We start from the raw sequence: 57,671 nt of genomic DNA, 5'->3' as shown, positions 1-57,671 counted from the left end.
GGTATGTTCGACGGTATGTTGGCGTTCGTTAACCTAGATACAGACAGTGAAGCCCTGATCTTGAAGTATCTACAGAAACACTCTTCAGATTATGCTGAAGGTCACCACTAATAAGCGTCGGATTGGAGTAATTTAAATGGCTATTACACGAAGAAGTTTTCTTAAAGGTGTAGCAACCACAAGTGCAGCGTCAGTTATTGGTCCTAGCTTATTGGCGTCAGCCTCTGCCAATGCTGTTGAGACGACAGGTACTTGGAAAGTAACAGGTTCTCACTGGGGCGCGTTCCGCGCCCACATCTACGCGGGTAAAGTTCAAGAGATCAAACCGCTAGAGCTAGACAAAAACCCAACTGAAATGCTAAACGGCATCAAGGGCATTATTTACAGCCCTTCACGTGTGCGTTACCCAATGGTTCGTCTAGATTGGTTGAAGAAACACAAATATAGCGCGGATACTCGTGGTAACAACCGTTTCATCCGCGTGACTTGGGATGAAGCGCTAGATTTGTTCTACCGCGAACTAGAACGTATTCAAAAAGACTACGGTCCATGGGCGCTACACGCAGGTCAAACGGGTTGGAACCAAACAGGTTCATTCAACAACTGTACCGCGCACATGCAACGTGCAGTAGGTATGCACGGCAACTTCATCACGAAAGTAGGTGACTACTCGACGGGTGCAGGTCAAACCATCATGCCTTACGTACTTGGTTCAACCGAAGTTTACGCACAAGGTACGTCTTGGTCTGAAATCCTAGAGAACTCTGACAACATCGTTCTTTGGGCTAACGACCCAGTGAAAAACCTTCAAGTAGGTTGGAACTGTGAAACACATGAGTCGTTCAAGTACCTAGCACAACTAAAAGAAAAAGTAGCGAAAGGTGAGATCAACGTTCTATCTGTAGATCCAGTGAAGAACAAGACTCAGCGCTACTTAGAGAATGATCACTTGTACATTAACCCGCTGACAGACGTAGCGTTCATGCTTGCTGTGGCGCACGTGCTGTACAACGAAGACTTGTACGATAAGAAGTTCATTGATACTTACTGTCTAGGCTTTGAAGAATTTATTCAATACGTTCAAGGTAAGACAAAAGATAAAGTAGAGAAAACACCAGAGTGGGCTGCGACTATCTGTGGCGTGAAAGCGGACAAGATTCGCGAATTCGCGCGTATGCTAGTCAGTGGCCGTACACAGATCCTGATGGGTTGGTGTATCCAGCGTCAAGAGCACGGTGAGCAACCATACTGGGCGGCGGCTGTGGTTGCTGCAATGGTTGGTCAAATCGGTTTACCTGGCGGTGGTATCTCTTACGGTCACCACTACTCAAGTATCGGTGTACCTTCAACTGGTTTCGCGGGCCCTGGTGGTTTCCCTCGTAACCTTGACCAAGGTATGAAGCCGAAGTGGGACAACAACGACTTTAACGGTTACAGCCGTACTATCCCAGTTGCACGTTGGATCGACTGTCTGCTTGAGCCAGGCAAAGAGATCAACTACAACGGCGGTAAAGTGAAACTGCCAGACTTCAAGATGATGGTGATCTCGGGTTGTAACCCATGGCACCACCATCAAGATCGTAACCGCATGAAGAAAGCGTTCCGCAAACTTCAAACGGTTGTAACGATCGAGTTTGCTTGGACTGCAACATGTCGTTTCTCGGATATCGTTCTACCTGCGTGTACGCAATGGGAACGTAACGACATCGACGTATACGGTTCATACTCGAACAAAGGTCTGATTGCAATGCATCGTCTCGTCGATCCATTGTTCCAATCTAAGCCTGACTTCCAAATCATGAGTGAACTAACTCAGCGTTTTGGTCGCCGCGAAGAATACACTCGTGGTATGAGCGAGATGGAATGGATCGAAAGCCTTTACAACGATTGTAAAAAAGCGAACGAAGGTAAGTTTGAAATGCCAGAATTCAACGAGTTCTGGGAGAAGAGCGTACTAGACTTCGGTGAAGGTAAACCTTGGGTTCGTCATGCGGACTTCCGTAAAGACCCTGAGCTTAACCCACTAGGTACGCCGTCTGGTTTCATCGAGATCACGTCTCGTAAGATCGGCCGTTACGGCTACGAACATTGTCAAGAACACCCAATGTGGTTCGAAAAATCAGAGCGTTCACACGGTGGCCCTGGTTCAGATAAATACCCATTCTGGTTGCAGTCTTGTCACCCAGACAAGCGTCTGCACTCTCAAATGTGTGAATCTGAAGAGTTCCGTGCAACTTACGCGGTGCAAGGTCGTGAGCCTGTTTACATCAACCCAGCGGATGCGAAAGCGAAAGGCATCAAAGACGGTGACTTAGTGCGCGTATTCAACGGTCGTGGTCAGCTATTAGCTGGTGCTGTTCTTACTGACAGCTACCCACGTGGCGTTATTCGTATCGAAGAAGGTGCATGGTACGGTCCTCTAAACGAGAAAGAGGGCGCAATCTGTACTTACGGTGACCCTAACACGCTAACGCAAGACATTGGCTCTTCTGAACTTGCGCAGGCGACTTCTGCGAACACATGTATCGTAGACTTCGAGAAGTTCACCGGCAAAGTACCGCCAGTGACTTCATTCGGTGGTCCAATCGAAGTTGCTTAATTAATGCAATTCACATCAATCGAAATACCAGCCTTCGGGCTGGTATTTTTTTAACCAAAATTTCAGTGAGCGTTATCTCAATAATAAATTTGTGATGCTAAACGACAGTAGGATTCGTGACGTCGATAACGAATTGGGTGGGACAAGCAGGGGATAATGAACCAAGCTAAACAATAATAATTAAGTGAGTAGACTCTTTATGGCTCAGAGCATTCAATTGGCAAATCACATTGAGATCACTGTGAATAACAACGACCTCCAAGTTGAAGTTGAGGGTAATCAATTACATTTTTCTTTTGCTGGGCTTCACAATAAAACGTTTACCGACCGTGAAGTGTTGTTCGAGATGCCGTTTTTATACGAGCACGAGGCCAATGTGATTGGCGATGGCTTCCAAATGCTGGCGCAAACAGCGGGAACGGTTAGCTATCCCGTTGATATTGGTCGCTGTCCAGACAACAACCCTTCTTATCGAATCTATCCCAAAGATGCCCCTAAGCGTTACTACAACTATTTAGTGGTGGAAGGCTCGGCTGGCTATATCTTGTTTGGCTTTACTTCATGTCACCGTTTTGCGGGCTATTTTGATGTTGTACTGCGTGATGGACATTGGGTTTTATCGGCCGCGATTGATGGTGAGTTTACTCAAGTGGCGGATTGGGAAAGTAATCAACTTGAATCCGTGGCGGTACTCTGCGGCCAATCTCTGTCTGAGCTTTATCAAATCTATGGAGAGATGATTGCAGAGCATCATCCTGTTCGCCAAGGTGTGACACAAGATGCGCCTGTCGGTTGGTGTTCGTGGTATGCCTACTACGCAGACGTGACAGAGCAAAACATCATGCAGAACGTTGATTGCATGCAAGATAAGCTTGAAGACCTAGAGTGGGTACTTCTGGATGATGGCTATCAAGCCTTTATGGGCGATTGGTTAATCCCATCGGATAAGTTTTCTGGTGGTGTGAAAGAGCTCATTCATAGTATCCGTGCAAAAGGCAAAAAGCCGGCGATTTGGATGGCCCCCTTTATTGCTCAACCTGAGTCGGAGATCTTCAAACAACACCCAGAGTGGTTTGTTCGTCACAAAGATGGAAGCTTACTTAAAGCAGAAGATGTCACATACGGTGGTTGGCGCTGCACGCCTTGGTACATACTCGATACCTCAAACCCAGAAGTGCAAGACCATCTGACGAATGTGGTCTCTGTCATGAGACAAGAGTGGGGCGTTGAATTGTTCAAGCTAGACGCGAACTATTGGGGCACCTTGAAAGGTGTGCGTAAACAATCTGGTATTACAGGCGTTGAGGCGTATCGCTTAGGAATGGAAGCGATTGCTAAAGGCGCTGGTGATGCGTGGCTTTTAGGTTGCAACGCGCCAATGTGGCCATCACTAGGGCTTGTGGATGCAATGCGTGTTTCTGATGACGTAGAGCGCCATAGTCGTCGTTTCGAGCAGATAGCCAAAGAAACCTTTTACCGTAGTTGGCAGCATCGAAAACTGTGGCAAATTGATCCGGATTGCGCGACATTCACGTCATTAGCTAATCAAGCCGCATCCAGAGAAGAGTATGAATTTCATCGCACGGTGTTATTGGCGTGTGGTGGTTTGCTGCTGTCTGGCGATCCGCTCCCTGAGATTACGCCATTTGCAAAGAAGACATTGGCTAAGCTCATGCTACGTCAACAACGTAACCAAGAGTCAGCAAAGTTCACGGCTTTGAGTTTAAATCATGCGTTTTTAAAACTGACGACGAAGAATGACCTTCACTGCTTGTTTAACTATGCCAGCTACGGGGCGATGGAATTTACGCTGACGTCTGATCAACCGATGGATTGGTATGATTACTGGACAGGAGAAAAGCTAAACCAAGAACCTTGTCAGTTATTAATGGTGAGCGTGGATAAAGGGCTAAATGCGAAAGCGATCGTCACGGCATAACGTGAAGCAAATCGTTCGATTATAAAAACAAGGAAGGAGCCTACTGTGGCTCCTTTCTTGTTTTGACGTCCTGAGCGTTAGAACTCGAATAAAAAGTAATACCCGTATCCAACGATAAAAGCAGGAATGGATGAATAAATAGTCGCGACCAAAGCGGCTTTCGGTGCCATTGCAATGGCGGGGAATAGGGCGTCACCATCGTTAGAAATCGCATTGGCCAGTTGCGCAGAAAGTGGCGCTGCACCAGAAATGTATAGGCTAGTGACTAAAATTTGCGGTCCGCAACCAGGCAACATACCAATGGCTAAGCCAGCTAATGGCATCCATATCCCCCAATGAGAAAAGGTTTCTACGAGATTGATTCCAGAAAAATAGGTCGTCAGTTCAAACGCCAGAAAAGCGACGATCACCCAAGCACTGACGAAATTCGTATCTTGGGCTGCTTTTTGAATCGGGTGTGAGTCCACAATTTTTTCATCTTCAGAGACCGTTGACTGATAATCGCCGAGCTCTTTTGTCATCGCCCACAACGACATTGTGATCACCGCGAAGATAGCGCCCAGCCATTCAATGGTATTGGCCTGCAAAGACAACAGCTGATTAATATCGATTTGGAAAGACATTAATACAGCGACGACACTAGCAGGCACAATAAGCCATTTCCAAAATGCGCCTTGTAGATTGATTGCACGTTGTTCAAGAGGCGTGTGTCGGTCTGTCTGGTGTTGGCAACAAGCATGTGTCTGAGGTGATTCTTTTGGTTCTGGGCGCAGAAAGTTATCAGCATGAAAAGCATTAACGACCAGCCCTGAAAGAGTACCCACGATAATGCCTAATCCAACCACGCCTAATCCAACACTTGGCTTGGCGGCAAGAAGTAAAAAGGCAGCGTCACCCATTGTTGAAGTAAGTACCGCGACAATCGCACCAAATCCCACTCGGCCACTAATAAATTGCGTTGTCACAACAATAGCGCCACCACAGCCAGGCAAAGCACCCAATAAAGAAGCAAAGAAAACCTGATGATTACGTGAGCGATGATATAGCTCGGTAATTCGATTGGTTTTCGACATAAAGTTTGAAAGATAATGATAAATAGCCAATGTGGCAGCAACATAGCATGACACTGCCCAGAAGGAGTCGGATAGCGTCTGTACGGCTACGTCACGTGTATTTTCATTGCCTAGCAAAATGAGCATGACGATAGGGATCAGCAATCGCTTATAAGCTAAACGAAACTGAGTAGGCTGAAACAACTGTTGTGCAGAGTGTAATAATTGGGTCGCGTTCATCGTTTACTCAAATGCAAATAGGAATAATTATCATTATATGTAAATGAGATTTATTCGCAATAGCATTGTGAACTTTTCTTCGTGTCAAACTCTCTGAAATCAGGTAAAGTATCGGCCTTTGTGAGCAAACACGCCCTAATTAACTGTATTAGGCGGCGTATAAAATTGACTTGAATAGGAAGAAACATGATTCTAGTTGTAGGTCATAAGAACCCAGACAGTGACAGTATTTGTAGTGCACTCGTTGCAACTGAACTTCTAAAAGCGCGTGGCGTTGAAGCTATGCCAATTCGCCAAGGCGAAATCAACCGTGAAACTCAGCACATCCTAGAAGTTGCTGGCGCTGAAGTTCCTGAGCTTCGCACATCAGTTGCGGGTGAGACCGTTTGGCTAGTAGATTACTCAGATCTAGCACAAGCACCAGACGATATCGCAGAAGCTGAAATTGCGGGTATTGTTGACCACCACCGTCTAGGTGACGTGATGACAGTAAACCCAATGGAAGCATGGATCTGGCCTGTTGGTTGTACCAACACTGTTCTATTCAACATGTTCAAGATTGAAGGTCACGCGATTACTCCACAAATCGCTAAGCTAATGATGTCAGCAATTCTATCTGACACAGTAGGCTTCGCTTCTCCAACTTGTACACAAAAAGACAAAGATGCCGTTGCTGAGCTAGCGGTAATCGCAGACGTACAAGATGTTGACGCATTCACTAAAGATCTTCTAATTGCTAAGACAAATATCGAAGGTCTATCTGCGGCTGAGCTTGTTGAGAAAGACCTTAAAGGTTACCCATTCAACGGTCGTGACGTAGTAGTAGGTCAGGTTGAGCTTGCAACACTAGAGCAAGTTGACGGTATGATCGAAGCACTAGAAGCGGATCTAGAAGCGCGTTGCGAAAAAGACAACCTTGCATTTGCTGCTGTAATGCTAACAGACATCACGACTGCTCAAACTCGTCTTCTATACAAAGGTGAGTGGGCTGAGAAGCTTGTTAAGCACGAAAAAGACGGCATGCTAATGATGGAAAACACGCTAAGCCGTAAGAAGCAAGGTTGGCCTTGGCTTCAAACTGAGCTAGCTTAATTTTCTAGCATATACTTTAAATGCCCGCCTAGCTGCGGGCATTTTTCTATGGGAAATAGGAGACGAATATGTCTGAGCAACTGACCCAAGAGCAGATGGATACCATCAATCGTTACAACGAAGAGCAACGTTTAAAGTACTGCGTAAAAGAGATTGTGGCGAATCGTAAAGTTTGGATTCTGAAAGATGAACATGGCTGTGTCATGTTAAATACAGAAGATGATGATTGTGTACCAGTATGGCCAAACGAAGAGTTTGCTTTGCAATGGGCGAATGGTGATTGGGAAGATTGCGAGCCAGAAGCGATCTCTCTAAACAAGTGGCACAGTCGTTGGACCTCTGGTCTAGAGGATGACGAGCTATCGATTGTTGTATTCCCAAATCAAAATGAAGAAGGGGTCGTATTGTTTCCTGACGAGTTTGATTTTGAACTGCGCAAACAAGCGAGCCGCCGCTAATTTTTCGATTCGTGTCCATCTAATAAAGAAGCCTGCTTTAACGCAGGCTTCTTTACATTTGAACGATGACATCTTTGATAGGCTATTTTGTTTGGTGGCTTGGCGCCTTATAGAAGTGGCTTTCGACTAGGCGTTGAGTAATCGGATGTTCTGGGCTAGTGAGTACCTGGTTAGTTTCGCCAAACTCGACCACTTCACCTTCATGCATCACCATCACTTTGTCAGTAATGTGCTTAACAATGCCAATGTGTTGAGATACATACACAAATGACAATCCCATCTCTTCTTGCAACTCGAGGAATAAGTTAATGATCTGTGAGCGCATTGCCATATCCAAACCGTTTAACGCCTCGTCAGCGACAATGATGGAAGGTTGAAGAATAAGCGCACGAGCTAAACACACACGCTGTTTTTGGCCTGCCGCTAGCATTTGTGGGTAAAAATAGGCGTGTTCAGGCAACAATCCGACGCGGAGTAGGGTGTTCTTCACACGCTGCATGCGTGCATCTGGCGGCATGTTGGTGTTTCGCTTTAATGGGCCTTCCAAAATACGGCCAATCTGGATACGCGGGTTGAGCGATGTGTTTGGATCTTGGAAAATCATGCGAATGAGCTTACAGCGTGTCGCGTAATCTTTGTGCTCCAACCGTTCGCCATTCACACGGATCTCTCCGGAGCTTGGCTCTACAACGCCTGCAAGCATACGGGCAAGAGTGGATTTTCCTGAACCGTTTTGGCCAATAAAACCGATAGTTTGCCCCGGCTCTAACGTAAAGCTCACCGGTTTGACAGCCTCATTAACCTGACGTTTGAATAGTCGGGAGCGCGTAACAAACTGCTTCGATAAATTATCGACTTCAAGTAACGCACTCATGACTTTTTCTCCGTGTTCAATGGAAAGTGGCAGTTAAATTTATGATTCTTAATTCGTCTGGTGTGTGGAATTTCAACACATTGTTTCTGCGCATACGGACAACGTGGACCGAGTCGACAACCGATTGGCAGATGCTGCAATGGCGGAATCGAGCCCGGTAGGGATTGGAGTTTTTGCTTGTGTGGTACCCAATCATTAAAGTCTGGCATCGCTTTAAGCAAGGCATCTGTATACGGGTGCTTGGGTGCTGCAATGATTTTACTGGTATCGGCAGACTCTACCGACTGACCACAATACATTACCGTAATGCGCCCCGCCCATTGTGTGATGGTTGCTAAGTCGTGACCGATAAGCAGAATGGTCGTGTTATTGAGCTGGTTCATACGGCTCAATAAACGCAATATTTGCGACTGGGTAATCGGGTCCAAGTCGTTCGTTGGTTCATCTGCGATTAGCAACTTTGGTTTGGTCGCTATCGCCATGGCAATCATGACTTTTTGGCACTCACCATCAGTCAGTTCATAAGGGTAGCTACCCATTAAACGCTTGTGATCTTTAATGCCTACTTTATGCAGAAGCGCGATGGCTTGTTTTTTACGCCATTTAAATCGCTCCCACCATTTCCCTTCAAACGCGCGAGATGGGATGGACTCGATCAATTGACGTCCCACTTCTTCTGAAGGATCAAGACAGGTTGATGGCTCTTGGAAGATCATCGCAATATCACGGGCAATGACACGTCGACGCTCTTTTGGCGTAAGCTGAAGCAAGTCAATATTGCCAAGGCGCATACGGTCCGCGGTAATGCGCCAGTTATCTTTACTTACCCCAACAATCGCTTTTGCAACCAAGCTTTTCCCTGAACCAGACTCACCTACAAGACCACGAATTTCGCCTTCATTCAAAGTTAGGCTCATTCGGTCCACGGCTTTGACCAACCCTTGAGGGGTTTCAATCTCAATAGTCAAATGTCGAATATCTAACAACGGCATTATTCGATCCCCGCATTAAGCGCTTGACGTACACCTTCACCTACTAAGTTTAGGGTAATAACGGTAAACATGATGGTTAGGCCGGGTAGGGTTACGGTCCAAGGTGCAATATAAATCAACTCGACAGAGTCACCTAAGATCGCTCCCCACTCAGTACTTGGTGCTTGTGCGCCTAAGCCAAGAAAGCCCAGCGCAGTAATATCTAAAATCGCAGCAGACAGCGCGAGCGTGATTTCAGCAGCAATAACCGTCAATATGTTGGGAAGAATTGAACTCCACAGTAAGTAGAAATCGTTCGCGCCATCAAGGCGTGCCGCCATGATGTAGTCTTTTTCAACTTCGGTGTGGACTGCGATATAAACAGAACGAATAAAACGCGGAATCAATGCCAAGCAGATCGCGAGTAAAATGTTGAACCCACCAAAACCTAGAAATGCCACAAAAATGATTGCTAATAACAGCGAGGGAATCGACATGACAGTATCGAGCAAGTGATTGAGGGTACTCGACAGTAAGCCTTTCGTCATACCTGCTAATACGCCAATCAAACAACCTACGACCGCGGCAATCGCAGTGATGGCAACGGCTGCACCAAATGTAAGTTGAGAGCCCATGATCAAGCGTGACAGAATGTCTCGGCCTAAGTCATCGGTTCCCAAAAAGTAATCAACCGTTCCAGCTGGGGCCCATGATGGCGGCACAAGCAATTCGCCTGACTGTGCTTGGGCATCAAACGGCGCAAGCAGTGGCGCAAAAATGGTAATTAGGACGATAAATACCAAGCACCATAGGCCAAACATGGCTAGCCCGTTGGCGCGGTAACTTCGCCAAAATCGCTCAAACTGAGTTGGAATGCGCTCTTCCTGATAAACGTTATTTGTTAGCATACCATTCCTTTCGAACTAGAGGGTTAATCATCGCGCCAATCAAATCAGAGAGAATATTAGCGGTGAGAACCAAAGTCGCAAGTACCATCACGCCAGCTTGGATTGATGCATAATCTTGGTTTGCCAATGCATCTAACAACCAACGACCAATACCCGGCCAGTTAAAAATAGATTCAGTGATGATAGCCAAGGTAATCATACTGGAAAGCTGAACACCGACTTTGGGGATGATAGGCGGTATCGCATTACGCAAGACATGTTGAGTTACGATCTCGCGGTTAGAGAGACCTTTGATTCTCGCTGCACGAATGTAGTTTTGGCTCATCACTTCCGCCACCGAAGAACGCATTAGTCCGACAACCTGCGTGGTTGGAGCCAAAGCGAGCACCAAACATGGCAGCACCATATGCTCAATGACGCTTTGCAGTGCGTGAGCGCGGTATTCACCTTTCGCCATGAATGCATCGATAATGGCAAATCCAGTTACATGATCAATTTCGTAAAGCAGGTCATACCGTCCTGCCACGGGAAAGAGTTGGTATTCCAATGAAAAAACCATGATAAGTAACAAAGCCACCCAAAAAATTGGAGCGGAATAACCAGACATCGACATGAATGAAATGCTGGTGTCGAGCCATTTACCTTGCTTCATCCCAGCCACGGTTCCAAGCGGAATGCCGATCAAAAGGGACACCAAAAAGGCAAAAAAGCACAGTTCCAAAGTGGCAGGGAATACGACGGCGAGCTCGTCATAAATCGCGTTGCCGTTTTTACTTATGCCAAAATCAAGCTGAGAAAGGTTGATTAAGTAAGTTTGCCAACCAGACCAAAAATCAACGTTTGCCCAGTGCGAGAGAGGGTCAAGGCGCAGCAGAGAAAAGCCCACTAATGTGAGGATCATCAAAGTGATGAAAAATAGGTTAAAGCGTCGAACGGTATACCAAAACATCAGTGAATTCTCTCAACTCTATCAAACGGTTGGGCATTGAAAGGGCTTGATTTGAAGCCTGTCAGTGATTTGTCGTGAACACGGAATTGCACACCATGTGCCAGAGGAATTACCGGGAATTCTTGATTTAAAATGTTCTGCGCTTGGCGATATAGGTTCAGACGGTAACGCGGTTCTTGAGTTTCCAATGCCAAATCGAGTAAGAAATCGAAATCATCGTTACACCACATCGATACGTTGAGGCCAACGCGATCAGACTCACAAGATAATAACGGGCGGAAAAAGTTGTCAGGGTCCCCGGTATCACCAATCCAACCAGTTAAAAGTAAATCGATGTCGTTGATGTTCTCTAAATCCACACGTTCGAATCTATCATCGGTTAGCAACGTTAACTCAACCCCAATATCGGCAAAATTCGCTTGGATTAGCTCCGCGGTCTTGCGAGGACTTGGGTTAAAGGCGCGTGGTTCAAGTGGTACCCACATGGTCAGCTCTAGACCGTCTTCATAGCCAGCATCACGGAGTAGTGCTAATGCATAGTTACGGTCATAACGAATTTTTACGCTGTCCTTTTGATAGGCCCATGAATTAGGCGGTAGCAATGTATAAGCTTGCGAGCCAGTTCCGTAGTAAACCGAATCTAAAATGTTCTGACGGTTAATCGCTAAGTTAAGTGCTTGGCGGACGCGAGCATCACTAAGTGCGGTGGTTTCAGTGTTGATCGCAATAAAGGAAACGTTGTTGGCTGGCGTAGCAGTTAGCTCAAGGTTGTCATTTTCTTGAATAACGGGTATTTGGCTCGAAATAGGCGAAGAGAGCACATCGCACTCGTTTCTTAAAAGTTTCGCCAAGGTACCAGTGCCTCGATGAGAGATATCGAACACCACTTGTTCCATTTTTGCTGGTGACTTCCAGTAATTAGAATGACGCTCTAATCGAATCAAGTCGTTCACTTGGTACTCTTTTAGTTGATATGGGCCGGTACCGATAGGAAGTTGGTCGATTTCTTCTTTATGATCTTTTGCTGCCAGTTGCTGTCCGTACTCCGCAGACAATATGACAGCATGGCTGGTGGCAATATTTGCCAAGAAGGAAAAATTTGGCTGAGATAAGGTAAACCTTACCGTATGCTCGTCAATCGCAGTCACGTCTTGCAGCAGGTTTTGAAAATCTAACCCTGCAAACCATGGATAAAAACCACCACCTACTTGGTGAAAAGGATGGTCTACATCAATGATTCGCTTGAAGCTAAATACCACATCCTTTGCATTCAATGGGCGAGTGGGAGTGAACCAGGACGTGGTTTGGAATTGAACATTACGTTTAAGCTTAAACGTGTATTCCGTTCCTGACTCATTCACAGACCAACTCTCAGCGATATTTGCTACTGGCTGATGTGATTTAGGATCGAGCGTGAGCAGCGTATCGTACAACTGCGGGCTCAGTGCCTCTGCGGTAATACCGCTATCAATAAGCTGAGGGTTAAACGTAGTTGGCTTACCTTGTCCGCAAAACACAAAGCCAGCTTTGCGAATGTCATTGTGGTCAATTTCATCACCACAAGCGGTCAGTAGGCTAATCCCAATAAGGCTCAGCGATAATCTTATAAAAGCATTCATAATATGAAATGTTCATTGGATCTTGCTTGTTTCATTTGATCTTACTCTTTCAGAGCTAACAAGCGAAAATGATCTCGCTAATTTATCACCTTTGTGAACTCGCTCCAAACATAAAATCCATACACTGTAAGGTGTTATGCTTGAAAGACATACAAATTAGAGCGCTGTCACTCGCTCGCTAACCGATCAAGCACCTTCGACCTAGCTAGCTTTGCCCGACTAAACCATATTTTCTAACCATCCCTCGTAATTGGTGGTAGCTCAAACCAAGTAGCTCGGCTGCTTGTCGTTGATTAAACTTGGCTTCTTCCAATGCGCGATTGAGTAAGTGGATGTCTTGCTCTTCTTGCCACTGTTTATAGTCTAGAGGGAATTGAACTGCGCTGCTTGGTGCTTCCTCTTCTTGCTGCAGTTCGGCTTGCTCGGCATTATGACCAAGCGTGTTATTCCAAACTGTTTCAAAAGGATTGAAAATCAGTTCATCAATTGGATCGGCGTTGAGACCATGTTGGTAAATAGCACGTTCAATCACGTTTTTTAGTTCACGGACATTACCTGGCCATTCATATTCAAGAAGCGAATGCTGTGCTTTTGAGGTAAAACCGACAAAATATTCGAGCTGAAGTTCACGGCACATCTTCATCGCGTAGTGCTCTGCTAAAGACAGGATGTCTTCTTTTCGTTCACGAAGAGGAGGCAGCATGATGACATCAAACGCTAAACGATCGAGTAAGTCGGCACGGAAATCGCCTTGTTCCGCCAATTTTGGTAAGTCCGCATTGGTTGCACAAACAAGTCGAACATCCGCATTGAGAGCGGTATGACCGCCAACTCGTTCATATTCACCATATTCGATGACACGCAACAGCTTTTCTTGAACTAAAAGTGGTGCGGTGGCCAATTCGTCAAGAAACAAAGTGCCGCCTTCGGCGCGTTCGAAACGTCCTTTATGCTTGCCCTTAGAACCTGTAAAAGAACCGGATTCATGACCAAATAGCTCTGAATCTATTAGTCCTTCGCTTAAGGTCGCACAGTTGAGTGATAGTAGTGGCTTATCCCAACGTCTTGATAAATAATGCAAACGCTGAGCGATGAGCTCTTTACCCGTTCCTCGTTCACCGATAATGAGGACTGGACGCTCAATAGGCGCAAGTTGTGATACTTTCTCTAGTACGGCGAGAAAAGCAGGTGATTCACCAATCAGGTTTTGCTTCATAAAGTCCTTCTTATTTAACAGCCGAGCCATGATTTAAGTATGGAGTTGGTGAATTTCACCAACAGTTGGTGAAAAACATCATAGCATAATAGTGTATAACGACAACAAAATGCATAAGTTGCTGATTTTAAATGTAATCTTAAGTTGGCATGCTACTTGTAATGTATTCAGGGAGACACAAGGTCAACCACCACCTTGTCGAGTTTTAATAGGAAAAAAAGAGGAGTTCCGTTATGGGTATTTTTTCTCGATTTGCAGATATCGTTAACTCAAACATCAGTGCATTGCTGGACAAGGCGGAAGATCCTGAAAAAATGATCCGTCTTATCATTCAAGAAATGGAAGACACACTTGTTGAAGTGCGTACTAACTCGGCTAAAGCGATTGCAGACAAAAAAGAGTTGGCTCGTAAAGTTGAAACGTTAGAAGAGCAAATTGGCGAATGGAGCCAAAAAGCGAGCCTAGCGTTGGTAAAACAGCGTGAAGATTTGGCTCGTGCAGCGTTAATTGAAAAGCAAAAGCTTGAGCAAGTGATTAAAGGTCTTCACACTGAGCAGACGTTAGTAGAAGAAACGATCGACAAGCTTACAGGCGAGATCGGTAAGTTAGAAAGCAAAATTGCAGAAACGCGTGCAAAACAGCAAGCACTAGCAATTCGTAACCAAACCGCCTCTAACCGTCGTGATGTGCAAAAACACCTGCACACTAGCCGTACTAATGAAGCGATGGCGAAGTTTGAGCAGTACTCGCGTAAAGTGGATGAAATGGAAGCAGAAGCAGATTTGTACGCACAAACTGGTAATGCAAAATCGCTAGAGCAAGAGTTTGCAGAGCTTCAAGCTCAAGACGAAATCGAAAAAGAGTTGGCAAAACTGAAAGAACAGATGTCATCGAAAGATAAATAATAAAGGAGCCATTTATGTCGACATTTTTATTTGCAGGACCAGCAATTGTCTTTCTGATCTTTGTCGCTCCTCTATGGCTCTTCTTACACTATCGCAGTAAACGCAAAACGGATAGTGCACTGTCGAGCCAAGATTTAGAGCGCCTTCAGGTACTATCTGAAAAAGCGGAAGCGATGCAGTCCCGAGTTGATACATTGGAGCGCATCTTGGATGCTGAGTCACCAACATGGAGACGCAAGTATGACTAATCGAGAGCTGTATCGTGACCCAGTAAATGGCAAAATCTCCGGTGTTTGCGCCGGAATTGCCAACTACTTTGGTGCAGAGGTTTGGTTGATTCGTATTGTAGTGATTTCTGCAGCGCTGTTGGGCGGTACGTTTTTGGTGTTGTTAGCATACGTCGCGATGGCGTTTATGTTAGAAAAGCAACCAGTGACGTATTCTGAAAATATCCGAGCGCAACAAGAGCACACACTTAAAAGTAAGCCTTGGCAGAAAGGACAAAGTCCGGACCAATTGCTCAGTGTGTTGGAACGCGATTTTGACCGTCTTGATGGCAAAATCCGTAACATGGAAGCGTATGTTACGTCTGATACATATAGGGTGAATCGGGAGTTCAGTAAGCTCTAAACACTCCGCATCCAAAGAAGATTTAAACGAAGCAGGTGCAAAGCCTGCTTTTTTGTCACAAATTACTAATTTTAAAGCACTATTAATCTTTTCAACTCTGGAAGTTCGCCCAGAATTCATCTACTTTAAAAATAATCCCTTAATTTTTATGGATGAATGTAATGAGAAGATTGCTCATTCCTGTCGCCATCTCGGCTGTGTTGTCGGGGTGTGGTAAAGAACTTCCCCCTGTTCCAGAACCTGAATCCCGCCCCGCAAAGCTATTTACAGTATCTGTTGGCAATGCCCAATTTGAACGACACTTTCCTGCCACGACGGAAGCTGGTGATAAAGCGGTACTGACGTTTCGAGTTCCTGGACTTCTTCAAACGATTGAGGTGAATGAAGGTCAAGTCGTCAGCAAAGGCGATGTATTGGCTTCATTAAATCCTGATGAGTATTCTCTGCTTGAACAGCAAGCTCGGGCAAATTTCGCGCTCGCAGACGTGCAGTACAAGCGATACCAAAAGTTACGTAAAGACCAAGTGGTGTCCGAACAAGACTTTGATGAGGCAAAAGCGAATCACAATTCAGCCAAAGCTCAGTGGAATCAAGCAAAGGCAAATTTAAGGTATACCAAACTTGTCGCGCCATATGATGGTACGATTTCGTATATTCCAGCAGAAAACCATGAGTATGTCGCCGCAAAAGAAGGCGTGATGAATATTCAATCCAACCAACTGCTTAAGGTGATATTCCAAGTCCCTGACTATCTGCTAAATCGTTACACCCAGGGTAGCGATGTCTCTGCCAGAATGGTCTTTGACGCTTTCCCCGAGCAGTCATTTGACTTGACCTTTCAAGAAATCGATACAGAAGCCGATCCTAAAACCGGTAGTTACAAAGTCACTATGGTTATGGAGCGACCAGCAGAAATAGGCCTTTTACCGGGCATGTCTGGCAATGCTTACCTCCTATCTAAAAATGCTGGTGCAACAAAAATTCCTAATTCCGCGCTGCTAGAAGAGAACGGCAAAACATACGTTTGGCGTGTTGATGAGCAAGGCATTGTGTCCAAAGCCGCTATTGAGATGAATGACAAAAACCAAGTGTTAGCTGGGCTTAACGATGGCGATCAAATCATTATCTCTGGTGTTAGTGTAATTGAACCCGGAATTAAGGTAAGAGCCTGGATTAAGGAAAGAGGGTTGTAATATGAAAGGAATCATCTCTCTAGCGGCATTATTTTCAACGTTTCTTCTTGTTGGTTGTGGCGATAAGGCACCAGAAAAAGCTCTTGAGACACCGCGTGTAAGAGTTACCTCATTAGCGGGAAATCGGGTGGATGACAACTTATATTTCCCTGCGGTTGCGAATGCAGCGGATCGCTCTCATTTGAGTTTCCGAGTGGCAGGAGAAGTCAGCCGCATCATGGTAAAAGAGGGCGATAAAGTCACGAAGGGTGATGTTATCGCAACGTTGGACCCTACGGACTATGAGTTGGATGTAGATAATGCGAGTGCGCGTTTTTCTGTTGTTGACAGTCAGTATCGCCGTTCACGTCCTTTGGTTGATAAAGGCCTATTAGCTAAGTCTCAGTTTGATGAAATTGCAGCACAACGACAAATCGCTCTGGCTGAGCTTAAGTTAGCGAAACTCCGTTTATCATTTACTACTTTAAAGGCGCCTGTGGATGGGATCATTTCGCGAGTTAATATCGAGCAATTCGAAAATGTCCAAGTCGGACAGCATATCGTCAATATTCATAGTTTGGAGCGAGTAGAGGTGCTGATTCAACTTCCAGACCGGCTCTATGTGAACCAACCGCCAACGGAAGAAAGACTTACCGCGATAAAAGCATTGGTGCGCGTGCCTAGTGGTAACGAGTACAACGCGACCGTGAAAGAATTTACGACTGAGCCAGACCCAACAACAGGCACGTTTACCGTCACATTATCGCTTCCTATGCCGGAAGAAGAATACATCCTAGATGGGATGGCAGTTGAAGTGACCTCCAAAGATAAGAACGTTGGCTTGGATCTCAATTTAGGAATTAATGTTCCTATTGAAGCCATTTTTAACGCGGACGGTGACGGGCTGGGGCGCGAAAACAAATTTGTTTGGGTACTGAATGATGACAACACGGTATCGCGCAGACAGGTGCGAGCAGGTAAGGCATCTAAAACGTCCATTCAAATCCTTGATGGTCTCATGCTCAAAGACAAAGTTGTGATTGCCGGTGTTTCTCGGTTAAGGGATGGCATGAAAGTGGAAGTGATACAGGAAATGGCTACGCAGGAGGCCGGTCTATGAGCGATCTTAATAAATCAGCGCCTCAAAGTGATGATGATGTGACCGGTATTGCTGCGTACTTCATCCGAAATCGTGTCATCAGTTGGATGGTCGCACTGATCTTTTTGATTGGTGGTATCGCTGCATTCTTTGGGTTAGGGCGTCTTGAAGACCCTGCTTTTACCATCAAAGATGCCATGGTGGTGACCTCTTATCCTGGTGCGACGCCGCAACAAGTCGAAGAAGAAGTGACTTATCCGATCGAAAAAGCGATTCAGCAGCTTACTTATGTTGATGAAGTGAATTCGATTTCTAGCCGAGGATTATCGCAAATCACGGTCACGATGAAGAACAATTATGGCCCTGATGATCTACCACAAATTTGGGATGAGTTACGCCGTAAAGTGAATGACCTTAAAGGGACGTTGCCTCCGGGTGTGAATGAACCTCAAGTGATCGATGATTTTGGTGATGTTTACGGGATTTTGTTAGCGGTGACTGGCGACGGTTATAGCTACAAAGAGCTACTGGATTACGTCGATTACTTACGCCGAGAGCTCGAACTGGTTGATGGAGTGAGCAAAGTTTCGGTATCCGGGCAGCAGCAAGAGCAAGTTTTCATCGAAGTATCGATGAAAAAGCTGAGCAGTATAGGACTTTCTCCCGATACGGTCTTTAATCTTCTCTCGACGCAAAACGTGGTTTCTGACGCAGGGGCGATCAGAATTGGTGACGAGTACATCAGAATTCAGCCGACTGGCGAATTCCAGAGTGTGGATGAGCTAGGCGATTTGTTGATTACTGAGTCGGGAGCTCAGGGGCTCATCTTCTTGAAAGATGTGGCGGAAATAAAACGTGGGTATGTAGAAGTACCGAGTAATATTATTAATTTTAACGGCAGCCTCGCACTGAACGTGGGTGTTTCTTTTGCTGAAGGTGTCAACGTCGTTGAAGTCGGAAAAGCATTTGATCATCGCCTTGCCGAGCTAAAGTACCAACAACCTGTCGGTATCGAAATTTCCGAAATTTACAGTCAGCCTAAAGAGGTGGATAAATCGGTTAGCGGTTTTGTTGTCAGCTTGGCTCAAGCCGTCGGTATCGTCATTATCGTACTTCTGTTCTTTATGGGGCTACGTTCAGGTCTGCTTATCGGTTTGATTTTACTGCTGACGGTGTTGGGTACGTTCATTTTCATGAAGTATCTCGCGATAGATTTGCAGCGGATTTCATTAGGTGCCTTGGTTATCGCGTTAGGTATGTTGGTGGATAATGCGATTGTCGTGGTTGAAGGGATTTTGATTGGTACCCAAAAAGGACGAACTCGACTCCAAGCGGCGACTGATATCGTTACCCAAACCAAGTGGCCATTACTTGGAGCAACTGTGATTGCGGTAACCGCATTTGCGCCTATTGGGCTGTCTGAGGATTCGACGGGTGAATACTGTGGCACTTTGTTTACGGTTCTGCTGATCTCATTGATGTTGAGTTGGTTTACCGCTATCTCGTTGACACCGTTCTTCGCTGACATCTTCTTTAAAGGCCAGAAGATTAAACAAGGTGAAGGGGAAGAAAATGATCCATATAACGGGGTTATTTTCGTTATTTATAAAAAATTTCTCCAGTTCTGTATGCGCCGTGCTTGGTTTACCGTTGTGGTGCTGATTGCGGGATTAGCGGCAAGTGTTTATGGGTTCACCTTTGTGAAGCAAGCGTTTTTCCCATCGTCGACAACGCCTATTTTTCAGTTAGATGTATGGATGCCGGAAGGAACTGATATTCGCGCCACCAACACAACGCTTAAAGAGCTAGAACGTTGGTTAACCAAGCAAGAGCATGTCGACCATATCACGACGACTGCAGGTAAAGGCTTACAGCGCTTTATGCTAACGTACGCGCCAGAGAAAAGTTATGCGGCTTATGGTGAGATAACCACTCGTATGGAAAATTACGAAGCGTTAAAACCATTAATGGCGAAGTTTCGAGAGTATTTAAAAGCCAATTACCCAGAAATCAATTACAAGCTCAAACAGATTGAGTTAGGTCCAGGTGGTGGTGCAAAAATTGAAGCGCGCATTATCGGCTCTGATCCAACCGTCCTTCGTACGATAGCCGCTCAGGTTAAGGACATCATGTACGCCGATCCTCAGGCAACAAATATCAGGCATGATTGGCGTGAACGAACCCAAGTTCTTGAACCTCAGTTTAACGAGAGTCAGGCACGTCGCTATGGCATTACAAAATCAGATGTCGATGACTTCTTGTCCATGTCATTCTCTGGAATGACGATAGGCCTTTACCGAGACGGCACGACGCTCATGCCTATCGTGGCTCGCTTACCTGAAGATGAACGTATTGATATTCGTAACATTGAAGGCATGAAAATATGGAGTCCAGCACAGAGTGAGTTTATCCCACTTCAACAAGTCACAATGGGTTACGATATGCGTTGGGAGGATCCTATCATCGTACGTAAGAACCGTAAGCGTATGCTCACTGTGATGGCAGACCCTGATATTCTAGGTGAAGAAACCGCATCGACGTTGCAAAAACGTTTACAGCCCCAAATCGAAGCGATTCAAATGCCTCCTGGCTATTCACTAGAGTGGGGTGGTGAGTACGAATCTTCAGGTGATGCTCAAGAGTCGCTGTTTACTACCATGCCAATGGGGTACTTGTTCATGTTCTTGATCACCGTACTCCTATTTAACTCTATCAAAGAGCCACTCATTGTTTGGCTTACCGTGCCGCTGGCGTTAATTGGTGTCACCACCGGTTTATTAGCACTCAACACGCCGTTTGGTTTTATGGCTTTGCTCGGCTTCTTAAGCTTATCGGGAATGGTGCTCAAAAATGGCATCGTATTACTGGACCAAATTGAAATAGAAATGAAATCGGGTAAAGAGGCTTATGATGCGGTCGTTGATGCTGCGGTAAGCCGTGTTCGTCCTGTGTGTATGGCTGCAATCACGACGATCCTTGGTATGATCCCACTATTACCAGATATTTTCTTCAAACCAATGGCGGTTACGATTATGTTTGGTTTGGGCTTTGCGACAGTCCTGACACTGATTGTCGTGCCAGTGTTGTATCGTTTGTTCCATAAAGTGGCAGTACCGAAACAGGCTTAGTGCTACTGATATAACGATGAAAAATATCGCGCCTCTAGCTCATCAGTTAGAGGCGCTTTTTAAGGAAGAATAATGACAGAACAAAAAACGTGTGCGTGGGCGATGAATCACCCATTAGAGCGCGAATATCATGATTCCGAATGGGGCGTGCCAGTATATGACGACCAAGTCCTGTTTGAATTTATTACGTTGGAAGGTGCGCAAGCTGGGCTTAGTTGGATCACCATTCTTAAAAAGCGCGAAGGATATAGAGAAGCGTTCGAGAACTACGACCTAGATGCGTTGGAACAAAGAAATGAAGAACGCGCTGAATACATCGTGGAAAACTTCGATGTTGTAAGGCATCGCGGAAAGATTAACTCGGTTTTCAGTAATGCCAAAGCGGCCAAAGCGTTAATTGCTGAATACGGGAGTTTATCAGACGCGTTGTGGCAGTTCGTGGACGGCGAACCAATCGTCAATCAATGGCAGCATATGAGTGACGTACCAGCTTCGACAGAGCAATCCAAAGCCATGAGTAAATTCCTTAAAAAGAAAGGCTTCAAGTTTGTCGGTGAAACCATCTGTTATGCTTTCATGCAAGCCGTCGGCATGGTGGATGACCATATCGTTGGATGTCCTAAAAAGCAGAATAAGTAACGTTTGGCTTATTAAGTTTATGTTGTTAGTTCTGGCTATCATGAATACGTTCCAAAGCTTCGATTCGACGCCATTGAGTGGCATCGAAGCTTTGCTTTCTTAAAGCAATGATTTCTGCCTGTTTTTCGTCTTGCCCTAGAAAATCCCTATTCAGAATCTCTTGACGCTGTTTTAAGTAAGTGGCGAGTTGAGTCTCAAATGATGCTCTTTGCTCATCAAGCTTTTGCAGCCTTTGCGCTCCAGCGTCTCCCACCAGTGCAACACGGGCGATGTACTTATCTTGTGAATCAAGCTGAGAAGCTTGCTCGAGTTGCTCCGCTAATGCGTTATTGCGTTCACTTTCTCGGATATAATCTGGTTGTTCTGATAACGCTTGATTGAGAAGGTGTGTTTGACTCTCGATATCCGATGCCTGTTTTTTAATCGTCAGCTTTTCCAATGCAAGTTGGCGAAGTCGGTTTTCTTCGTCAAACAATTGAGCTATCTGGACCTTGCTAAAGTATTGAAGTTGTAAATTCAGTATCGCTTCATTCAGCATGGTTAGCTGTTCAATCGTTAGTTGGTTATGCTCAAAAGGCTCTAATGCAGAGAGCGCTTGCTTGTAGGAAAGGTAGGTCTGGAAGAGTTTGGCATCAATATTCAGTGTTTGTTTTGCTAAAGTATCATCATTGACTTCCGCTTTGATCGTATCGAGATCGTCTTCGCCCAGCCGGCTAAGAGAATATTCGAAAAAGTCTTTTGGGGAAGAGACATCGGCGGCTATATCTTGCTGAGATTGCGAATGGTTAGAGGTTATCTCTTGTTGTTTGTCGCTTTGCAACAGAGAAAGCCCTCCCACGCCAAACATCGAGAGCAGGATAAAAGTGGTGAGAGCGACTTTCTTCATTGTCATGACCTCTTATAAACCTTGAAGTTTGAGACGATTTGCATGTTGGCGATAAAGCGTGACTGGATCGGTTTCAAAAAGATGATGGATACCGAGTAGACCGTTAATTTCATCCAAATGGTTCATTTGATAATCATCACGTATGACTTTGCCTAAATGTGTGCTGCACGCACCAACTAAGCCATCATTCGGCCCATCAAAGGCTAAGCCAAGTACCATCATGGCAGCGTCAGTCGGATCGAAAACGTTTGTAAACGTGGATGATCCGGTCCATGAGTAGTAATAAACGCCATTTGAAGCTAGCAAGTCGCCATTACCACATTCGCTAGTAGGCACTCCCTCTGGGTAGTGCTGGTTAAACGCCAATGATCCTTCCGTGGTTAATGCTGCTAGTGAGGCTAAAGGGTCTTGGTCGAGATCAGAACCGCCTGATAGAAGATTAATAAGAGTGGTTAAGCCTTGCGCCAGTTTTACCGCGACCTGCTCGCTACCAGAACCCTCAGATACGGTGCCACGAACTAAATCTGCCACTTTAGACCCTTTATTAACGCCACCGATACTCGTAACTGATGCGACTAGGTCAGGACGGACAGAGGCGACGTAGCGCGTTGTTGGACCACCATGACTGTGACCGATGAGATTGACTTTCTCTGCGCCTGTTGCAGCAAGTAAGGTTTCTACTTGAGCAAGCAGTTGCTCCCCTCGAACTTCGCTGCTGTTGGTCGCGGATACCTGCGCTACATAAACTTTAGCGCCGTCTTTCGTTAAGGAATGTGGTATTCCGAAAAAGTAATCTACGCCTGCGAGGGTATCAAAACCAAATAATCCATGAACCAGAACAATCGGATACTTGGTTTGGGTATAACCCGTTGCGGCGTGTACGGTGGTTATTGGGACGGTAATTAAGGTAAAAAGCATTAGCGCTATGAATTTGAGTTTCAAAACTATCTCCTTGTGGTATGACCTCTTATGAATGATAAAAAGTAGGAGAGAAACTCTAAATTTGGAAAGCCTATTTGTGGCACATTATTTCATTCTGTGACTGCTCAATTGAAAAACAACACAAATGATTAACATTAATGAATAGGTGGTGGGAATGTTAGATAATTCTAATTAAGTCAGCGAGTTATAAAAACGCCCCGCGAAGCAGGGCGATTCAATTACTATTTTAGAGAGACTTCTTTTTCTAAAATTAACGCGTTATAGCGTGCAAAACCAGCCTCTAGATCGGCGATCAAGTCATCCACGTCTTCTAAGCCAATATGAATACGAACTAAAGTGCCCTCAAAGTGTGGGTGCGCTACGGTTCTCAAGCTGTTAAAGCTCTTTGGTTCGTTAGCTAGAATGAGGCTTTCATACCCGCCCCAAGAATAACCCATACTGAAGTGTTTCATACCGTCAAGCAGAGCCGTCGTCGCTTTTGGATAAGACGTTTTGAGAACAAATGAAAACAAGCCGTTTCCACCAGTGAAGTCACGTTTGAAAAACTCATGGCCAGGGCACGATTCCAATGCTGGGTGGCGGACATGATCAACTTCCGGACGAGAAGCTAGCCACTTGGAGACTTTCAAGCTACTTTCTGCGTGTTGTCTTAGGCGAACATCCAGCGTGCGAATACCACGAAGGCCTAGGTATGCGTCGTCAGGAGAAACGCACTGACCCATCAAGTAGCTTTGTTCACGCAGTTGGGGCCAGTATTTTTCGGAAGCTACGGCTGTACCTAACATTACATCAGAGTGACCAACTATGTATTTGGTGGCGGCTTGAATAGAAATATCGACACCATGTTCAAATGGTGAGAAGTTCACGCCAGCTCCCCATGTGTTATCAAGCATCACAATAATATCGTGCTCGTGAGCGATGCGCGCCAATGTTGGTACGTCCTGCACCTCCATTGTGACTGACCCCGGAGATTCTAGGAAAAGGACTTTGGTATTTGGTTGAATCAAATCACGAATACCTTCTCCAATCATCGGATCATAATAGGTAGTTTCGATGCCCATTTTCTTCATGATGGTATTACAAAAATCACGAGTTGGTTCGTAACAAGTGTCCACCATCAGAATGTGATCGCCAGTTTCGACGAAAGAAAGAATCGCATTTGAAATTGCTGCCGTGCCACAAGGGTAGAGAGCACAACCTGAGCCACCTTCAATCTCAACCATTGCATCTTGAAAAGCGAAGTGCGTGTTGGTGCCACGGCGACCATAAAATAATGTTTTATTGGTGCGGTTCATGGTGGCTTGGTTCTTCTCTGCAACCGTGTTGAATACCACGGTTGAAGCGCGTTGAACGGGTGGGTTTACAACACCGTTTGTCCACTTTTTATCGCGGCCAGCGGTAATGAGCTTGGTTTTTTTGCCCTCTGACATAAAAGTTCCCTGTCTTAAATATTACGATTTTGATTATTTAAAACATGGACGACATAACGTTTGCAAGGGAAAAGTCAACTATCACCCAATAATAGCCGAGATTATCGAGTGAAGGCGTCAAAGCTGAAAGGTTGAGTTGTAGTCTTAGAGTGTATCGCTAAGGTGGAAAACGTAAGTAGAACAAACCTCCAGCAAGATGTTTGAAGCGCTGGAGGTTTTTTTAGTCGGTGTATTTGAGGTATTAGAGGAGTGGATTGAAGAGATAGAACACTCGCTCTAAGAATCGAGAAAATAGGCTTCTTTTCTCCCATTCTTCCAATACAACAGTGTGAGATTGCTTAATATAGCTATCTTGTAACCAAGACATTTGCTTCGTGAACTCTTCGTCGTCAACGGCGAGGGTAACTTCGAAGTTCAGCCACAAGCTGCGCATATCCATGTTTACGGTGCCAACTAAACAGAATTGGTCGTCAATTACGACGGATTTCGTATGCAGCAAACCACCATAAAACTCATAGATTTTGACTCCTGCACACAAAAGCTCACTATAAAAAGCGCGTGATGCCCATTGCACCATCATTGAGTCATTTTTATGTGGAATGATCAGTTCAACATCAATGCCTCGTTGTGCTGTCATCTTTAACGTTTCAAGTAAATCAGCATTGGGCACGAAATATGGCGTTGTGATTCGTACTGAGCGATTGGCTTGGTTGATTGCCAATGTTAATACTTGATAGATCAGATATTCCGGCATACCAGGGCCAGAAGGCACAACCTGAATAGGATGTTGGAATTCACTCTCATCGATCTTACATTCAGGTAGTCTCGGTAAATGACGTTCGCCAGTTTCGACTTCCCAATCCCAACAGTGGATAGCACTCAATACGTTTACCGTTGGTCCCGTAATGCGAACCATGATGTCCACCCAATGCCCGACGCCACTGTTTTGCTTGAAGTAAGCCGGGTCAACCAAGTTCATTGAACCTGTATAAGCAATTTCATCATCAATTACGATGATCTTGCGATGTTGGCGAAGATCAAGACGACGTAAGAAAATACGCCACATCTTCACTTCTAGCGCTTGAATAACTTCAATTCCAGCATCCTGCATCATTCGATACCAAGGACTTCTGAAAAAACGTGGACTACCTGCTGAATCGAGCAATAGTTTGACATCGACGCCGCGTTTAGCCGCTTGGATAAGTGCAGAAGCGACAGAGTCAGCCAAACCACCTGGATGCCAAATGTAGAATACCATTCGAATACTGCTCTGCGCGTTTTCGATGTCTTCAATAATGGAATGCAAAATCTCATTAGGTGACTGTTGCAGCGACAATGTATTACCGCTCAATGCGGGAAGACCAAGGCGGTTGTTACAAAGTTCATCAATTCGGTAGATGTGCCTTCCCATCGTTTCTGGGTTGTGCGCGTTACAGTCGTTCAACTGACTGAACCACTTCTCGAATGGTGTAAACATCTCTTTTGCGCGTTCGGCCCGTTTTCTGCCTAAGTTCAGTTCACCGAAGAGGAAATAACACGCGACACCCAGAACGGGAAGGATATAAATGATCATTAGCCAAGCTAAAGATACGCTCACTGCACGGCGCTTTAAAACGACACGAATGGTCACACCTGCGACCAGTAACCAATATAGCCCGATGCCAGCTAAAGTAAGAAAGTGATAAAACTTGTCCATATACGCTCAGAGTAATATGCCCTTCTAGGATATTAAGCATAAAAGTGGGTTGGGGGAATAGATTTCCCATTTAGACGTGGGATTGACCTTATATGAGGAACGAATTTCATAACAGCTGATTCTGTTATTTTAATGTGAAAAATAAGGCCATTCTTTAACTTTTGAACAAAAAAGCAGCATTTAACCTGCGTAACTCGACACTTGTGCGATAAATGTACTTTTTTGGGGTTCCAATTTTAAAGGGGAGCTGCTTTACTTTCTAGACATAGTGCGTCGAACGCTTATTTTATAAGTGTACAATAATTTTTACATAAACTTTTTAGGCGCCTATCTCTATGCATACACAACAAACTAATTTTGGAGAAAAAGCGTGGCTACAACTAATACAGCAGCACCACGTGATACGTGGGGGTCTAAACTAGGCTTCGTAATGGCAGCAGCGGGTTCCGCTGTCGGTTTAGGCAATATATGGAAATTCCCTTACACAGCGGGTGAGAGTGGCGGCGGTGCATTCGTTGCTATCTACCTTATCTTTGTTATTTTTATCGGCTTTAGCGTGATGCTGACAGAGTTCGCTATTGGTCGTAAGACAGGTCTTTCTGCCGTAGGTGCATTCAAAACAACTGACCGACGCTGGACGTTCACTGGCGTTATGGGAGTCTTCAGTGGTCTTTTGATCATGGGCTTCTACCCAGTGGTTGGTGGTTGGGCATTGGCCTACATCTTTAAAGTGGGCGGTGGTCTACTCAGCGCGCCAGAAGCAATTGGCGACAGCTTTGGCGGTTTCATCTCAGATCCGATTCAACCTTTAATGTGGATGGGTGTTTACCTGTTCCTTAACGTCATGATTGTGATGAAAGGGATTTCGGGTGGTATTGAGAAAGCCGGTAAGGTTCTGATGCCGCTTCTGTTCTTAATCCTAATCGTTGTTTCTGTTAAAGGCTTGATGCTGCCAGGTGCAATGGCTGGCCTTGAGTTCTTATTCATGCCGGACTTTTCTAAAGTCGATAGCAATGTGGTTCTTGCTGCACTAGGGCAGGCGTTCTTCTCACTTAGCTTAGGTATGGGCTGTATGATGACGTACGGTTCTTACCTGAAGAAGAAAGAGAACCTAGTTCAAACAACCGGTATGGTTACTGCGATGGATACAGGTGTAGCGATTCTTGCTGGTGTTGCTATGTTCCCTGCTATGTTTGCCTTTGGCATGGAGCCTGCGGCAGGCCCAGGTCTTGTATTCGTTGTCGTTCCTCAACTATTTGCTGAAATGGGCGGTGTGATTGGGTTGCTATTCGCGTTGCTATTTTTCATCGGCTTGACGGTGGCGGCATTAACTTCTTCAGTATCACTATTGGAAGTTGTCGTGTCTTACCTAATCGATGAGAAAGGCATGAAGCGCTCTAACGCGGTTCTGTCTGCAAGTGCAGTTATGGCGGCATTATGTATTTTTGCGTCACTATCGTTAGGTGGAATGGGGCCAACGCTGTTTGGTACAGGTGCCTTTGATATCTTCGACTTGCTAACGGACAAAATCTTCCTAGCGGTTGGTGGTATGTTGGTTTGTATCTTTGCTGGATGGCGCCTAAGCCGTGCTGAGCTAGAAAAAGAGATCACTAATGACGGCGAAGTATCCTTCCCGCTATTTGGATTGTGGTACAACCTAGTTAAATACCTGATTCCTGTTGCGATTGCTATTGTTGCCTTCATGGGGATTAAGTCTGGCTTTGATAGTGGTAAAGGTGAAATCATGCTGCTGGGTATCGCGATCATTGGTCTTGCTGGTATTTTCTCTAGAAAGCTCTAGCTCAGGCCTTGGGGCAAGCCTCGATAGCTTTGTCCGATAACTTATGTATACTGCTGGCTCCAAACGTGGAGCCAGTTTTTTTATGTTCGATATTCTACATACCCATCCCGATTTTCTGATCATCAATAAGCATCCCAACGTCTCTGTTCATAAAGACGATGGCGACACAATGCTGCTGCAAGAAGTGGCCAAGCAGAGTGGTGATGAGCAGCTCTATCTGATCCATCGCTTGGATAAAATGACATCGGGTATTCTGCTCCTCGGACGCAACGCCAAAGCGGCCAGTGCGTTATCGCAAGCCTTCGCTGACCGCCAAGTGGAAAAGTTCTATCTGGCGATTGGCTCTAAAAAGCCGAAAAAGAAACAAGGTTTGGTCGTTGGTGATATGGAGCGTTCGCGCCGTTCATCATGGAAGCTGGTCAACAGCAAAAATAACCCAGCCGTTACCCAGTTTTTCTCTCTTGCGGCAGAGCCAGGAGAGCGCCTATTTTTATGTAAGCCACACACTGGTAAAACGCATCAAATCCGCGTGGCATTAAAATCGGTTGGCTCAGGTATTGTTGGTGACCCGATTTACAATGCAGGCAATGAGGCTGATCGCGGTTATCTGCATGCATTTTCACTTTGCTTCCAATACCGAGATGAGCAATATCGCTTTGTTTGCGACCCACGAGAACACAAAATGCTTGGTAAAAAATGGCACAGTGAGACCGTCTCTCAGGGGTTGGATACTTGGCTTTCCCCTTGGGAACTGAACTGGCCTACGATCAAATAACCGTCACAAAGAAAACTAATAAGAGAACTCGATGCAAGCATCACAACTTCCGCTGTTTTTTCAGCATCTAGAAACCGAGCTCGCGCAAGCTCCGAATGAAATTCGTCGACTGTTTCATGGTCGTGGCCGCCGTTTTGAGGGCCTAGAGCAAATCACCTGTGATTGGTTACAAGGTCAGTTGATTATCAATTTGTTTAAAGAAGTCGACGACGCGTTTCTCGCTGAGCTGAAAAGCGGCCTCAATACGTTGGCACAATCACAACTGTGGGCAGATAAGCAAGGTCGCACTATGGTTCTTCAGCACCGTTATGCCGATGGTGCGCCTTCAGAAGTGCTTGTCGGTGAATTAGACGCTCGCCCTGTCGTTGAAGAAAGCGGTTTGAAATACCAATTGGATATTGGCCGCAACCAAAACTTCGGTCTGTTTTTGGACATGCGCTACGGTCGTGATTGGGTACGGGAAAATGCGAAGCATAAAAACGTGCTTAACTTGTTTGCTTACACGTGTGGCTTTTCTGTCGCTGCCATTGCGGGTGGTGCAGATAAAGTGGTTAACGTCGACATGGCGAAAGCGTCGTTGTCTAAAGGCCGTGAGAACCACAAGCTAAATGGTCATAACATCAACCAGGTAAGCTTTATGGGGCACGATATCTTTAAATCGTGGGGTAAGATTAAGAAATCTGGTCAGTATGACTTGATTATCATCGATCCGCCTTCATTCCAGAAAGGCAGCTTTGCGCTGACTAAAGATTACAAAAAGATTTTACGTCGGTTGCCGGATTTGTTGGCAGACGGTGGTCAAGTGATGGCATGTGTGAACTCGCCATCTGTGACAAGCGACTTCTTGATTGAAAGCATGAAAGAAGAAGCGCCAGAGTTGACATTCCGTGAGCGTCTGGATAACCCGCCAGAGTTTATGGACGTAGACAGCGAAGCAGCATTGAAAGTGTTGTTGTTTAGCGAGAAGCAATGACGACGAAACGAAAGTTGTACCTATCTATAATACCAGCCGTTTGAGTACGGCTGGCATTTCCGCGATACCCCGTCAATCTGAATAGCGAGACACGAGTGTGATTCAGAGTCTATTCTCAGAGTGAGTTATTCCCAACACACTGATATTAGATTCCTGATCTCGCCTAGGCTCGTCGGAATGACGGGAAACAATAAAAGATCGATACCAGCAGCATTAACCGATCTGCACTTCAAGATCCGCTTCGATGGTTGATGAGCAGGCGAGCACATAGCCTTGTTCAATTTCTTCTGGCGTTAATGTTTCTAGGCTGGTGGAAGAGACGTTGCCTTGACGAACCTTGCATTTGCATGAGCCACAAATGCCGCTACGACAAGCGACGATTAATGGTAAGCCTGCGCCTTCAAGCACATCGGCCAGTACCTGACCTTTTTGCGCATCGATGGTTTGAGCAAAGTCAGGAACAGAAACACGAACAACTTCATCGGAGATCGATGTTTCTGCGCCAGTCGCTGGCGTAAAACTCTCTTGGTAGAAGTTCGTCATGTCAAAACCAAGGTCATTCAAATAGCCGTGAACATCTTGCATGAACTGACTTGGACCACACAGGTAAACGGTGCGTTGCTTGAAATCAGGAACAAGCTCTTTAAGCCAGTCGGCGTTCAAACGACCTTGTGGGTGTGACGTTCCTTCGCGGTTTTTCAGCAACAGCTTTAAATGGAAGTTGGGATACACAGCGTCGAACGTTTCTAGCTGATCGTAGTAAATAGTCTCTTCTGGGCTGCGTGCGATATGAAGAAATGCGATGTCCACATCGTTGTCGTTTTCATCGTGATTACTCAGCCAGTGTTTTGCCATCGAAAATACGGGCGTGACGCCGCAACCTGCACTGATAAGCAAGGCTTTTGTTTCGCCATCACGTAAAACGGGTGGATGGTCAATGCAGTTAAATTCGCCCGCTGGTGGTAATGCTTGAACGGTATCACCGAGCAGCAGCGAGTCAACGATATAGTTCGATACTTTACCGCCAGATACTCGTTTGATGGTGAGTTGAAGGTGATCGTCTTCATTGATCGAGCTGATTGAATAGGCGCGAAACTCCATTTTTCCATCAATTTCGACGCCCAAGTTAATAAACTGGCCAGGCTTAAACTGAAACAGAAGTGATTCGGTTAGTTCGGCCAATTTTATGCTGACGGTGTCGTGTGTTTCGAAGTATTTGTCGATGCAACGGAGTGTGACGGGTTGGTTACCTTGCCATTCAAAAAACATAACAATCTCTTTGGTTGTGGCTATTTTTGGTTCGAAATAGAGAGCGCCTCCGCGTAAGGAGGCGCGAACAAGCAAGTTTATTAAGCTGCTAGGATGGCTTTTAGATCATCCTGAACATTGCCAATACTGCGCATATCGAACTTCTCTTGGATGATCGCGATTAGGTTTGGCGTTAGGAATGCCGGTGCAGTAGGGCCTGTGTAAATGCCTTTCACGCCCAATGCAAATAGCGTTAGCAAGATAACGATCGCTTTTTGCTCGAACCAAGAAAGTACAAGCGTGAGTGGCAGTTCATTGATGTCACAGTCAAACTCTTTCGCCAGTGCAAGTGCAAGCTGGATTGCAGAGTAAGCATCGTTACATTGGCCCACATCCAATAGGCGAGGGATGCCGTTGATATCGCCGAACGTATTCTTGTTGAAGCGGAACTTACCACACGCCAATGTCAGGATTAGCGTGTCTTCTGGTGCTTCAGCCGTAAAATCGGTGTAGTAGCTGCGTTCCGCTTTATCACCATCACAACCACCGACTAGGAAGAAGTGTTTGATGTTGCCTTGCTTCACTTGGTCGATAACCGCAGGGGCAGCGTTCATCAGTGCATTGCGACCAAAACCAACCGTGATGTGGTGTTCGATTTCATCGTGTTGGAAACCGTCTTGCGCTAGAGCACATTCAATCACTTGGCTAAAATCATCGCCTTCGATGTGAGCCACACCAGGCCAGCCAACAATACTACGGGTGAATAGACGGTCTGCGTATTGACCTACATTTGGATTCAACAAGCAGTTTGACGTCATTACGATTGCGCCAGGGAAGTTTGCGAACTCTTTCTGTTGGTTTTGCCATGCGCTGCCGTAGTTACCGACAAGATGAGGGTATTTCTTCAGCTCAGGGTAGCCGTGTGCAGGCAGCATTTCACCGTTGGTGTAAACGTTGATGCCTTTGCCTTCAGTCTGTTGCAGGATTTTTTCTAGGTCATGCAAATCATGGCCAGAAACAAGAATACATTTCCCTTTTACTGGCTTGACGTTCACCGTGGTTGGTTCTGGATGGCCGAAGGTCGTTGTTTCACCTTGGTCGAGCATTTCCATCACTTTGTAGTTCATCAGGCCAATGCGCATTGAGCAATCAAGTAGTTCGCCAAGATCTTCAGGGTCTGTGCCCAACCAGGCCATGATTTCATGGTATTCGGCATAGATATCGTTGTTGGTTTGCTCAAGAACGCGTGCGTGCTCCATGTACGCGGCTGCACCTTTAAGTCCGTATAGGCAAAGTAGGCGTAGGCCAATAACATCTTCATGTACTTGGTCTTTACCACGGTTAACCGCGACTTGAGGAGCAAAAGCTAAGATCGCTTCTGCGCTGTTTGGTAGCTCAAAGTGGGCAACCGCAGGAATGTCAGCGACTTCAGTATCGGCAAGCGTTGCTGCAGACATCACTTGCTCTTTTAGCAATGCTTTGTACGTTGCAGCTTGAGAAGTTAACTCTAGGATGCGTTCAGGGTCGAAGTTAACGTTCGTCAATGTAGAGAAAAATGCCTTGGGTGCCCATTGGTTGATTTCATCGTTAATGATGTTGAATTCAAGTGCTTTTGATGCCCAAAAAGAAACCCCTTGCAGTGTGTAAACCAACACGTCTTGCAGGTCAGATACTTCAGAAGTTTTGCCACACATGCCTTGTGCAAAAGAACAACCTTTAACAGCAGGGGTTTGAATTGTCTGTTCACATTGAATACAGAACATATTGGGTTCTCCAGTGATTGTTTTAATAGTCGTGATGTTGACCACTAGAGAGCAGAATGCGTGCCAATTGTTATATTGTTGATTTTTTAATAATTTTATTTGTTTTCAATAGGGCGAGTGATGTAATTAAGACAACGCGAATGATGTCTTAATTACATCGGCTTCTTGCGGTTGGTTATTTATTGATCCCGAGCTTTTTACCCATTCGATATAAGTTCCCGCGATCCATTTGTAAAAACTCCGCTGCTTTTGCCCAAACGCCACCAGTTTGGCTCAAAGCATGTTCAATTAAATCACGCTGATAGCTTTCTATCAGCTCTCGCATTGGCTGGCTTTTTTTAGGCAGATAATGCGATGTGTTTTTTACATCATCGAGAGCCAGTGAGGTGTCGAAATGGTTAAGCATGATCGTGCTCGCACCTTGTTGAATGGCGTGCAAAGCCGCGCGAGTTAAAGTGTGTTCGAGCTCGCGTACGTTTCCGTACCAAGGTAAAGACTCCAGTTGAGTCAACACTTTAGTGTGAACGTGCAGATTGGGCGCATTAAATTGTTGGCGTACCTTTTCTAACAGATATCCGGCTAAAACGGGAATATCACCGTCACGGGCACGAAGTGGGGGAACTTGGATTGGGAATACGTTTAAACGGTGGAAAAGGTCTGCTCGAAACGTGCCAGCTTCGACCTCTTTTTCTAATTGTCGATTGGTCGCGGCGATGATGCGCACATTGACCATCAAATGCTGATCGCTACCTACTCGTTGCAGCTCGCCTTGCTGAATAACACGCAGCAATTTTGCCTGTAAAATCAAAGGCAGTTCGCCCACTTCATCAAGGAAGATAGTCCCGCCGTCTGCCAGTTCAAACTTACCGGCGCGGTGGCTATTGGCTCCAGTGAATGCGCCTTTGACATGACCAAACAGTTCACTCTCTGCCAACCCTTCAGGCAGGGCCGCACAGTTGACGTAGATCATCGGCTTATCGCTACGATGAGATTGCGCGTGCACCGAGTGCGCGACCAGTTCTTTACCAGTACCGGTCTCTCCTGTGATAAGTACCGCGTAATCCGATTGAGCAACGGTCGCAATGTTGTTTCGTAACTGGTTGATCTGCTGGCTCAAGCCTACCATTTCGCCATGTTGGGAACGGGCTTGTTGGATAAGGGTTTGAGTGACGCTTTTCTGCTTTTGGTTTTGTGCTTTGAGCGCTTTTAATTGAGCAATGTTACGCAATGTCGCAGCGGTCAAAGCCGCCAAGGTTTCGATAGCGACAGGGTCAATGTCATCAAACGCGCCCACCGTTAGAGCATCCATAGTTAGTGCGCCAACAAGTTGGCCTTCTACATACAAGCTAAAGCCCATGCAATCGTGAACATCAATGCACTGGTCTTCGGTTAATAGTGTGCCGTCAAAAGGATCAGGCAGTGAACAATCGGCATCGAAACGCACCGGTTCGCGGCTATGAATAATGGCATCTAAGCGTGGATGCGCTTTGGGGAAATAGCGACGACCTAAGACCGAGCTGGATAAGCCTTTTACCGCGACAGGAGTCAGAAACCCATCCTCATCGAAGATAAACAGGCAACTAGCATCACATGGGAATACTTGCGCGACCCCATCAATGAGGTTTTGATATTGCTGTTCGTGAGAGCGATTAGAGCTGAGGTTTAGCGCGATATTAAGGAGTACGTGGTCAACAGTCGGAGTCATAACAAGCCCAAAGTTATCTGGAATGGGCTCATGCTAGCAACTTGATGTCATTTGAACATCGAAAGGTGTGGGAGATTGATGTTCCATTGACGACGATCAAACTTGATACAAATAGAATCGCGCAAGCCGATAAGTAAGCAATGTACGCTTGCGCGGATTAAGCTCTTTGAAACAAAACAGCAGACCAATGGAAAGGAGTAACCGCGTTCAAATTAGCGAGGAACAACCCTTGCTTCATTGCCAGACATGTTGATTTGAACGGCTTGGCCTGGCTGAAAAATCATGTTTGGGTTTGCTTCTTGAACGACAGATATTATTTTCCCATCCTCTAAGCGAATGGTCAGATTCACACCATTTCGTTTCGCCGTTGCTTCAGCGGCTTTACTGCCGGCATAACCACCCAGCAGACCACCACCAATAGCTGCGATATCCGAGCCAGAGCCGCCCCCGACTTTTGAGCCTAATATACCACCCACGGCGGCACCAGCGATTGTACCTATGGCGTTGGATTGGGTAGAGGCATCAATGGTTACTGGTTCAACTTTTTCAATCGTTCCGTAGTAAACCTGCTGAACTTTGCGTGTGTCTGAAGAACCGTATGCATCTCCGTACGGGTTAGGTGAGGTACAGCCGCTAAGCATAACAATACAAGACATGATGAGCAGCATACCTAGCTTGACGTATTTTTTCATATAGCCTCCGAATGATTTCTCTCCATCCAAAGAGTATATACCCCAATTTAATATGTGCTTTAGTGGTATATAAAACAGGTGCTTAGCGGCTGTTCTCTCAATACAACATGAACTTCTAAGTGGTTTAATGGCCTTTAAGCGTATGAAACCCAGAGTAAATACGTGTGAATGTGGTAAACCAACATGCTGCACCAAAGATATAGGCTATGATGGCAAAGTGTTGTGGTAGCAAACAAAATAGCACCAAACAACCAATGGTTTCAGTGCCTTCGGTTAAGCCGCTCATGTAGTAGAGAGATTTGTGTTTATATACCGGATTATCGATGCCTTGTTTTCCTGCCATGATGGCAAAAGCCAAAAAGCTACTCCCAGTGCCGACGAAGGAAAAAATCAAAAATGCCCCTGCAATGGCATTTTGTTCTGGGTTTGCCAACACAAAACCAAAAGGAATCAAGGAATAGAACAGAAAATCCAAGCTGATATCGAGAAAGCCTCCGGCATCGGTAATGCCTTGAATCCTCGCCAGTGCGCCGTCTAATCCATCACAGATTCTGTTCAGCAAAATAAACAGCAACGCCAACAAGTACTGTTCGGCGATCAAAGCCGGTAGGGCAAAGCAGCCAAGCACAAAACCAAATACTGTCGTCTGATTTGCGGTGATGCCACATTTATCGAGGTATGTCGCACTGATGGCCAGCGGTTTGCGGATGAGCTTTATACTCAGGTTATCAAGCATGGTTTGTCTCCCATGGCCAGTTTAGGCAGCGGCTGCCATCAGGAATATCATCCTCATCGTGCGTTACCATCAAAGTAGGGATGTTCGCTTGCTGTAATTGATCGACCACCCAGTTGCGAAATTGTACACGCAGGTCTTTATCCAACTTGCTGTAGGGCTCATCGAGTAGCGCAACTTTCGGCTTTGCCAGCAGCATACGAGTCAATGAGATACGGGCGCGTTGTCCTCCGGAGATTTGATCTGGGAAGGATTCGGCAAGTTTGGTCAATGCAATGTTCTTCAGTGCTTGCATGGCGTGTGCTTTACGCTCCTCACCTTTGATTGAGTTTGGTAGCGCGAATGCAAGATTCTCCCACACCGTTAAGTGAGGGAAGAGCAAATCTTCTTGGAACAGAATACCAACCTGACGCTTATGTGCAGGGAGGGCATCCAACTGTTCGTTATCAAGCGTAATGGAGCCAGAGTAGTTGAACTCGGCGGAGAGGTGTCCAGCAATGGCATCCAACAAAGTGGATTTACCACAACCGCTTGGTCCCATCAGAGTAACAATTTCACCTTTCTCTACAGTCATGTTGAACGCTGAGAAAAGCGTGTCGCCATTGGTTTTACGGATGGCGAGGTTTTCGAGACAAAGACTCATTCAGTAGTAAACCTTTTATAGACAAGCGGCGATACTTCACGTGTAAGCGGCTTAGTAGTATCGCAAAAGAGAAGAACAAGAATGGCAGCAGAGCTTGCCAAATGGCGTAAATCGCGGTGACACGTCGGTCAAAACCACTGGATAGCGCAACGGCTTCGGTTGTGATAGTGCTAATGCGCCCAGCCCCTAGCACCAGTGTCGGCAGGTATTGCGCTAGACTTACGCTAATACCGACCGCCCATGCGAATGTAATTGCAGGTAGGAGGATTGGCAGTTTCACTTTTAACCAAGCTTGCATCGGTGATTTACCCAAGCTGAGTGCGACTCGAGTTAACCCATTGTCGAAGCTGCGCCACGGACCGTCTAGCGAGAGGTAAATAAATGGGAATGCGAAGAACACATGCGCCCAGCATACCCAAAAGAAATACGCGTTACTGTTTAAGTAAAGCGTCACTACTTGCATACCGAATAGCACGGATAGCTGAGGAATCAGCATTGGGATGGCGATAATGTAACCGGGCACCTGCCAGCGATAACGAAGTCGATACTCATGTGCGATCAAGGCAAGGGCTAGAGCGACGGTCGCGCTGATAACGGCAATCAGCATGCTCTGCTCCAGCGTGCCAAGAATGCTGTGCCATTCGTATTCCCAAAAACGCAGGCTATAGCGGCTCGGTAGTAAATCTGGAAAGCGCCAGCGTTGAGCAAAGCTCCATACCACCATGAGTGGAATCATTAGAAGTGCGAGTAGCGCAATCAGTGAAAACAGGGTCTTACCGGGTAAACGAAACCCGTTTCGACCAGAGTACTGCCAGCGTTTGAAGCCTTTGGTAATACACCATTCTATCAAGCGTGCAAATCCAATCACAAGGCTCGCGATCGCAAACAACACTACCGCGCCTGCGGCAGCTCTTGGTAGTAGCGATAAATCAGGGTCGTTAAACCACTGCCACACTAAAACCGCAAATGTTGGTGGGTTGGTAGGGCCAATAATCAATGCAACATCGACAACCGACAAGCTGTAAGCCAATACCGCCAGCATTGGAAAGCGCAGTTTTGCTATCCACTGTGGGAACACGCATTTCCACCACGCTTGCGCCGAACTGTAGCCCATTGAGTGACTGACTTTTTCAATCTTATCGACTTTCAATTGCTGAAGAATTGGAATACTCATCAACAATAAAAACGGCACTTCTTTAATCGCAAGCATGATGATCAAACCGAGTGCATGCGGATCTTTAATCAGCAATGCTAAGTCATTCACCGTTTGCGCATTGGGATCGTAACCAAACAGTTGGTTGAGAACACGAACGCCCATACCAGTTGGGGCAAACAAGAACGCAAAGCCAATCGCAAACGCTACGTGCGGCATGGCAAGAAGTGGCGAGAGGCTTACTTCAATTTTTCGCCAAAACTTGCTGCCCCACGATGCTTGCAAAATCGCAAATGTGATCAAGCAAGCCAAGTAGCTACTGAAAATGGCAGAGTAGAAAGTAAGCCCGATGGATGTCCAAACACCCTCCCAATCAAAAACAGCGTTAAATCCATCTAAAGAAAAGTGGTGCAAGCCGATAGGAGGCACATAACCGAGCGCAGAGACCACCACTCCGAGTAGTCCCGGAATGGTAGGCAAAATACAAACTGCGATAATGACTAAATATAGCGCTCTTAACATGGGCTCTTACTAATTTCCGTAGCGTTTCAACCATTCTTTTTCTAAGGCAGATTGCCAGCTTGGATGCGGCTCAGCGATAGATTTGAATTGTTGAGTATGTTTAGCCGAACCTGTTAGGTATTGGCTGCTTAGCACTGAAGGATCGCCCCAGATGTTAAGGTTACCTTTGCGAGATTGTGCTTCAGGGCTCAATAAAAAGTTTATCGCAACTTGCGCACCAGCACTGGCATTTGCGTTCCAAGGAATCGCTAAGAAGTGAATGTTTGAGAGTGCACCTGCGTCCATCGCATACGCTTTGGTGGTTTCTGCAAGGTTACCGCTCGATTGCGCAGAGAAAACCGCGTTCGGGTTAAAGGTAATCGCAAGATCAATCTGACCATCATCCAGTAGTTGAAGGGTTTCTGCTGTACCGCCTGGAAACTGTTTACCACCGCGCCAAGCGACTTTATGGAACTCATCTAGGTAAGCCCACAGCGGTTGAGTAACTTGTTCAAACGTGTCATCGGTAACTGGTTTTTGCAGAGCAGGGGCGTTGTTAGACAGTTCAATGAGTAATGCTTTAATAAAGCTTGTGCCATGAAACTCTGGTAGGCGAGGGTAAGTTAGGCGATTTGGAAACGCTTTTGCGTAACTCAGCATTTCAGCAAATGATCGAGGAGGGTTATGCAGGGTTTGCTCATCATGGATAAACACTAATTGCCCCACACCCCAAGGTGCTTCCAGACCTTCAGTCGGCTCTGAGAAATCCACATCAATTGGCAATGATTTATCGACGTATTGCCAGCTTGGCAAACCTTCAACAAAAGGACCAAACAGCAATTGGTTATCCTTCATTGATTTGAAGTTTTCGCCATTGATCCAAACCATATCAACACTGCCACCGTTGTTTTTACCTGCGGCTTTTTCTGCGATAAGTCGAGTGGTGGTCTCAGAAATATCGGTGACTTTAACGTGGTTTAGCGTCACGTTATAACGCGATTTTAGCTCTCTACTCGCCCACTGGATGTAGCGATTAATTTCTTGGCTTCCGCCCCAAGCATGAAAGTAGACGGATTGTCCGTCGGCTTGTTGTTCGATTTTTTGCCATTCACTAGCAACCGATGAGTTGGCAAAAGAAGATGTCGCGAAAGTGGTGGCTAAAATGCCAACGGTACTGAGTAGCTTTTTCATATCTATTCCGTATTATGTCTTTTTATTCTCGTTTCCGGCGTTATTGACGTCTAAACAAGTCGCTCCGCTTTGTTACAAGGATAGTAATCCATCTCTCTCTATTATCAATGCCAATCCCAAACGGAATCACTCATTGATTCAAAGAATTATTCTCAATGTGAAGCAAAACGAAGAAAGGACAATTCTGGTGTCGTTTTAGGTATACAAGAGCGGACCGCTTGTTTGACGATATTCTTTCAAGTAATTGAAAATTATTGTCCTCAAGCAACTTCGATATGTTGATTTGGAAGACTGAACCCGCGTCGTAGACGTGGCGTTGAGGGCGTAAAGAGGGAAAGAGTTTGTCGTTTTAAACGATTTTGCTAACCGAAACGTGCGAAACAGACATCCTGCCTGCTTTGATATGGATTAGGAGGCATAAAAAAGCAGCCATTTTATGGCTGCTCTTAGAATATGAAATGGGACTTAGTTTACCCAATCACGCAACTGAAACGTTAGTTCGTGAGCGTCATTTTTAAGCATTAGCCCTTCTTTGGTTAGCGTTATATCACTCCATTCAGTAAGAGTTTCAGACATCGCTTGCTCAATTTTCATTTGGTCATCCATACACATCTTCATGGTCATTCCCATTTTTTCGATGCGTAGTTGATTGTTTTTTAGTTCAGCTTGACCAAAAAAGTTGTTACACCCCGCGTTACCATTTGCAGTCAGATTTTCTCCGATTTCTAAGCGAGGCGCTTGCTGACGTTCTTTTAATTCGATGTTTTTACCATCAATCTGAACCAGCTCCCAATTATGGTGCTGTAAATCTTGAGCCGTAATTTCTTTCACATTGTCACCGTTGCTAGCACATGCAGTCATAAGAACAGGAAGAGAGATTGCTGTAACTAACGTTTTTAGGCTAAGCTTCATTTTATAGACTCCGTTTTTAGAAAACGTGGTAAGTATAGGTAATAAAACACTGTTTTTGTCAGCATAAGGTAATAGTTTCGTATTACTGTGACAGAGTCCAGTTTATATACTCAAACGGCTTCAAGGTGCAAGATTTATAGCACTGTTGGGAGCGTATATTGAAGTCGTTATAATATCATTACAGCACAGCGAGCAAAAAACGGTTAGAGCATGGAGCAACTAGAGTTTTTTACCGTCCCAAACCCTTGCGTTGGTATTTGTAGTGTGGACGAAAAAGGGTATTGCAAGGGATGTATGCGTAAAAGAGAAGAGCGATTTAACTGGCTCACTTATACGCCTGCTCAACAGTTGCATGTAATTAAGCTATGCCGTCAGCGCTATAGAAGAAAGGTATTGGCAGGGAAGGGAAAGGCAGAAGAGTCTCAAGAAGAATTATCACCACAGCAAAATCTCTTTTAAATTTCGAATTATCCCGGCTCGGCAATAATCAATGATGAGCCGGGACTGTATTAGCTCTTACTATGCGGTGCGTGTAAGGCAAACTCGTTAAATTCGCGCTACTTCATTGACCAACGGTCACTGACCCATCCCCCAGCATGTTCGTCAAAGTGGCTTCCTGAAAATCGATGATTGAATTCAACATCTAATTTACTTGTCGGGCGTTCATCCATCAGCTGATGAATGTATCTCGCCATAGGATCCGTGCAAGCTTCGCGTTCTCTACGGGTAACCACTTCTTTGATCATTTGAAGTCTGTAGCTATTGCTGGCTCGTTTCATTTTTGACCTCCTGAACTCGATGGCAGCAGTTTGAACATATTGACGTCCAGATCGCTGCTCATTGGTGAACGCTTGGCGGCGAATCACCTTCGTTTTAGGTCAAAAAGACAAATTGTTTGAGAGCAGTGTTTGTAACGCCATTCACATCTTTCCTAGAATCATCCACTAAGCTACGAAACTTCATAGCGAAAAGTTAGTTGATGAATCTGTATTTTCGAAAGACCTTATCAAACATAGAAGCCCAGCACATGGGCGTCAACAACACAAATGAATAATTTTTGAACACTTTATGAAGGACGATAATTTTCAGCACTTTAACGAAAATAAAAAAACCGAAGCGTCACGCTTCGGTTTTTAGGGAGGCTCTGACGGAACAACTTCTAAAAGCTCTTCACGTCAGAGTGTAAGGTGTTTTTAGCTATTAGTTGCTGGGCAACCTTTCACAGCTTGACCGTTACTGAAGTACTTGATGTTTTCTAAGTTCTTGTTGTAGCTATCCGCAGAGATCTGTGGATTATTTACGAAGAACTCACGTAAAACGTATGCATCGGTTAACTGGGTAGATTGAACATCTATGATTGGGTAGTTATCGCCACCAGCAGCACTGAAGCTGATTACAGAGAATGTGTACGTTGCGTCTAGATCGAAGCCTTTATCGTTAATGTCGGTAATGGTTACTGAGCCAGCATCACAATCTACATCTAAAGTGATGTTATCTAGTTGAGCGTAAGCACCAGAGCCTGCAGATTTCGTTGCTACGACATCAAGGTACTCTTTTACTTCTTGACCAGTCATTGTCGCTTTAGTCACGAAGTTACCGAACGGCTGGACTGTAAGTACGTCACGGTAAGTGATGTCACCATCTTGGATTGAATCACGCACACCGCCAGAGTTCATCACACCAAAGTCAGCATCTACCGTTTTGTAAGTACGGTATGCCTCGCCTAGTAGGTGACCTAGATTAGTTTGCTGAGAGCGAACTACGTTACGATCACCTTCTAACTTACCCGTCGTATTAGAAATCTTCTCATCTAATAACTCTTGACCTTGCTGTTGGTATGGCAGTAGTAACGCTTTTACCGTCGCATCTTGTTGAATGCGTTCACCGATCACTTCATCGTTGTCGTCCAAAAGGTTTACAGGAATCAGTGCGTAGTTCGCTAAGTGAAGCTTGCCGTCGTAATATTCGAAGTCCGCACGACCCACATATTTACCCCACTCATGCGCTTGCATAATCCAAGTGCCTTTTTGTTGGTCTGGCGCGCAATCATCACCAGGTTTGAAATCAGCATACTCATTGGTACCTGGCTCCATACACACTGGGTTTTGTGAGTGACCACCGATGATAGCGTCTAGTTGTCCCTCTTCAAGAGAGCGAGCGAGCTTCACGTCCCCTGGTGCTTCACTACCATTATTACCATCTTGGTAGTGACCCATGTGCGTCGTTGCAAATACTAGATCTACTTTTTCGTTTTCTTCGATTTCCTTAAGTACTTTTTTGATTTCAACTTGAGGGTCTTCGAAGTGGATGTTTGATACGTTGTCTGGATTGACTAGCTTCGCCGTGTCCTGGGTGGTTAGACCAATTACAGCGATCTTAAGGCCGTTGATAGTAAATACTTTGTAAGGGTCGAAGTAACGCTCATTGGTATCTTTCTTATAGATATTCGCAGCCAGCATAGGGAAGTCAGCTAGCTCAGCTTGCATATCGAGAATATCTAGTGAGTTATCAAACTCGTGGTTACCGACAGCCATTGCATCGTAACCAAGTAGGTTCATCCCTACGAAGTCTGGAACCGCATCTTGCATGTCTGATTCTGGTACGCCGGTATTAATATCACCGCCAGACAGCAGAATGGTTTCACCGCCTTTTGCTTCGACTTCTGCGCGAATAGATTCGATTAAAGTGTGACGCGCAGCCATGCCATATTCGCCGTCGCTGTTATGCCAAAAGCGACCGTGGTTATCGTTAGTGTGGAGAACGGTGAACTTAGTACAAGAATCTGCAGTCTCGCAGGTTACTGGAGAATTATCGCTGTCTGAGCCGCATCCTGCTAGCGCAGCGCCCACTGCCATTACCAAAAGAGATTTGGAAAACTTCATAAGGGATCCTTTCTTTGTGATTTTGTTATTGTTACGGCGTGAAATATACGGAATTAATGTGAAACTTTAGTGATCTATCTCTTATTTATACTTCTATCGGAGAAATGAATTAATAAGCCTGCAAACTACGTCTCCAATTAAACAGAAATAGTTTTTAGTATATTGAAATTAGAGGGAGGGGGTTATTTTGTGAAGTGGCCAATTGAATGAATGTGGTTTGTGTGAATCAATGCGCATTTTTGCGAAGTATAGCGCTGATTTTGGTGATTATTTTGCCAAGTTCATGTTTTTCTTAGCAGCTATGACACAAATCGTTATAAATTTTCGCTCTGATGATGAGGGAAATGTTTTGTATATAAAATGATCACTGTAAAACCCAAACTCGTTTGATCTTGGCTTACTCTGTTTAATACAACCAGAAAGGGTATTTCTCTCTGTACTATAATTGCGACCGTTTAGAAATCTTATGCCTTAGATATCGTTTATTTATTCTTATTCGATACCTTACCGTGTTTATCCCGCTTTCGATACCCGGATGTTAAAACAAATAGATTCAATCTAATGAGCGAAAGTGAAACGTAAATAACGAGGCGTTTTCTTCGGATATTACGATGTGCACTATCATTGAATTAATGAAAATGAAATGGAGTAATGTAAAGCGTTGCATCTGTGGCTGCTCGCTTTGAGCTTCGATTTAAAGAGTAGGGTTGAAAGAATTTGTAAGTGGTGAATTTTAAGAAAGGATAGTAATGAGATACACAGTAAGGAACGCAGTCAGAGAGGAAGCAACTCAAATCGCCAAGATACATGTTGATTCGTGGCAGGTAGCATACAAAGGGTTAATGCCACAGAGCTACATCGATCAGTTTACGATTGAGCGCCGAGAAAGGATGTGGACGCGAGTCATGACTGAGCAACTGGCCCAATTGATCGTCGTTGAGAGACAAGGGGAAATCGTCGGCTTTTTAAGTTACGAACTACCTAACCACACCTGTGAAGATAAAACGGCGTGGGTAACATGTTGCTATGTCTCTCCTTTGCATTATGGGCAAGGGGCAGGGAGTGCATTGTTAGATGAACTAGAAACGCGTCTACTCTCTACGCCCGTTATGCAGATAAGCCTGAAAGCACTGGATACCAATAAACAGGGGCTTAACTTTTACAAGAAGTGTGGTTTTGTACGTACTGGAGAGGAAGAGACGGAAATCATAGACTGTATGACGCTGACGGATCTCACTTTAGTGAAGTACGTTGCCCGTTCATAAATCAATTGTTATATGCCACATATAGTAAAACCCCGGAGGTGGTAAGACTCCGGGGTTTTGAAATTTTTTAGATGTCTCGGTTGGTAAGTCCGAGTATCTTTAATGCAAAAGGTTTGGATTTAATCCGATTAATTCCTTGGTAGGGAATTAGATACGGATGAAGTCCATGTGTTCAACTTTTGGCTTGAACGCGTGACGTTGAACGTCTTGTGGCTTAACTTTAACTTCTTTGCCATCGATAACTAGAACTAGGCCTTCGTAGAATTCAGGCTTGTCCATTTGGTTTACGATGTCGTCGTGGTTAAGAACGATAGCTACTGCTGCTTCTTCACCGCCGTATACAACTGCAGGGAATTTGCCAGCGTGACGTAGGCGGCGGCTCGCACCTTTACCTAGTTCAGTACGTACTACTGCTTCGAATTTCATAGTATTTACTCTCAAATTAGTAAAAATCAAATGTTCACAATCAACAATGCGACCTTGTTGTTCGTGGTAAAGCTTGAAACAGGAACTGTTCAAGCGAGCGCGGATACTATCATTCCACTTATAAATGGGCAACCCAAATCGTCCCCAAATCAACAAAAAGGTATGATTTATCTGGGTGTAAGGCTATCCCTTTTAACGCTTTGCTTGGATTTTGTTCACATCGGCTTCATTTTCATCGGTTTACTAATCATGGTCCGAAGAACAAAGTTTATGCGTTATATGCTTTATGTTCGGCTGAGATGCAAGACTAAAGATGCTTTTAAGCCACCTAAAGCGCTCGCTTCCAGTGTTAATTGACCTCGGTAACTGTGTGCCATTTCACTGACTATATTTAGACCAAGACCTGAACCAGGGGTTGCTTCATCCAATCTAACGCCTCTCTTGATTACTTGACTCAGTTTCTCTTTAGGGATACCTGGTCCGTCATCTTCAATGATGATGTGTATATTGTCTTTATCCTGAGAGGAGTGCACACGAATCATGTTGTTGGCCCACTTATAGGCATTTTCAAGCAAGTTACCCAGCATTTCGTCGAGATCGGTCTGCTCTACCGCTACATTCAGCTCTGAATCAAGTTCATTAATTAAGGAGATATCTCGGCTCGCATACACTTTATCAAACGCCATTGAGATAGCATCCACACGCTCTGCTGGGTTCGATTTCACTGATAAAATATTCATAGACCCCGCCATGCGAGCACGGCCCAGATGGTAATCGATATGATCTTGTATTTGATTGATCGGAGTACGCAGACGGGATTGCGTATCAGGTTCTAACGTCTGTACTTCATTTTTTAGGACAGAAAGTGGGGTTTTTAGCGCATGTGAGAGATTGCCTGCATGATTCCTAGCTCGTTCTAACAACTCCTGATAATGGAAAAGCAGAGCGTTGAGGTCGAAGATAAGAGGAGAAATCTCTTTCGGATAGGTTTCTTCTAGACTCTTTTTGTTACCAGACTTCAGCTCGGCCAACTCTTTTTGTAACTTCGTAAGCGGACTCAATGACCATGCAATTTGCAGCAAAATGACGGCAAGAACCCCTGCGAATAATAAGCCTAAAATAAGCCAGAGTTGCCCGATTAGCGTTTGCAGGGTGCTTTTGATAGGCTCTTCGTCAATACCAATAATGATATGGATAGGCCCATCGTAATCTGGTAAGTACAGAGCTTTTTCTATGGTAATCAGCCTTTCGCCTCTCGCGCCGTAAGCATCGTTATCCAGACCTTTGTATTCGATTTTTTTGTCCCACAAAGAACGAGAACGCTCGAGACTCGTCTCAGTAGAGGCACTCCAATATAAACCACTGTAAGGTCGGTTAAATCGAGGGTCTGAGAGCAGAGCAGCGAGTGAGAGGTGCCCAGTCTCATCGACTTCTAACTGAGCGGCGATTTCATCCATAAAAATGCTCAGCTGTGAGCGAGTGTCGTCAACCATATAGTTGTACACTTGGGTCGGTATCGTCACACCAGCTGCGAGGATCATTGCCGTCAACCAAACGATCGCCGCTAAAACGAGGCGACTTTTGATACTCAGTCGTTTTATTGCGTTCAACGGTAGCCTGTTCTTATTCGGCATTTAATTGGTATCCCAACCCTCGGACAGTTTTGATGATCTTTGGTGCGATTTTTTTGCGAATTCGGCCGATAAAAACTTCGATTGTGTTGGAGTCACGATCAAAGTCTTGTTTGTAAATGTGCTCGACGAGTTCGGTGCGAGAAATTACTTTTTCTGGGTTATGCATAAAGTAAGCGACCACTTTATACTCCAGCGCCGTTAAGCTTACTGCTTGCCCTTGCCACATTACTTTAGAAGTGCGCGTATCCAAGCTCAAGTCGCCAATTTGCATCACAGGAGAGGCGTTACCTGATGCTCTTCGCAGTTGCGCGCGAATACGAGCGATAAGCTCAACCATTTCAAACGGCTTAGTTAGGTAATCGTCTGCACCTGCGTTTAGACCTTCAACTCGCTGCGTTAGGGTATCGCGAGCACTCAGGATAACGACAGGGGTATTGATGTTTTCATCTCGAATGCCTTTTAGCACAGTGAGGCCATCCAATTTCGGCAGTCCTAGATCAAGAACAATAGCGTCCCATTCTTCCGATGTCGCGCGATACAGAGCGTCTATGCCATCTTGAGATAATTCTGGTACCCAGCCGGTACTTTCTAATGTTTCGATGATTTGCTCGCCTAAACGAGGGTCATCTTCAACGACAAGTATTTTCATATTGGTGATTCTTATTATGTTGGGAGTGTTATCGAAGTAAGCTACGCATTGCGTCGTGATTACGCATTAGACCAGTTTAGTTGTTTTGTGGCTTTAACGCTTTGTTAAAGCTGCGACCTTTGATCTCAAGCATTTCCAGCGTGGCGGCGTCATACTCAACTTTCAAGACGCTATTGTTGTACAGGATTTTCAGTTCATACACCCAAGCATCATCATCTTCTTCAAGCTCGACCTTGATGATACGGCCGTATAGGTCGTTTTCTACTGCGGCGTAAAGGTCCGAAAATGGTCGTATATATCCTTGTTGAACCGCGCGATAGACCTCATCTTGATCTTCATCGAATTCAATACGTGTTCCAGGCTTTTCGACATCTTGCACGATGGCGTGACCATTTTGTGAGGCATAGTAGTCGTCATGCTTGGCGAAACTTGGTGCACACATCAATGTCGTGATAAGGCCGAAAAGTAACGCAGAATGTTGAGAAGTCGTTGCTTTATACATAGTCAAACCTTTTCTAGAACGTTAGCCGCAGTATATCGGATATAGATGAACAGAGAGTGAATCATCGAGTTCAGTTTTACTAAATGTTGCGGACGTTATTTCAACTCGTCTTCAAAAATTTTGTCTCGCAATTTCCAAAAGCGACCGGATTTCCTTGCAATAACAAACTGAGGTAAACGGAAACGATGTTGATTGGCAACAACACGTGTCGGTGAAGCCTCTTCAAAAGGGCGATGCTTGTCTGCCAAGTGAGGGCGCACAAACTGGTCTTTAAACGTTTGTTTTTGTTTTTTGGTACTCAATGACCAAAACTCATGAACTAACGCATTGCCTTCTCCTTGGTATGGTTCACCAGAATACGTCACCTTGAGTTGAGATTTACCATCACTGGACTTGAATACTGACAGGTCCATTTCTGTGCATTCAAAGATTAATGCATCCTTCAGATTAAGGGCTTCTTTTAATTTTTTATCTGGATCAACAAGCGTTGCGTCACACTCATGACAAATGCGCGCAGCAATATCGTTGTCGGCACCACATTCACCACAGTATTTGGCACGAAAACGGTAGCCACAGTGTTCACGCTCGCCTGTGTCTTCATCTTCAAAGTAACCCTGGCAACGTCTGCCAAAGTGTTCAACCAAGAAACCGTTACTATCCAACTTACCCCAGAAGTTGTTATTGAATCCGCAAGCCGGGCAAGGAATCGTGATAATTTCACTGTCAGAGTCTGGCTTGGGATCACCGACTTCAGGTTGGTATAAATCGTAGCTGTTGCCTGCGTAATCAAGCACTAAACATTCTGATTTTCCGTCTGATAAGCGTAATCCTCGTCCTACTATCTGTTGGTACAGACTGACTGACTCTGTTGGTCGCAAAATCGCGATTAAATCGACATGCGGCGCATCAAAACCGGTTGTCAGTACCGAAACATTGACCAAGTATTTTATTTGGCGATTCTTGAACGCTTGGATGATCGCATCGCGCTCCAGCGTAGGTGTATCACCAATGACGATTTCAGTTTCGCCTTCTGGCAGTAAACTGTGGATCTCTTGTGCGTGTCGAACAGTTGCAGCGAAGATCATGACCCCTTGGCGCTCTTTCGCATATTGCATGATTTGCTCAACAATTTGTGGAGTCGCACGTTTGGCTTTATCGATCACCATGTCCATTTCTGCTTCTTTGTAGCGTCCGGTGTTAGCGGGCTTCAGCTGAGAGAAGTCGTAAGACAAAACGGGCGCATCCATCATGCGGGCTGGAGTGAGGAAGTTTTCGTCGAGCAAGTAACGGATCGGCAGTTCGAAAATACAATCGCGGAAGAATCGAGGCTCTTCGGTTCGCACTTGACCTCGGGTGTGATACTGATAAATCCAGCCCATTCCTAAACGATAGGGCGTTGCAGTTAGTCCCAGCACCTTAATGCCAGGGTTCAGTTCTCGTAAGTGAGTAATAACTTTTTGGTAGCTGCTGTTTTTGTCATCTGGCACACGATGGCACTCATCAATAACGAGCAGAGAAAACTGGTTTTTGAACGAATCTAAGTTACGTACGACCGATTGAACCGAAGCAAACACGACTTGCTGGTCAGTTTCTTTTCGTCCCAATCCTGCTGAGAAGATAGAACCTTTTAAACCATAACCTTCATACTTCGCGTGGTTTTGCTCGACCAGCTCTTTTACGTGGGCAAGGACTAACACTCGTCCTTTCGCAAGGCGAGCAAGTTCTGCGATCACCAAGCTTTTTCCTGCACCGGTTGGCAGCACGATCACTGCTGGTGTCGAGTGTTTACGAAAGTAATGAATAACGGCTTTAACCGAGTCGGCTTGATAAGGACGAAGTGTGTACATGAAAATATGTGAAATTGCTCAACTATTCGAACTAGGAACGCTATAATACCTGACTTTTATACCCAAGTGACCTTTAAACCGAGATTTAGAGATCACTTGGGTATAATTCAATGAGGTATTCATGCGTTTAGATAAATATTTGTGTGACGCTCTGGGTGCAACACGCAAACAGGCAACAAAGATCATCAAAAGTGGAGACATCACCGTTGACGGTGAGGTTCAAAAAAGTGGTGCATTTAAAGTACCTGAAGGTGCGGAAGTGATGTGGGAAGACCGTGTTATTGGTGCTCCTGGTCCTCGTTACATTATGTTGTATAAGCCTGCTGACTTTGTTTGTTCACATGAAGATGGCTACAACCAAACTGCATTCGCATTGCTTGATGAGCCTAAAATTGAAAACCTTCACTTTGCGGGCCGATTAGATGTCGACACAACTGGTTTAGTGTTGATTACGGATGATGGTAAGTGGTCTCACCGTATTACCTCACCTAAGCATAAGTGTGAGAAAACGTACCGTGTTTGGCTCGTCGATGCTATTCAGCCTGATTATGCGGAAAAGCTCGAACAAGGCATCATTTTGCGCAATGAATCAGAAGCAACATTGCCTGCTCGTTTGGAAATCGTGAACGAGGCCGAGAATGAAGTATTGTTAACTATCGTGGAAGGTAAGTATCACCAAGTGAAACGTATGTTCGCGGCGTTAGGAAATAAAGTTGAGTACTTACATCGTGAGCGTATTGGTTCTATCGAACTTGATGAGGTACTAGAACCAGGTGATTATCGCTACCTCACGCAAGAAGAAATTGATTCTATTTGGAATTAATTGTCGTCATGGGAAATTCTTTAGTTCCTAATAGGAACTAGTCTTTTGGTAGGAATTGGCTCAAAATAAATTTTCCTACCAAAATTAGTGCCTAGACAATTCCGGTGTGCTTACTCATCTCAGTGATATGCCTTTGCATTTAGCTGAGGCATGCATACTCTTATTGCAAAGCCTTCGGCTACGGTGAATGGAATGATGGTGTCAACGCCATCATTTTTACTGCATTGTGTTTGTTTCCCATAAACACATTTCGCTTTCACATGCTTTTCTATGTCGAGTTCGTCAAGGTCACACCTTGGTACATATTTGCCCTTATGATTCTCGAACGTTGATAGAACAGACCTTTGGCTTCTAGATTCAACGATATGAGAACCGTCCGTTACGTTCACTTTGCTCTGAAAGTATTGACGAAAGGGCTCCAACAAGAGGTAAAAGAATGACAGAAAAAGCGCAAAGCGCTCCGCAATCCCAAATCAGTTTTCTATTGTTTCTTGTATTAGGAGCGATTGGTGCTTTGACGCCTTTGGCGATCGACATGTATCTGCCTGCAATGCCAACCATCGCGAAAGATTTGGGTGTTGCGCCTGGCGCGGTTCAGATTACGTTGACGGCTTATACGGCAGGTTTTGCGATTGGCCAGTTAATTCATGGGCCGCTTGCCGATAGTTTTGGCCGTAGACCTGTACTGATTTTGGGTGTGCTTTTCTTTGGATTAGCGGCGGTAGTGAGTGCGACCACAAACGGCATCGATGCATTGACTTATGTGCGAACAGCACAAGGTTTTGCTGGCGCGGCAGCGGCGGTCATTATCCAAGCCGTCGTGCGTGACATGTTTGACCGTGAAGACTTTGCCCGTGCAATGTCTTTCGTCACCTTAGTGATCACCATGGCACCCTTGGTTGCGCCTATGATAGGTGGTCACCTAGCGATCTGGTTTGGTTGGCGTTCGATCTTTTGGGTGTTAGCCATTTTCGCTGTGGTGGTAATTCTACTGGTACTTTGGAAAATCCCAGAGACGTTGAAACCAGAAAATCGTCAGCCGCTTCGTTTTCGCACTACGATGAGAAACTACGCCAGATTATGCTCCAACCCTGAAGCGATAGGTTTGATGCTTTCTGGAGCGTTTTCATTTTCCGGAATGTTTGCATTTCTGACCGCGGGTTCGTTTGTTTATATTGATTTATATGGTGTTCGACCAGACCACTTTGGTTATTTATTTGGTTTGAACATTGTTGCGATGATCATCATGACCAGTATTAATGGTCGCTTGGTGAAGAAAGTTGGCTCTCATGCCATGCTTCGTTTTGGGTTGTTCGTGCAACTTTTGGCGGGGATTGGTTTATTCGTAAGTTGGTTAATGGACTTCGGATTATGGGGCATCGTACCTTTTGTTGTGCTGTTTATCGGTACATTGTCGACGATAGGTAGTAACGCGATGGCGCTGCTTTTAAGTGGCTACCCATCAATGGCAGGTACAGCTTCGTCTCTGGCGGGGACGTTAAGATTCGGTATCGGCTCATTGGTTGGCGCGCTGGTGGCATCACTACCAGGTAATGTGGCGTGGCCGATGATCATTGTGATGTTTGCTTGTTCTGTGCTTTCAGCACTGTTTTATTGGACTTTAGGAAGAAAGGCGTAATGTCGAATTACACCAAAGAAATTCAAAACTTAGTTAACTCAGCACTTGAAGAGTTAGATCAAGAGCATCGCTCAGGTAAGTTAGCCAATGCCCCTGTTGCGAATAACCATTATTTAGTGCGCTGGGTTACCAAAGCACTTAAATCTCAACGTTTCGGTCGAGCCGTAGGCGATGACTTAACACGTTGGCAAAAAGCAGGTCGTTCAAAGGGTAATGACGCTGGTTTGTTGTTTATCTTCAAGCGTATTTCCGCTTTTTACGCTCAGTTTTTTCCTGAAGGTGAAGAGTCCAAAGTGATAAAAGACTCCGATATTGAATCATTTCTTGATTTGATGGAGCAAGCGGGTTGGGAAGTATCAACGTCTGAGCAACTTGTTGGTTGTGGCAAAATCCAAATCTTCACGGAAGGTCAAAACTCTTTGGCGCTATGTGCAGAACAATGCGAAAGCTGCTTCGACGGCGAGCTGCTCGTCAAACCAATGAGCTGGTTTGTACGTGGCAACCATGCTGAGTTTGTTGAGAAAGCAGCGCAAGCGGGCTTTATGGTGCATAAAGTGACGGACTACAAATCGATGGTGAAATACCACGGCGAGTACCTTATCTTTCCTGCAAACGAAGGTAACCAATTGGCTGAGATTCCGTTGAGCTTCCAAGCTTAATCAACTTCTCACAGCAGTAGAATTGAAATACGAAAGCATCAGGCGTTTGAAACGTCTGATGCTTTTTTTTGTTACGTCACTCTGTATTTAAAAGCGATATTTCCAATAGACGCCACCATATAGACCTTCATAGCTTTGCAAAACGTCGCCCATCGTTTCGGTTTCGTTATTAAACAAGTAATCCTCTTCTGAGTAGTCTTCATAAAGGAGGTTAAGCTGCACGTTTTGATTTTCAGATACTTTATAGTCAGCGATGACTTCAAATCGGTACGAGTTCGCCTCGTTATCAGGATATTGGTAGCCATCAGATGTGGTTGAAGATTTTCCATCAGCTTGGCTGTAGCTGTAATCAAACGAGATAGAAAGTTTGTCGTCTAGTAGCTGCTCTTTACTCACACCAAAGCCAATGGTTGTTATGTCATCTTTGAGTTTGGTGGTGTAGCGATTCCAACCGACAACGTCAGAGTTTGCTTGTTGTTGCTCGGAGCGGATGATCTGTTGATTGTAAAAAACATGCCCGCTTAGTCCGTCGAGTAAATTGAAGTTAAGGCTGAGGTCGTAACCGTAATCTTCCCCTTCACTCAAACCAATATCGGGTTTTGCATAGTCATCGTTGCCGTACCAAAGCTCAGCAAGTAACTGGACATCGTTTGTTACGTCATAGCCGCCGTCGCCACGGAGCTCAATCCTCTCTTTATCGGCTAAATAGTATTGGCGCAAATTAGGCGAGTCGCTGCTGTCGTCCTGCCAATCAGAGCCATCGCGAAAAGAGTAGGAGACTTTACCGCCTAATTGCCACGGTCTACTTGGTCGGTACTGGGCTCCAACAAAAACGCGTTGTTCATCGGTATGTTTCCTATCAGCATAACTTCGCTCATCTTGTCTAAAATGGTAACCCGTAGTCACTTTTACATTAGAAGTAACACGATGCTTGAGTGTTGCTTCCAGTTTGGTTTTGGTGTGGTCGTATTTTTCTCTCGTCGATCCGATGATGGTGTTTCTATCGGAGTTATCGTCTTTATCTGAATAGTCCGCAGAAATGGCGAAAGCAGTGTCTCGCGAAAGTTTGTTATGGTAATCCGCGCTCATTTGCCAAGTGTTAGTTTCGCCATGGAATGTATTGGAGTTAACGGGGGACTGCGGGAATGGATTTAACCCGCCTTCAGAAGACGTCTGTGACCAAAGTAAGCGGCCACTGAACGTTTGTTGATTCAACCGATAATTCCCCGTGACAGCAAACTGGTGAAAGTCGTTGTCAGGCTCATACGCGAGGTGGTTAGCGTAAGGATTGGTAGTGCTGCCGTAATAAAGTGCGGACTTGTCATTTCTAAAAAACGAGCCGCGATACGCAATATCCACCAGCCACAAATCTTCCATGTAGCTTACTCCTACTTGAGTATTTAAGGTTTCATGTTCGACGGCTTTGGGTATGAATCCCGGCGCGTTGGCGTAACCCGGAATAGTCGATGAATAAAGCGAAGTTGTGCCTTCTTTACGTTCGTGCTTCATGGATGCATATGGCTTCCATGGCGTATGTGGTGTGTACTTGAGTTCTAACTTAAACGTCTCTCGCGTCACTGAGTTTTCATATTTCGATAGGTCACCACTGACGAGTGCATCCTCTCTTGGATGATACGCACTGAGTGAGGACTGATTCCAGAAGTACGGCGTTTCACTATAACTGCCGAGGACACGTAATCCGTCGTACTGGCCCATTTCCCACTGCAGTAAGAAGCGTTGCAAACCAAGATCTTCGACGACGATTCGATTGTAGAACCCATCGTCTTCATATTGTTCGATATCGGCGTTTAGGCTCGCGTTAAAGTGTTTATTGTCAGAGTTTGTACCGTAAACGGGTGGATTCCAATTATAGAATCGCGAGGAACCATCGTTGTTAAGGTAACCGACGCCAGCGCTGACTTCTCCACTCCACGTGCCATCGCTGCTGCATTCACTGCACTGCCAGCGGCTAGTGTCGGCTGGTTGAGAACGTTGTAACGAATAATCGTTGGCGTGCGCTTGCACAGCAAAAGCAAGGGAAATAGCGATGCACAGTTGAGATAGTTTCATGCCTCCCTCCTAATAACTTAATGTTTGACCACGTGGGTGGTTAGAGCCATGCACTTGATTGTGGCAGTTCAAACAACTTCCGCCGCGCACTCTCAAGTCGTTTTCAGGAATGGCTACGTTTGCATGTGGCACACGGTGACATTCCTGACATAGCATTGGCAGCCGTTTATTGAGCAGGGCTTTGTTCACTGAACCATGAGGTGTGTGGCAGGATGTACAATCTTCAGTTACAGGCTCATGCTCCCATAAGAATGGGCCGCGTTTTTCTGCATGACACTCGTAACAAGCGTTATTGACGGTTGACCAGTTCAGGCTTGCTTCATTTAATGCCTGATGTGGATTGTGGCAGCTAGAACAAGTCATGACGCCGTCAATGATAGGATGACGACTGCGTTTGTGGATATCCGATTTGGTGCGGGAGTGGCAATCGGTGCATTTGTCTGCTTGCATTTCGGCAACCATCATCGGATCGTCTTTTTGATGCAGTTGGTGACAGCTTGCACAAGGCAGCCCTTCAAAAGCGTGCTCACTGCTATGCCAAGTCGAGCGTTTCGCATCTTGGTGGCAAGATAAACACACGCTGTTTTGCTTTTCGGCCGGAACAGGGGAGTTTGGCCCAAAGGTGATCATCGGCTCACGAACTTGTCCTTTTCGCGGATTGCGCGCGTGATTGTTTGCTGGGCCATGGCATGCTTCACATTGTTTATCATTCATTGGTCCATGCAAATTCGCTGACTTGCCGTGGATGTTGTCGAAAATACCGGTTGCAGGTTTGTCTGAGGTATCGTCATGGCAACGAAGGCAGCCATCTGCTCCACGGCGTGAGTATTTCCCCTCAGAGAATTTGGTGTCCAATATAGTTTCAATTTCTTCTTGAGTTAACGTCGCCGCTTTGGGTTCTGGCTCGGCGACATCTTCCGAACTGACGGTGAAGATGACGCCTAACCCAAGTATCCCAGCTACCAACCACCGCAGAAACATTGCTTTCATAGCTCTTCCTTTTCTTGTCCTTAATTGTCAAAGCATTGTGTTCAATGACGAATTCAACGGTAGTCGTATACCTTGTGAACCTTATCTACCCCTTGTGACTGACCAATGGCATGGCAAGTTGCACATTGCTCGGAGCCCATGGCTTGTGCTGCTGTGTCTGCTCCAAATACGGCGCCGTGATTCAGCATATGGTTCAGAGTCGCATCTCCTGCCACACTATTCGGGTCAGCATTAGCTAAAGATGACTCTAAGTGACACGCGCCACAGGCGACTAATGCAGGACTAAAGTACTTACCACTCGCCAGAGAAGGGCGCGTATTTTGTTGGCTAGGTAAGTTGTATTGAGCATTGGTATGGCAGGCCTCACAGTTGTTGACTGCGCCAGGGAAAGGCGCTTCACCGCTATGAGCGGAGCCAAAGGCGTGGAATGAGTGTACGTGGTACTTTAGATCAGCCGCCATCCCAGGATAAAACGCAGAACGTTCAGAGTTATGGCAATTTTTACATTGTTGGAAGTCGGTGGCGGCATGTGGATGCTCACCAAGCTTATGGATAGTCAGCTCTTTGTGACAATCGTTACACGATGAAATGTCCGCGCCCACTGGCAGTTTGTGTTGCTTGTTGATACCAGACACATCAAACGAGCCTGATGCGTTATTGGCGGCAATGACGAAAGGCGATTTGATAAGATCGATTCCCTCAAACGTGGCGCATTCGGCGAGCTCGCCATCTCTACGGTTGGCGCAAAGTGGCATGTCGGCGATGTTAACCGTCAACGTAGAGTTGGCGATTGGCTTAATCGCAGCGTCAGTGAAGTCTTTATGACACAAGAATAGGCCTTCTCCTTGAGCCTCACAGCCGTCACCAAGTGCGCCATCATCGGCGACGTTGAGACTGTTGTTTGCGACCATCGGGCCTTGGCCGTTATCCCAGTTCAGCAACAAATTGAGGTGCCCATGTTCATTGATGAAAGGGGTCAGTTCGTCGATGGAGCCAATACCTGTGCCCGCTTTCGACATTCTTAGTTCAACCTCAAACTGGTCATCAATAAATCGCGCGCTTTCAACGTTGATTTCAAGCGAATCACGTGCCTTTGCAAGATTTTCTAAACGCATTACGTGAACAGTTTTAGCACTTCGGCTCGCGTCTTGGCCGATGATTGGAGCGCCATTGTCATCTCGGTCATAAGGTCGGTGACAGCCCGAGCAGGAGTTTTGTGGCTCGCCGTTTCTTACCCAAGCCGTACCGACTTGGTTATCATGCGCGCCTCTGTCTCGGTACAAGTGACAGGTCTCACAGGCAACTTGGCTTGGGTGTTCAAACCAATTGTTGGCGTCTGATGCTTTCGCGACATCGGTTGAATGGCAGGTTGTACAGTTGCGGGCATCTTGCGGGAAAGGGTTGCCTTCAATGACTAAACCATTGATGTCGGTAACGAGCACGTCATTCTCGTCGACAGGCTGTTTGTAAGTGTCGGTGTTATTTCTGTCGCTACCTAATTTGAAAACATTACCGTGGTATTGATGAACAACGGCAGCGAGAGGGCGTCTGGCTGGCGCAGCGCCAGGATTACTGTCATTGTGGCAAGCGGTACAAACGGCAATGTTGTTATCAATTGAGCGATAGCCCGGTCCATGATGAAGCGGTTCGCCCATATGGCAGTTTTCGCAGGTGCCTTTTTCTATTACATTGCGAGAGACAGCCGCATCTGAACTTTCTTGCGGCACCCATTCAAACACGTAGGTAAAACC

General features: G+C 45.5%; 50 protein-coding genes (2 of these 50 only partly in view). 20 read left to right on the top strand and 30 right to left on the bottom strand.

Annotation, left to right across the window (positions count from 1 at the left end; all coding sequences use genetic code 11):
* From torC to L3V27_RS10765, 3 genes are all read left to right on the top strand, one after another.
* A protein-coding gene (torC, locus tag L3V27_RS10775; RefSeq protein WP_006742852.1) for a pentaheme c-type cytochrome TorC crosses the window boundary here: on the top strand, positions 1-111 show its final stretch. The gene continues 1,074 nt to the left of window position 1, outside the view; only the last 111 of its 1,185 coding nucleotides appear in the window; the start codon falls outside the window, past its left edge; the stop codon is at positions 109-111.
* A 25-nt stretch (positions 112-136) separates the two neighbouring features.
* Complete coding sequence (gene torA / locus L3V27_RS10770) at positions 137-2,599, top strand: trimethylamine-N-oxide reductase TorA (protein ID WP_006742851.1); 2,463 nt, start codon at positions 137-139, stop codon at positions 2,597-2,599.
* Between the two features lie 199 nt (positions 2,600-2,798).
* Positions 2,799-4,538: an alpha-galactosidase gene (locus L3V27_RS10765; protein WP_006742850.1), complete on the top strand. Its 1,740-nt coding sequence runs from the start codon at positions 2,799-2,801 to the stop codon at positions 4,536-4,538.
* A 77-nt stretch (positions 4,539-4,615) separates the two neighbouring features.
* Here the strand turns inward: L3V27_RS10765 and L3V27_RS10760 are convergent, their stop codons facing one another.
* Positions 4,616-5,830 (bottom strand): putative manganese transporter, encoded by a 1,215-nt coding sequence (locus L3V27_RS10760; protein ID WP_237311837.1) that lies wholly within the window; start codon positions 5,828-5,830, stop codon positions 4,616-4,618.
* A 186-nt stretch (positions 5,831-6,016) separates the two neighbouring features.
* Here L3V27_RS10760 and L3V27_RS10755 point away from each other — a divergent pair, with 186 nt between their 5' ends.
* The gene (locus tag L3V27_RS10755) at positions 6,017-6,922 is read left to right on the top strand and encodes a manganese-dependent inorganic pyrophosphatase (RefSeq protein WP_005393312.1); all 906 of its coding nucleotides are present in this window, start codon (positions 6,017-6,019) and stop codon (positions 6,920-6,922) included.
* Positions 6,923-6,990: 68 nt separating this feature from the next.
* Complete coding sequence (locus tag L3V27_RS10750; protein WP_005378129.1) at positions 6,991-7,380, top strand: DUF2750 domain-containing protein; 390 nt, start codon at positions 6,991-6,993, stop codon at positions 7,378-7,380.
* A gap of 82 nt (positions 7,381-7,462) precedes the next feature.
* Here the strand turns inward: L3V27_RS10750 and L3V27_RS10745 are convergent, their stop codons facing one another.
* The 6 genes from L3V27_RS10745 to pspF all read right to left on the bottom strand — a co-directional run bounded on the left by L3V27_RS10745 (position 7,463) and on the right by pspF (position 13,917).
* Positions 7,463-8,254 carry an ABC transporter ATP-binding protein gene (locus tag L3V27_RS10745; protein ID WP_006742848.1) on the bottom strand — a complete coding sequence of 264 codons (792 nt, stop codon included), beginning with the start codon at positions 8,252-8,254 and terminating at the stop codon, positions 7,463-7,465.
* Positions 8,251-9,246: an oligopeptide/dipeptide ABC transporter ATP-binding protein gene (locus L3V27_RS10740; protein WP_005378126.1), complete on the bottom strand. Its 996-nt coding sequence runs from the start codon at positions 9,244-9,246 to the stop codon at positions 8,251-8,253. The genes L3V27_RS10745 and L3V27_RS10740 overlap by 4 nt, the downstream gene beginning before the upstream one ends.
* Positions 9,246-10,133, bottom strand: a complete 888-nt coding sequence (locus tag L3V27_RS10735) for an ABC transporter permease subunit (protein ID WP_005378123.1) — start codon at positions 10,131-10,133, stop codon at positions 9,246-9,248. Before L3V27_RS10735 ends, L3V27_RS10740 begins: the two co-directional genes overlap by 1 nt.
* Positions 10,120-11,082 carry an ABC transporter permease subunit gene (locus L3V27_RS10730; protein WP_046874787.1) on the bottom strand — a complete coding sequence of 321 codons (963 nt, stop codon included), beginning with the start codon at positions 11,080-11,082 and terminating at the stop codon, positions 10,120-10,122. The genes L3V27_RS10735 and L3V27_RS10730 overlap by 14 nt, the downstream gene beginning before the upstream one ends.
* The gene (gene sapA, locus L3V27_RS10725; RefSeq protein ID WP_005393298.1) at positions 11,082-12,701 is read right to left on the bottom strand and encodes an ABC transporter substrate-binding protein SapA; all 1,620 of its coding nucleotides are present in this window, start codon (positions 12,699-12,701) and stop codon (positions 11,082-11,084) included. Before sapA ends, L3V27_RS10730 begins: the two co-directional genes overlap by 1 nt.
* Before the next feature lie 205 nt (positions 12,702-12,906).
* Positions 12,907-13,917, bottom strand: a complete 1,011-nt coding sequence (gene pspF / locus L3V27_RS10720; protein WP_237311835.1) for a phage shock protein operon transcriptional activator — start codon at positions 13,915-13,917, stop codon at positions 12,907-12,909.
* A 233-nt stretch (positions 13,918-14,150) separates the two neighbouring features.
* Here pspF and pspA point away from each other — a divergent pair, with 233 nt between their 5' ends.
* From pspA to L3V27_RS10685, 7 genes are all read left to right on the top strand, one after another.
* A complete protein-coding gene (gene pspA / locus L3V27_RS10715; protein WP_005393294.1) occupies positions 14,151-14,822 on the top strand; it encodes a phage shock protein PspA in 672 nt (223 codons plus the stop codon).
* Positions 14,823-14,836: 14 nt separating this feature from the next.
* Positions 14,837-15,070 (top strand): envelope stress response membrane protein PspB, encoded by a 234-nt coding sequence (gene pspB / locus L3V27_RS10710; RefSeq protein WP_046874790.1) that lies wholly within the window; start codon positions 14,837-14,839, stop codon positions 15,068-15,070.
* Entirely contained in the window at positions 15,063-15,452 is a 390-nt protein-coding gene (pspC, locus tag L3V27_RS10705) for an envelope stress response membrane protein PspC (protein ID WP_012841944.1), read from the top strand. Before pspB ends, pspC begins: the two co-directional genes overlap by 8 nt.
* Positions 15,453-15,613: 161 nt before the next feature.
* Complete coding sequence (locus tag L3V27_RS10700) at positions 15,614-16,645, top strand: efflux RND transporter periplasmic adaptor subunit (protein ID WP_047008606.1); 1,032 nt, start codon at positions 15,614-15,616, stop codon at positions 16,643-16,645.
* A 1-nt stretch (position 16,646) separates the two neighbouring features.
* Positions 16,647-17,744, top strand: a complete 1,098-nt coding sequence (locus L3V27_RS10695; RefSeq protein WP_237311833.1) for an efflux RND transporter periplasmic adaptor subunit — start codon at positions 16,647-16,649, stop codon at positions 17,742-17,744.
* Positions 17,741-20,851, top strand: coding sequence for an efflux RND transporter permease subunit VmeI (gene vmeI, locus L3V27_RS10690; RefSeq protein ID WP_237311832.1), 3,111 nt, complete (start codon positions 17,741-17,743; stop codon positions 20,849-20,851). Before L3V27_RS10695 ends, vmeI begins: the two co-directional genes overlap by 4 nt.
* A 72-nt stretch (positions 20,852-20,923) precedes the next feature.
* Positions 20,924-21,490, top strand: coding sequence for a DNA-3-methyladenine glycosylase I (locus L3V27_RS10685; RefSeq protein WP_005378109.1), 567 nt, complete (start codon positions 20,924-20,926; stop codon positions 21,488-21,490).
* Positions 21,491-21,515: 25 nt separating this feature from the next.
* On the opposite strand, the gene L3V27_RS10680 is transcribed toward L3V27_RS10685, so the two are convergent.
* The 4 genes from L3V27_RS10680 to cls form a co-directional block, all read right to left on the bottom strand.
* A complete protein-coding gene (locus L3V27_RS10680) occupies positions 21,516-22,376 on the bottom strand; it encodes a lipase secretion chaperone (protein WP_237311831.1) in 861 nt (286 codons plus the stop codon).
* Positions 22,377-22,388: 12 nt separating this feature from the next.
* Complete coding sequence (locus tag L3V27_RS10675; protein WP_048626532.1) at positions 22,389-23,294, bottom strand: triacylglycerol lipase; 906 nt, start codon at positions 23,292-23,294, stop codon at positions 22,389-22,391.
* A 245-nt stretch (positions 23,295-23,539) separates the two neighbouring features.
* On the bottom strand, positions 23,540-24,748 hold the full coding sequence (locus L3V27_RS10670) for a cystathionine beta-lyase (protein WP_237311830.1): 1,209 nt from the start codon (positions 24,746-24,748) through the stop codon (positions 23,540-23,542).
* A 241-nt stretch (positions 24,749-24,989) separates the two neighbouring features.
* On the bottom strand, positions 24,990-26,444 hold the full coding sequence (cls, locus tag L3V27_RS10665; RefSeq protein WP_005393277.1) for a cardiolipin synthase: 1,455 nt from the start codon (positions 26,442-26,444) through the stop codon (positions 24,990-24,992).
* 430 nt (positions 26,445-26,874) lie between these two features.
* On the opposite strand from cls, the gene L3V27_RS10660 reads away from it, so the two are divergent.
* From L3V27_RS10660 to L3V27_RS10650, 3 genes are all read left to right on the top strand, one after another.
* Positions 26,875-28,245 carry a sodium-dependent transporter gene (locus L3V27_RS10660; protein WP_043884644.1) on the top strand — a complete coding sequence of 457 codons (1,371 nt, stop codon included), beginning with the start codon at positions 26,875-26,877 and terminating at the stop codon, positions 28,243-28,245.
* A gap of 82 nt (positions 28,246-28,327) precedes the next feature.
* On the top strand, positions 28,328-29,020 hold the full coding sequence (locus tag L3V27_RS10655; protein WP_104974250.1) for a TIGR01621 family pseudouridine synthase: 693 nt from the start codon (positions 28,328-28,330) through the stop codon (positions 29,018-29,020).
* 31 nt (positions 29,021-29,051) lie between these two features.
* Entirely contained in the window at positions 29,052-29,993 is a 942-nt protein-coding gene (locus tag L3V27_RS10650) for a class I SAM-dependent methyltransferase (protein WP_109168478.1), read from the top strand.
* 213 nt (positions 29,994-30,206) lie between these two features.
* On the opposite strand, the gene L3V27_RS10645 is transcribed toward L3V27_RS10650, so the two are convergent.
* From L3V27_RS10645 to L3V27_RS10605, 9 genes are all read right to left on the bottom strand, one after another.
* Positions 30,207-31,262 (bottom strand): hybrid-cluster NAD(P)-dependent oxidoreductase, encoded by a 1,056-nt coding sequence (locus L3V27_RS10645; RefSeq protein WP_237311829.1) that lies wholly within the window; start codon positions 31,260-31,262, stop codon positions 30,207-30,209.
* An 80-nt stretch (positions 31,263-31,342) separates the two neighbouring features.
* Positions 31,343-33,004 (bottom strand): hydroxylamine reductase, encoded by a 1,662-nt coding sequence (gene hcp / locus L3V27_RS10640; RefSeq protein WP_025520803.1) that lies wholly within the window; start codon positions 33,002-33,004, stop codon positions 31,343-31,345.
* A gap of 175 nt (positions 33,005-33,179) precedes the next feature.
* Positions 33,180-34,709, bottom strand: coding sequence for a nitric oxide reductase transcriptional regulator NorR (gene norR / locus L3V27_RS10635; protein ID WP_237311828.1), 1,530 nt, complete (start codon positions 34,707-34,709; stop codon positions 33,180-33,182).
* Positions 34,710-34,921: 212 nt separating this feature from the next.
* Entirely contained in the window at positions 34,922-35,401 is a 480-nt protein-coding gene (locus L3V27_RS10630; RefSeq protein ID WP_005393265.1) for a glycine zipper 2TM domain-containing protein, read from the bottom strand.
* A 124-nt stretch (positions 35,402-35,525) separates the two neighbouring features.
* Positions 35,526-36,137, bottom strand: coding sequence for a CDP-alcohol phosphatidyltransferase family protein (locus tag L3V27_RS10625; protein ID WP_237311827.1), 612 nt, complete (start codon positions 36,135-36,137; stop codon positions 35,526-35,528).
* A complete protein-coding gene (locus L3V27_RS10620) occupies positions 36,130-36,777 on the bottom strand; it encodes an ATP-binding cassette domain-containing protein (RefSeq protein ID WP_237311826.1) in 648 nt (215 codons plus the stop codon). Before L3V27_RS10620 ends, L3V27_RS10625 begins: the two co-directional genes overlap by 8 nt.
* Complete coding sequence (locus L3V27_RS10615; RefSeq protein WP_237311825.1) at positions 36,743-38,452, bottom strand: ABC transporter permease; 1,710 nt, start codon at positions 38,450-38,452, stop codon at positions 36,743-36,745. The genes L3V27_RS10620 and L3V27_RS10615 overlap by 35 nt, the downstream gene beginning before the upstream one ends.
* A 9-nt stretch (positions 38,453-38,461) precedes the next feature.
* Complete coding sequence (locus L3V27_RS10610) at positions 38,462-39,622, bottom strand: ABC transporter substrate-binding protein (protein WP_237311824.1); 1,161 nt, start codon at positions 39,620-39,622, stop codon at positions 38,462-38,464.
* 465 nt (positions 39,623-40,087) lie between these two features.
* The gene (locus tag L3V27_RS10605; RefSeq protein WP_237311823.1) at positions 40,088-40,534 is read right to left on the bottom strand and encodes an META domain-containing protein; all 447 of its coding nucleotides are present in this window, start codon (positions 40,532-40,534) and stop codon (positions 40,088-40,090) included.
* Between the two features lie 210 nt (positions 40,535-40,744).
* Here L3V27_RS10605 and L3V27_RS10600 point away from each other — a divergent pair, with 210 nt between their 5' ends.
* A complete protein-coding gene (locus tag L3V27_RS10600) occupies positions 40,745-40,993 on the top strand; it encodes a DUF1289 domain-containing protein (protein WP_048626242.1) in 249 nt (82 codons plus the stop codon).
* Between the two features lie 98 nt (positions 40,994-41,091).
* Here L3V27_RS10600 and L3V27_RS10595 read toward each other — a convergent pair whose 3' ends face one another.
* Positions 41,092-41,313 carry a hypothetical protein gene (locus L3V27_RS10595; RefSeq protein WP_005393249.1) on the bottom strand — a complete coding sequence of 74 codons (222 nt, stop codon included), beginning with the start codon at positions 41,311-41,313 and terminating at the stop codon, positions 41,092-41,094.
* Positions 41,314-41,727: 414 nt separating this feature from the next.
* A complete protein-coding gene (gene ushA / locus L3V27_RS10590; RefSeq protein ID WP_237311822.1) occupies positions 41,728-43,416 on the bottom strand; it encodes a bifunctional UDP-sugar hydrolase/5'-nucleotidase UshA in 1,689 nt (562 codons plus the stop codon).
* 749 nt (positions 43,417-44,165) lie between these two features.
* On the opposite strand from ushA, the gene L3V27_RS10585 reads away from it, so the two are divergent.
* Complete coding sequence (locus L3V27_RS10585; RefSeq protein ID WP_065645330.1) at positions 44,166-44,681, top strand: GNAT family N-acetyltransferase; 516 nt, start codon at positions 44,166-44,168, stop codon at positions 44,679-44,681.
* 147 nt (positions 44,682-44,828) lie between these two features.
* Here the strand turns inward: L3V27_RS10585 and rplY are convergent, their stop codons facing one another.
* The 5 genes from rplY to L3V27_RS10560 all read right to left on the bottom strand — a co-directional run bounded on the left by rplY (position 44,829) and on the right by L3V27_RS10560 (position 49,739).
* Complete coding sequence (rplY, locus tag L3V27_RS10580) at positions 44,829-45,107, bottom strand: 50S ribosomal protein L25 (protein WP_005393245.1); 279 nt, start codon at positions 45,105-45,107, stop codon at positions 44,829-44,831.
* A 284-nt stretch (positions 45,108-45,391) separates the two neighbouring features.
* Complete coding sequence (locus L3V27_RS10575; RefSeq protein WP_031780334.1) at positions 45,392-46,741, bottom strand: ATP-binding protein; 1,350 nt, start codon at positions 46,739-46,741, stop codon at positions 45,392-45,394.
* Complete coding sequence (locus tag L3V27_RS10570; protein WP_005378073.1) at positions 46,731-47,390, bottom strand: response regulator transcription factor; 660 nt, start codon at positions 47,388-47,390, stop codon at positions 46,731-46,733. Before L3V27_RS10570 ends, L3V27_RS10575 begins: the two co-directional genes overlap by 11 nt.
* Before the next feature lie 76 nt (positions 47,391-47,466).
* Positions 47,467-47,892: a PepSY domain-containing protein gene (locus tag L3V27_RS10565; RefSeq protein WP_012841930.1), complete on the bottom strand. Its 426-nt coding sequence runs from the start codon at positions 47,890-47,892 to the stop codon at positions 47,467-47,469.
* A 95-nt stretch (positions 47,893-47,987) separates the two neighbouring features.
* A complete protein-coding gene (locus tag L3V27_RS10560) occupies positions 47,988-49,739 on the bottom strand; it encodes a DEAD/DEAH box helicase (protein ID WP_064353821.1) in 1,752 nt (583 codons plus the stop codon).
* A 121-nt stretch (positions 49,740-49,860) separates the two neighbouring features.
* Between L3V27_RS10560 and rsuA the strand changes: the two genes are divergently transcribed.
* The 3 genes from rsuA to L3V27_RS10545 all read left to right on the top strand — a co-directional run bounded on the left by rsuA (position 49,861) and on the right by L3V27_RS10545 (position 52,860).
* A complete protein-coding gene (gene rsuA, locus L3V27_RS10555) occupies positions 49,861-50,562 on the top strand; it encodes a 16S rRNA pseudouridine(516) synthase RsuA (RefSeq protein WP_237311821.1) in 702 nt (233 codons plus the stop codon).
* A 436-nt stretch (positions 50,563-50,998) separates the two neighbouring features.
* Positions 50,999-52,201 carry a Bcr/CflA family multidrug efflux MFS transporter gene (locus L3V27_RS10550; RefSeq protein ID WP_005393240.1) on the top strand — a complete coding sequence of 401 codons (1,203 nt, stop codon included), beginning with the start codon at positions 50,999-51,001 and terminating at the stop codon, positions 52,199-52,201.
* Positions 52,201-52,860 (top strand): DUF2913 family protein, encoded by a 660-nt coding sequence (locus tag L3V27_RS10545; RefSeq protein WP_182018945.1) that lies wholly within the window; start codon positions 52,201-52,203, stop codon positions 52,858-52,860. Before L3V27_RS10550 ends, L3V27_RS10545 begins: the two co-directional genes overlap by 1 nt.
* A gap of 87 nt (positions 52,861-52,947) precedes the next feature.
* Here the strand turns inward: L3V27_RS10545 and L3V27_RS10540 are convergent, their stop codons facing one another.
* The 3 genes in view from L3V27_RS10540 to L3V27_RS10530 are tightly spaced (at most 53 nt apart) and all read right to left on the bottom strand, a layout consistent with a single transcriptional unit that may run on beyond the window.
* On the bottom strand, positions 52,948-54,930 hold the full coding sequence (locus L3V27_RS10540) for an MtrB/PioB family decaheme-associated outer membrane protein (protein ID WP_237311820.1): 1,983 nt from the start codon (positions 54,928-54,930) through the stop codon (positions 52,948-52,950).
* A gap of 9 nt (positions 54,931-54,939) precedes the next feature.
* Positions 54,940-55,920 carry a DmsE family decaheme c-type cytochrome gene (locus L3V27_RS10535; RefSeq protein WP_237311819.1) on the bottom strand — a complete coding sequence of 327 codons (981 nt, stop codon included), beginning with the start codon at positions 55,918-55,920 and terminating at the stop codon, positions 54,940-54,942.
* A 53-nt stretch (positions 55,921-55,973) separates the two neighbouring features.
* A protein-coding gene (locus L3V27_RS10530; protein WP_237311818.1) for an OmcA/MtrC family decaheme c-type cytochrome crosses the window boundary here: on the bottom strand, positions 55,974-57,671 show its 3' portion. The gene runs 567 nt beyond the window's last position; 1,698 of the gene's 2,265 nt are visible here — the last part of the coding sequence; its start codon lies beyond the right edge, outside the window — the gene reads right to left on this strand; its stop codon occupies positions 55,974-55,976.

This window comes from Vibrio sp. J2-3(2022) (assembly GCF_021725735.1).
Lineage (GTDB): Bacteria > Pseudomonadota > Gammaproteobacteria > Enterobacterales > Vibrionaceae > Vibrio > Vibrio diabolicus.
The sequence above is the reverse complement of the archived record's forward strand: the minus strand, read 5'-3'. Positions and strand labels throughout refer to the sequence as shown.

Excerpts from the sequence above, each read along its gene's own strand:
- torA (WP_006742851.1), top strand. The coding sequence starts at position 137 with ATGGCTATTACACGAAGAAGTTTTCTTAAAGGTGTAGCAACCACAAGT.
- L3V27_RS10765 (WP_006742850.1), top strand. The coding sequence starts at position 2,799 with ATGGCTCAGAGCATTCAATTGGCAAATCACATTGAGATCACTGTGAAT.
- L3V27_RS10760 (WP_237311837.1), bottom strand. The coding sequence starts at position 5,830 with ATGAACGCGACCCAATTATTACACTCTGCACAACAGTTGTTTCAGCCT.
- L3V27_RS10755 (WP_005393312.1), top strand. The coding sequence starts at position 6,017 with ATGATTCTAGTTGTAGGTCATAAGAACCCAGACAGTGACAGTATTTGT.
- L3V27_RS10750 (WP_005378129.1), top strand. The coding sequence starts at position 6,991 with ATGTCTGAGCAACTGACCCAAGAGCAGATGGATACCATCAATCGTTAC.
- L3V27_RS10745 (WP_006742848.1), bottom strand. The coding sequence starts at position 8,254 with ATGAGTGCGTTACTTGAAGTCGATAATTTATCGAAGCAGTTTGTTACG.
- L3V27_RS10740 (WP_005378126.1), bottom strand. The coding sequence starts at position 9,246 with ATGCCGTTGTTAGATATTCGACATTTGACTATTGAGATTGAAACCCCT.
- L3V27_RS10735 (WP_005378123.1), bottom strand. The coding sequence starts at position 10,133 with ATGCTAACAAATAACGTTTATCAGGAAGAGCGCATTCCAACTCAGTTT.
- L3V27_RS10730 (WP_046874787.1), bottom strand. The coding sequence starts at position 11,082 with ATGTTTTGGTATACCGTTCGACGCTTTAACCTATTTTTCATCACTTTG.
- sapA (WP_005393298.1), bottom strand. The coding sequence starts at position 12,701 with ATGAATGCTTTTATAAGATTATCGCTGAGCCTTATTGGGATTAGCCTA.
- pspF (WP_237311835.1), bottom strand. The coding sequence starts at position 13,917 with ATGAAGCAAAACCTGATTGGTGAATCACCTGCTTTTCTCGCCGTACTA.
- pspA (WP_005393294.1), top strand. The coding sequence starts at position 14,151 with ATGGGTATTTTTTCTCGATTTGCAGATATCGTTAACTCAAACATCAGT.
- pspB (WP_046874790.1), top strand. The coding sequence starts at position 14,837 with ATGTCGACATTTTTATTTGCAGGACCAGCAATTGTCTTTCTGATCTTT.
- pspC (WP_012841944.1), top strand. The coding sequence starts at position 15,063 with ATGACTAATCGAGAGCTGTATCGTGACCCAGTAAATGGCAAAATCTCC.
- L3V27_RS10700 (WP_047008606.1), top strand. The coding sequence starts at position 15,614 with ATGAGAAGATTGCTCATTCCTGTCGCCATCTCGGCTGTGTTGTCGGGG.
- L3V27_RS10695 (WP_237311833.1), top strand. The coding sequence starts at position 16,647 with ATGAAAGGAATCATCTCTCTAGCGGCATTATTTTCAACGTTTCTTCTT.
- vmeI (WP_237311832.1), top strand. The coding sequence starts at position 17,741 with ATGAGCGATCTTAATAAATCAGCGCCTCAAAGTGATGATGATGTGACC.
- L3V27_RS10685 (WP_005378109.1), top strand. The coding sequence starts at position 20,924 with ATGACAGAACAAAAAACGTGTGCGTGGGCGATGAATCACCCATTAGAG.
- L3V27_RS10680 (WP_237311831.1), bottom strand. The coding sequence starts at position 22,376 with ATGAAGAAAGTCGCTCTCACCACTTTTATCCTGCTCTCGATGTTTGGC.
- L3V27_RS10675 (WP_048626532.1), bottom strand. The coding sequence starts at position 23,294 with ATGCTTTTTACCTTAATTACCGTCCCAATAACCACCGTACACGCCGCA.
- L3V27_RS10670 (WP_237311830.1), bottom strand. The coding sequence starts at position 24,748 with ATGTCAGAGGGCAAAAAAACCAAGCTCATTACCGCTGGCCGCGATAAA.
- cls (WP_005393277.1), bottom strand. The coding sequence starts at position 26,444 with ATGGACAAGTTTTATCACTTTCTTACTTTAGCTGGCATCGGGCTATAT.
- L3V27_RS10660 (WP_043884644.1), top strand. The coding sequence starts at position 26,875 with ATGGCAGCAGCGGGTTCCGCTGTCGGTTTAGGCAATATATGGAAATTC.
- L3V27_RS10655 (WP_104974250.1), top strand. The coding sequence starts at position 28,328 with ATGTTCGATATTCTACATACCCATCCCGATTTTCTGATCATCAATAAG.
- L3V27_RS10650 (WP_109168478.1), top strand. The coding sequence starts at position 29,052 with ATGCAAGCATCACAACTTCCGCTGTTTTTTCAGCATCTAGAAACCGAG.
- L3V27_RS10645 (WP_237311829.1), bottom strand. The coding sequence starts at position 31,262 with ATGTTTTTTGAATGGCAAGGTAACCAACCCGTCACACTCCGTTGCATC.
- hcp (WP_025520803.1), bottom strand. The coding sequence starts at position 33,004 with ATGTTCTGTATTCAATGTGAACAGACAATTCAAACCCCTGCTGTTAAA.
- norR (WP_237311828.1), bottom strand. The coding sequence starts at position 34,709 with ATGACTCCGACTGTTGACCACGTACTCCTTAATATCGCGCTAAACCTC.
- L3V27_RS10630 (WP_005393265.1), bottom strand. The coding sequence starts at position 35,401 with ATGAAAAAATACGTCAAGCTAGGTATGCTGCTCATCATGTCTTGTATT.
- L3V27_RS10625 (WP_237311827.1), bottom strand. The coding sequence starts at position 36,137 with ATGCTTGATAACCTGAGTATAAAGCTCATCCGCAAACCGCTGGCCATC.
- L3V27_RS10620 (WP_237311826.1), bottom strand. The coding sequence starts at position 36,777 with ATGAGTCTTTGTCTCGAAAACCTCGCCATCCGTAAAACCAATGGCGAC.
- L3V27_RS10615 (WP_237311825.1), bottom strand. The coding sequence starts at position 38,452 with ATGTTAAGAGCGCTATATTTAGTCATTATCGCAGTTTGTATTTTGCCT.
- L3V27_RS10610 (WP_237311824.1), bottom strand. The coding sequence starts at position 39,622 with ATGAAAAAGCTACTCAGTACCGTTGGCATTTTAGCCACCACTTTCGCG.
- L3V27_RS10605 (WP_237311823.1), bottom strand. The coding sequence starts at position 40,534 with ATGAAGCTTAGCCTAAAAACGTTAGTTACAGCAATCTCTCTTCCTGTT.
- L3V27_RS10600 (WP_048626242.1), top strand. The coding sequence starts at position 40,745 with ATGGAGCAACTAGAGTTTTTTACCGTCCCAAACCCTTGCGTTGGTATT.
- L3V27_RS10595 (WP_005393249.1), bottom strand. The coding sequence starts at position 41,313 with ATGAAACGAGCCAGCAATAGCTACAGACTTCAAATGATCAAAGAAGTG.
- ushA (WP_237311822.1), bottom strand. The coding sequence starts at position 43,416 with ATGAAGTTTTCCAAATCTCTTTTGGTAATGGCAGTGGGCGCTGCGCTA.
- L3V27_RS10585 (WP_065645330.1), top strand. The coding sequence starts at position 44,166 with ATGAGATACACAGTAAGGAACGCAGTCAGAGAGGAAGCAACTCAAATC.
- rplY (WP_005393245.1), bottom strand. The coding sequence starts at position 45,107 with ATGAAATTCGAAGCAGTAGTACGTACTGAACTAGGTAAAGGTGCGAGC.
- L3V27_RS10575 (WP_031780334.1), bottom strand. The coding sequence starts at position 46,741 with ATGCCGAATAAGAACAGGCTACCGTTGAACGCAATAAAACGACTGAGT.
- L3V27_RS10570 (WP_005378073.1), bottom strand. The coding sequence starts at position 47,390 with ATGAAAATACTTGTCGTTGAAGATGACCCTCGTTTAGGCGAGCAAATC.
- L3V27_RS10565 (WP_012841930.1), bottom strand. The coding sequence starts at position 47,892 with ATGTATAAAGCAACGACTTCTCAACATTCTGCGTTACTTTTCGGCCTT.
- L3V27_RS10560 (WP_064353821.1), bottom strand. The coding sequence starts at position 49,739 with ATGTACACACTTCGTCCTTATCAAGCCGACTCGGTTAAAGCCGTTATT.
- rsuA (WP_237311821.1), top strand. The coding sequence starts at position 49,861 with ATGCGTTTAGATAAATATTTGTGTGACGCTCTGGGTGCAACACGCAAA.
- L3V27_RS10550 (WP_005393240.1), top strand. The coding sequence starts at position 50,999 with ATGACAGAAAAAGCGCAAAGCGCTCCGCAATCCCAAATCAGTTTTCTA.
- L3V27_RS10545 (WP_182018945.1), top strand. The coding sequence starts at position 52,201 with ATGTCGAATTACACCAAAGAAATTCAAAACTTAGTTAACTCAGCACTT.
- L3V27_RS10540 (WP_237311820.1), bottom strand. The coding sequence starts at position 54,930 with ATGAAACTATCTCAACTGTGCATCGCTATTTCCCTTGCTTTTGCTGTG.
- L3V27_RS10535 (WP_237311819.1), bottom strand. The coding sequence starts at position 55,920 with ATGAAAGCAATGTTTCTGCGGTGGTTGGTAGCTGGGATACTTGGGTTA.